This is a genomic window from candidate division WOR-3 bacterium, from assembly GCA_039801245.1.
Taxonomy (GTDB): domain Bacteria; phylum Hydrothermota; class Tepidihabitantia; order Tepidihabitantales; family Tepidihabitantaceae; genus JAOABP01.
The window spans coordinates 1-57,671 of sequence record JBDRUF010000003.1 but is presented as its reverse complement, the minus strand read 5'-3'; the positions used below and the strand labels follow the sequence as shown (position 1 = coordinate 57,671).

General features: G+C 50.9%; 54 protein-coding genes (1 of these 54 running past the window's edge). 18 read left to right on the top strand and 36 right to left on the bottom strand.

The annotated features are described in order from the left end of the window. Positions 1–606: the 3' portion of a hypothetical protein gene (locus tag ABIK47_01010; GenBank protein ID MEO0019207.1), read on the top strand. Its footprint begins 15 nt before the window's first position; only the last 606 of its 621 coding nucleotides appear in the window; its start codon lies off the left edge, out of view; it ends in the stop codon at positions 604–606. Between the two features lie 19 nt (positions 607–625). Here ABIK47_01010 and ABIK47_01005 read toward each other — a convergent pair whose 3' ends face one another. Continuing rightward, complete coding sequence (locus ABIK47_01005; protein ID MEO0019206.1) at positions 626–1,459, bottom strand: hypothetical protein; 834 nt, start codon at positions 1,457–1,459, stop codon at positions 626–628. 476 nt (positions 1,460–1,935) lie between these two features. Between ABIK47_01005 and ABIK47_01000 the strand changes: the two genes are divergently transcribed. After that, positions 1,936–2,433, top strand: a complete 498-nt coding sequence (locus ABIK47_01000; protein MEO0019205.1) for a dTDP-4-dehydrorhamnose 3,5-epimerase family protein — start codon at positions 1,936–1,938, stop codon at positions 2,431–2,433. A gap of 44 nt (positions 2,434–2,477) precedes the next feature. Then, a complete protein-coding gene (locus ABIK47_00995; protein MEO0019204.1) occupies positions 2,478–3,734 on the top strand; it encodes an ATP-binding protein in 1,257 nt (418 codons plus the stop codon). Positions 3,735–3,807: 73 nt separating this feature from the next. On the opposite strand, the gene aqpZ is transcribed toward ABIK47_00995, so the two are convergent. Further along, positions 3,808–4,494, bottom strand: coding sequence for an aquaporin Z (gene aqpZ, locus ABIK47_00990; protein ID MEO0019203.1), 687 nt, complete (start codon positions 4,492–4,494; stop codon positions 3,808–3,810). Between the two features lie 94 nt (positions 4,495–4,588). Beyond that, positions 4,589–4,960, bottom strand: a complete 372-nt coding sequence (locus ABIK47_00985) for a hypothetical protein (protein ID MEO0019202.1) — start codon at positions 4,958–4,960, stop codon at positions 4,589–4,591. 272 nt (positions 4,961–5,232) lie between these two features. On the opposite strand from ABIK47_00985, the gene ABIK47_00980 reads away from it, so the two are divergent. The 3 genes from ABIK47_00980 (at position 5,233) to ABIK47_00970 (ending at position 11,717) form a co-directional block, all read left to right on the top strand. Further along, positions 5,233–6,237: a dipeptidase gene (locus ABIK47_00980; GenBank protein ID MEO0019201.1), complete on the top strand. Its 1,005-nt coding sequence runs from the start codon at positions 5,233–5,235 to the stop codon at positions 6,235–6,237. Between the two features lie 84 nt (positions 6,238–6,321). Beyond that, entirely contained in the window at positions 6,322–9,828 is a 3,507-nt protein-coding gene (locus ABIK47_00975; protein MEO0019200.1) for a C25 family cysteine peptidase, read from the top strand. Between the two features lie 56 nt (positions 9,829–9,884). After that, entirely contained in the window at positions 9,885–11,717 is a 1,833-nt protein-coding gene (locus ABIK47_00970) for a tetratricopeptide repeat protein (GenBank protein MEO0019199.1), read from the top strand. A gap of 8 nt (positions 11,718–11,725) precedes the next feature. On the opposite strand, the gene ABIK47_00965 is transcribed toward ABIK47_00970, so the two are convergent. Further along, positions 11,726–13,375, bottom strand: a complete 1,650-nt coding sequence (locus ABIK47_00965; protein ID MEO0019198.1) for an NAD+ synthase — start codon at positions 13,373–13,375, stop codon at positions 11,726–11,728. A gap of 58 nt (positions 13,376–13,433) precedes the next feature. Between ABIK47_00965 and ABIK47_00960 the strand changes: the two genes are divergently transcribed. Continuing rightward, the gene (locus tag ABIK47_00960) at positions 13,434–14,276 is read left to right on the top strand and encodes a polysaccharide deacetylase family protein (GenBank protein ID MEO0019197.1); all 843 of its coding nucleotides are present in this window, start codon (positions 13,434–13,436) and stop codon (positions 14,274–14,276) included. Here the strand turns inward: ABIK47_00960 and ABIK47_00955 are convergent. The 6 genes from ABIK47_00955 to ABIK47_00930 all read right to left on the bottom strand — a co-directional run bounded on the left by ABIK47_00955 (position 14,226) and on the right by ABIK47_00930 (position 19,537). Further along, on the bottom strand, positions 14,226–14,870 hold the full coding sequence (locus ABIK47_00955) for a 3D domain-containing protein (GenBank protein MEO0019196.1): 645 nt from the start codon (positions 14,868–14,870) through the stop codon (positions 14,226–14,228). The genes ABIK47_00960 and ABIK47_00955 overlap by 51 nt on opposite strands. A gap of 224 nt (positions 14,871–15,094) precedes the next feature. Then, positions 15,095–16,123 (bottom strand): Holliday junction branch migration DNA helicase RuvB, encoded by a 1,029-nt coding sequence (gene ruvB, locus ABIK47_00950; GenBank protein MEO0019195.1) that lies wholly within the window; start codon positions 16,121–16,123, stop codon positions 15,095–15,097. A gap of 6 nt (positions 16,124–16,129) precedes the next feature. Further along, the gene (gene ruvA, locus ABIK47_00945) at positions 16,130–16,714 is read right to left on the bottom strand and encodes a Holliday junction branch migration protein RuvA (GenBank protein ID MEO0019194.1); all 585 of its coding nucleotides are present in this window, start codon (positions 16,712–16,714) and stop codon (positions 16,130–16,132) included. Next, complete coding sequence (gene ruvC / locus ABIK47_00940) at positions 16,711–17,193, bottom strand: crossover junction endodeoxyribonuclease RuvC (GenBank protein MEO0019193.1); 483 nt, start codon at positions 17,191–17,193, stop codon at positions 16,711–16,713. The genes ruvA and ruvC overlap by 4 nt, the downstream gene beginning before the upstream one ends. Then, on the bottom strand, positions 17,193–17,951 hold the full coding sequence (locus tag ABIK47_00935; GenBank protein MEO0019192.1) for a YebC/PmpR family DNA-binding transcriptional regulator: 759 nt from the start codon (positions 17,949–17,951) through the stop codon (positions 17,193–17,195). The genes ruvC and ABIK47_00935 overlap by 1 nt, the downstream gene beginning before the upstream one ends. Before the next feature lie 83 nt (positions 17,952–18,034). Next, entirely contained in the window at positions 18,035–19,537 is a 1,503-nt protein-coding gene (locus ABIK47_00930) for a FlgD immunoglobulin-like domain containing protein (protein ID MEO0019191.1), read from the bottom strand. 120 nt (positions 19,538–19,657) lie between these two features. On the opposite strand from ABIK47_00930, the gene ABIK47_00925 reads away from it, so the two are divergent. The 4 genes from ABIK47_00925 to ABIK47_00910 are packed head-to-tail and all read left to right on the top strand — an operon-like array spanning position 19,658 to position 22,553. Then, positions 19,658–20,914, top strand: a complete 1,257-nt coding sequence (locus ABIK47_00925) for a bifunctional 3,4-dihydroxy-2-butanone-4-phosphate synthase/GTP cyclohydrolase II (GenBank protein ID MEO0019190.1) — start codon at positions 19,658–19,660, stop codon at positions 20,912–20,914. After that, positions 20,915–21,379: a 6,7-dimethyl-8-ribityllumazine synthase gene (ribH, locus tag ABIK47_00920; GenBank protein ID MEO0019189.1), complete on the top strand. Its 465-nt coding sequence runs from the start codon at positions 20,915–20,917 to the stop codon at positions 21,377–21,379. It begins immediately after the preceding gene. Between the two features lie 17 nt (positions 21,380–21,396). Then, positions 21,397–21,828: a transcription antitermination factor NusB gene (nusB, locus tag ABIK47_00915; GenBank protein ID MEO0019188.1), complete on the top strand. Its 432-nt coding sequence runs from the start codon at positions 21,397–21,399 to the stop codon at positions 21,826–21,828. Next, positions 21,825–22,553 carry a metallophosphoesterase family protein gene (locus ABIK47_00910; protein MEO0019187.1) on the top strand — a complete coding sequence of 243 codons (729 nt, stop codon included), beginning with the start codon at positions 21,825–21,827 and terminating at the stop codon, positions 22,551–22,553. Before nusB ends, ABIK47_00910 begins: the two co-directional genes overlap by 4 nt. A gap of 49 nt (positions 22,554–22,602) precedes the next feature. Here the strand turns inward: ABIK47_00910 and ABIK47_00905 are convergent, their stop codons facing one another. The 11 genes from ABIK47_00905 to ABIK47_00855 form a co-directional block, all read right to left on the bottom strand. Next, positions 22,603–25,281 carry a S8 family serine peptidase gene (locus ABIK47_00905; GenBank protein MEO0019186.1) on the bottom strand — a complete coding sequence of 893 codons (2,679 nt, stop codon included), beginning with the start codon at positions 25,279–25,281 and terminating at the stop codon, positions 22,603–22,605. 218 nt (positions 25,282–25,499) lie between these two features. Further along, positions 25,500–26,264 carry a methyltransferase domain-containing protein gene (locus tag ABIK47_00900; GenBank protein ID MEO0019185.1) on the bottom strand — a complete coding sequence of 255 codons (765 nt, stop codon included), beginning with the start codon at positions 26,262–26,264 and terminating at the stop codon, positions 25,500–25,502. Further along, positions 26,261–26,875 carry a hypothetical protein gene (locus ABIK47_00895; protein ID MEO0019184.1) on the bottom strand — a complete coding sequence of 205 codons (615 nt, stop codon included), beginning with the start codon at positions 26,873–26,875 and terminating at the stop codon, positions 26,261–26,263. Before ABIK47_00895 ends, ABIK47_00900 begins: the two co-directional genes overlap by 4 nt. Next, positions 26,865–27,371 (bottom strand): hypothetical protein, encoded by a 507-nt coding sequence (locus ABIK47_00890; GenBank protein MEO0019183.1) that lies wholly within the window; start codon positions 27,369–27,371, stop codon positions 26,865–26,867. The genes ABIK47_00895 and ABIK47_00890 overlap by 11 nt, the downstream gene beginning before the upstream one ends. Before the next feature lie 35 nt (positions 27,372–27,406). Then, positions 27,407–28,315, bottom strand: coding sequence for a quinolinate synthase NadA (nadA, locus tag ABIK47_00885; protein ID MEO0019182.1), 909 nt, complete (start codon positions 28,313–28,315; stop codon positions 27,407–27,409). After that, positions 28,312–28,797 (bottom strand): DUF488 domain-containing protein, encoded by a 486-nt coding sequence (locus tag ABIK47_00880; protein ID MEO0019181.1) that lies wholly within the window; start codon positions 28,795–28,797, stop codon positions 28,312–28,314. Before ABIK47_00880 ends, nadA begins: the two co-directional genes overlap by 4 nt. Before the next feature lie 7 nt (positions 28,798–28,804). Continuing rightward, the gene (locus ABIK47_00875) at positions 28,805–29,149 is read right to left on the bottom strand and encodes an MTH938/NDUFAF3 family protein (protein ID MEO0019180.1); all 345 of its coding nucleotides are present in this window, start codon (positions 29,147–29,149) and stop codon (positions 28,805–28,807) included. A 29-nt stretch (positions 29,150–29,178) separates the two neighbouring features. After that, complete coding sequence (locus tag ABIK47_00870; GenBank protein MEO0019179.1) at positions 29,179–29,886, bottom strand: segregation/condensation protein A; 708 nt, start codon at positions 29,884–29,886, stop codon at positions 29,179–29,181. A 25-nt stretch (positions 29,887–29,911) separates the two neighbouring features. Continuing rightward, positions 29,912–30,982 carry a DUF362 domain-containing protein gene (locus tag ABIK47_00865; GenBank protein MEO0019178.1) on the bottom strand — a complete coding sequence of 357 codons (1,071 nt, stop codon included), beginning with the start codon at positions 30,980–30,982 and terminating at the stop codon, positions 29,912–29,914. Next, the gene (gene amrS / locus ABIK47_00860; protein MEO0019177.1) at positions 30,940–32,022 is read right to left on the bottom strand and encodes an AmmeMemoRadiSam system radical SAM enzyme; all 1,083 of its coding nucleotides are present in this window, start codon (positions 32,020–32,022) and stop codon (positions 30,940–30,942) included. The genes ABIK47_00865 and amrS overlap by 43 nt, the downstream gene beginning before the upstream one ends. 2 nt (positions 32,023–32,024) lie before the next feature. Continuing rightward, on the bottom strand, positions 32,025–32,471 hold the full coding sequence (locus ABIK47_00855) for a PEGA domain-containing protein (protein ID MEO0019176.1): 447 nt from the start codon (positions 32,469–32,471) through the stop codon (positions 32,025–32,027). Between the two features lie 273 nt (positions 32,472–32,744). Between ABIK47_00855 and ABIK47_00850 the strand changes: the two genes are divergently transcribed. Together ABIK47_00850 and ABIK47_00845 are read left to right on the top strand one after the other, a co-directional pair. Then, on the top strand, positions 32,745–33,200 hold the full coding sequence (locus ABIK47_00850) for a hypothetical protein (GenBank protein ID MEO0019175.1): 456 nt from the start codon (positions 32,745–32,747) through the stop codon (positions 33,198–33,200). Between the two features lie 49 nt (positions 33,201–33,249). Further along, on the top strand, positions 33,250–34,485 hold the full coding sequence (locus ABIK47_00845) for a tetratricopeptide repeat protein (protein MEO0019174.1): 1,236 nt from the start codon (positions 33,250–33,252) through the stop codon (positions 34,483–34,485). A 251-nt stretch (positions 34,486–34,736) separates the two neighbouring features. Here ABIK47_00845 and ABIK47_00840 read toward each other — a convergent pair whose 3' ends face one another. The 5 genes from ABIK47_00840 to ABIK47_00820 are packed head-to-tail and all read right to left on the bottom strand — an operon-like array spanning position 34,737 to position 39,504. After that, positions 34,737–35,681, bottom strand: a complete 945-nt coding sequence (locus ABIK47_00840) for a 4-hydroxythreonine-4-phosphate dehydrogenase PdxA (GenBank protein ID MEO0019173.1) — start codon at positions 35,679–35,681, stop codon at positions 34,737–34,739. 15 nt (positions 35,682–35,696) lie between these two features. Then, positions 35,697–36,551 (bottom strand): ABC transporter permease, encoded by an 855-nt coding sequence (locus tag ABIK47_00835; GenBank protein MEO0019172.1) that lies wholly within the window; start codon positions 36,549–36,551, stop codon positions 35,697–35,699. A gap of 1 nt (position 36,552) precedes the next feature. Then, a complete protein-coding gene (locus tag ABIK47_00830; protein ID MEO0019171.1) occupies positions 36,553–37,422 on the bottom strand; it encodes an ABC transporter permease in 870 nt (289 codons plus the stop codon). Beyond that, positions 37,391–38,386 carry an ABC transporter ATP-binding protein gene (locus tag ABIK47_00825; GenBank protein MEO0019170.1) on the bottom strand — a complete coding sequence of 332 codons (996 nt, stop codon included), beginning with the start codon at positions 38,384–38,386 and terminating at the stop codon, positions 37,391–37,393. The genes ABIK47_00830 and ABIK47_00825 overlap by 32 nt, the downstream gene beginning before the upstream one ends. Further along, positions 38,386–39,504 carry a glycosyltransferase family 4 protein gene (locus ABIK47_00820; protein ID MEO0019169.1) on the bottom strand — a complete coding sequence of 373 codons (1,119 nt, stop codon included), beginning with the start codon at positions 39,502–39,504 and terminating at the stop codon, positions 38,386–38,388. Before ABIK47_00820 ends, ABIK47_00825 begins: the two co-directional genes overlap by 1 nt. Before the next feature lie 92 nt (positions 39,505–39,596). Here ABIK47_00820 and ABIK47_00815 point away from each other — a divergent pair, with 92 nt between their 5' ends. Next, complete coding sequence (locus tag ABIK47_00815) at positions 39,597–40,370, top strand: PrsW family glutamic-type intramembrane protease (protein MEO0019168.1); 774 nt, start codon at positions 39,597–39,599, stop codon at positions 40,368–40,370. Positions 40,371–40,384: 14 nt separating this feature from the next. Here ABIK47_00815 and ABIK47_00810 read toward each other — a convergent pair whose 3' ends face one another. The 8 genes from ABIK47_00810 to ABIK47_00775 form a co-directional block, all read right to left on the bottom strand. Next, positions 40,385–41,365, bottom strand: a complete 981-nt coding sequence (locus tag ABIK47_00810) for a glycosidase (GenBank protein ID MEO0019167.1) — start codon at positions 41,363–41,365, stop codon at positions 40,385–40,387. Further along, the gene (locus tag ABIK47_00805) at positions 41,362–43,626 is read right to left on the bottom strand and encodes a glycosyltransferase family 4 protein (protein MEO0019166.1); all 2,265 of its coding nucleotides are present in this window, start codon (positions 43,624–43,626) and stop codon (positions 41,362–41,364) included. Before ABIK47_00805 ends, ABIK47_00810 begins: the two co-directional genes overlap by 4 nt. A gap of 65 nt (positions 43,627–43,691) precedes the next feature. Beyond that, positions 43,692–44,348, bottom strand: a complete 657-nt coding sequence (locus tag ABIK47_00800; GenBank protein MEO0019165.1) for a transaldolase family protein — start codon at positions 44,346–44,348, stop codon at positions 43,692–43,694. After that, positions 44,348–45,268: a ribokinase gene (locus tag ABIK47_00795; protein MEO0019164.1), complete on the bottom strand. Its 921-nt coding sequence runs from the start codon at positions 45,266–45,268 to the stop codon at positions 44,348–44,350. Before ABIK47_00795 ends, ABIK47_00800 begins: the two co-directional genes overlap by 1 nt. Before the next feature lie 90 nt (positions 45,269–45,358). Then, the gene (locus ABIK47_00790) at positions 45,359–45,727 is read right to left on the bottom strand and encodes a hypothetical protein (GenBank protein MEO0019163.1); all 369 of its coding nucleotides are present in this window, start codon (positions 45,725–45,727) and stop codon (positions 45,359–45,361) included. A gap of 3 nt (positions 45,728–45,730) precedes the next feature. Then, positions 45,731–45,856, bottom strand: a complete 126-nt coding sequence (locus ABIK47_00785) for a hypothetical protein (protein ID MEO0019162.1) — start codon at positions 45,854–45,856, stop codon at positions 45,731–45,733. An 80-nt stretch (positions 45,857–45,936) separates the two neighbouring features. Further along, the gene (locus ABIK47_00780) at positions 45,937–46,242 is read right to left on the bottom strand and encodes a hypothetical protein (protein MEO0019161.1); all 306 of its coding nucleotides are present in this window, start codon (positions 46,240–46,242) and stop codon (positions 45,937–45,939) included. Positions 46,243–46,275: 33 nt separating this feature from the next. Next, positions 46,276–46,872, bottom strand: coding sequence for a sigma-70 family RNA polymerase sigma factor (locus tag ABIK47_00775; protein ID MEO0019160.1), 597 nt, complete (start codon positions 46,870–46,872; stop codon positions 46,276–46,278). Positions 46,873–47,219: 347 nt separating this feature from the next. Here ABIK47_00775 and ABIK47_00770 point away from each other — a divergent pair, with 347 nt between their 5' ends. From ABIK47_00770 to ABIK47_00760, 3 genes are read left to right on the top strand one after another with little or no spacing between them, the layout of a single operon-like run. Then, positions 47,220–50,459, top strand: coding sequence for a helicase-related protein (locus ABIK47_00770; protein ID MEO0019159.1), 3,240 nt, complete (start codon positions 47,220–47,222; stop codon positions 50,457–50,459). Between the two features lie 11 nt (positions 50,460–50,470). Continuing rightward, complete coding sequence (locus ABIK47_00765; protein MEO0019158.1) at positions 50,471–50,884, top strand: four helix bundle suffix domain-containing protein; 414 nt, start codon at positions 50,471–50,473, stop codon at positions 50,882–50,884. 51 nt (positions 50,885–50,935) lie between these two features. Then, positions 50,936–54,730, top strand: coding sequence for a DNA methyltransferase (locus ABIK47_00760; GenBank protein ID MEO0019157.1), 3,795 nt, complete (start codon positions 50,936–50,938; stop codon positions 54,728–54,730). Here the strand turns inward: ABIK47_00760 and ABIK47_00755 are convergent. Both ABIK47_00755 and ABIK47_00750 read right to left on the bottom strand, forming a co-directional pair. After that, on the bottom strand, positions 54,727–55,119 hold the full coding sequence (locus ABIK47_00755) for a hypothetical protein (protein MEO0019156.1): 393 nt from the start codon (positions 55,117–55,119) through the stop codon (positions 54,727–54,729). The two genes, ABIK47_00760 and ABIK47_00755, sit on opposite strands and share 4 nt — an antisense overlap. Then, on the bottom strand, positions 55,103–55,477 hold the full coding sequence (locus ABIK47_00750) for a hypothetical protein (GenBank protein ID MEO0019155.1): 375 nt from the start codon (positions 55,475–55,477) through the stop codon (positions 55,103–55,105). The genes ABIK47_00755 and ABIK47_00750 overlap by 17 nt, the downstream gene beginning before the upstream one ends. A gap of 417 nt (positions 55,478–55,894) precedes the next feature. On the opposite strand from ABIK47_00750, the gene ABIK47_00745 reads away from it, so the two are divergent. Then, on the top strand, positions 55,895–57,671 hold a 1,777-nt coding region (locus ABIK47_00745; GenBank protein MEO0019154.1), incomplete at its 3' end, for a hypothetical protein.

The following is a 57,671-nucleotide window of genomic DNA, read 5'->3' as shown; positions in this document are numbered from 1 at the left end:
GATGAGCACAAAGTAAACAATTTTTATAAAACCTATAGATGGTTCGACCAATTGTTCAAGGACATCCACGGCTTATTAACTGTAATAAGTAACCGTTATAAGGTGAAAGTATCGGATCTTTACTACCAGAGCAAGTCTGTAGGTCCGCCCTTACTCCCCGACCCATATTATTGTGCTTTTAAACTTAAAGAAAAACCAGAGTGGATAGTAGGTTTAGTGTGTATATTGTGTCCAGATAGGGCTACAGAGTTCTACAACGATACCCTAAAGAATATAATAACAGAACCTGCTGTGATAGTGATTGCGAGCCATCTCCGCACCCCGAGACCAGCAAAACATCATTATGCTTACTATGTAGTAATAAATAATAAACGCTTTATTGATAATTTTGTTGTAAATGATAATACCACCTTTTCTGGTCGGTATACAGACACCGGCGATTTAACAGGTGGTGATTTCAAAGGCTTTGTCGTTCCGCTCTATGCGTTCAGCCGGCAGAAACTTGAAGAGAGAGCAAAAGAAGAAAACATCGGACTGGAACAGGCGCTGAACAAAACCATTGAAGAGTTAATTGTTAATCCGCTTAATAAGTTATTAGGACTTTAGTCCAACCAGAAGTCGCTTCTCAGTGCATCATAATGCCCAGTGAAAAGGACAAAGTGCTGAGCCAGTTTGAGGTGTAGCCGTCACCCGGATTTTGCGGCTTTTTCTGGGTTCCTTCGGCACCACCACCGATATAACGCAGGTTGACAAACCCATCAAGAAAGTTGTTCACCCGCGCACCCAGCCTGACCGAGCCATCAAGGATCGCACCCTTGAAGGAGTTTTCCACATTGGTTGAACCGGTGACACCCGCACCCTGCGCATAAAAGCCATCAATCTCCGAGCCAAACCAGAGCCAGTTGTTTAGCGGCAGTTTCAGCCTTGCCTTGACAATCGGCACCGGTCCCAAATTCTGATACACCCGCTGCCTTTCGCCATCAGCCGTGGCAAAGACAATGCTGGCGTTGCGCAACTGCAGAGAAAGACCGATAGCCAGTTCCCTTTCTGCGAGCGCCCAGAGGTCATAAAGCCAGGACACCCGGTAGAAGTCAAACCCGTAGCGCAGATTCATCGGTGTTCCCGGCAGGAATGTGTCGGTGTCAAGGACAAGGGTATCGGTCAGGGTTGCGGCGGTGCGCAAATCAAGCGGCTGATAAAGCCCGATAAATGTGTGCCGCGGCATAAGGTGCAACTCCAATGAATAGCGCTCAAATGGAAAGAGGATGTTCTGGCTGCCGTTTTTGACATAATCAAAACTGGTCCCCTCCCTGCCGAACTTGATGTGATGCACCTCAACGCCGATTGCGCCGGTCTCAATCACGCCCCGCAACTCATAGCGGTGGCGCGGATTGTTGATCTGTGCGCCCGCTGACAAAAAGAGCAGGCTGATTAAAACCATCACTATCATTTTCCTCATCTTTCCTCCTGATTTATGTTTTCAAACCTTACCGACCCGTGTTTTTCTTGCCAAGTTTGACAAGCAGATAAAATTCTCGCCCTCCCCTCCATTTTAACCCTGCTTCACCCCAAGTCAAAGAAAATACCGCTCCCCTCCATTAAGAGCCAGAAAATGGCAAAAATTAACGCCACAATCTTCGATTTTGCGCAGGGCTGTTTGCTAACTTCTAAACTGGCAATGGGTTGAAGAGTTGCACCTGGTTTTATTTTTCCTTTCCGGGCAGGTCCACCCCACCACCCCCATTATCACCCTGATTTTCTCATGAAATTTAGAGTGGAATCTGAAAATAAATCCATAAGATTACCACCACCCTCGGCTTGAACCTCTACTTTTAGTCCGGCTGCAAAATGCTGTCGGCTCCTGCCTTTGGTGGGAGCCGAACTTTTTATTTTTAGTTTCCTTGACAGCAGTAAAACAGAACAGGATAATTAAATGTGAATAACCCTTTCAAGGAACTTGAAATCAAAGGCGTCTTTCTTGCCCGCGCAGAAATCCATTCTGACACCCGGGGCTGGCTCTGCGAGACCTTTCGCGCTGACTGGCTTGCCGGTTTGGGTCTGGAGAGGTTGCAGCCGGCAATGGGCTATGTCTCATTAACCAATCCCGGGGTTGCCCGCGGTCCGCATGACCACAGATTCCAGACCGACTGCTTTGCCTTTATTGGACCCTCAGACTTCAAAATCTACCTCTGGGACAATCGCCCGGATTCACCCAGTTTTCAGACCCATCTCCAACTTGTCCTGGGCGCAAGCGCACCCGGAATTCTGATTGTCCCGCCCGGTGTTGTCCACGGTTATAAAAACATCGGCAATGAGCCCGGATTGGTTCACAACTTTCCTGACAAACTCTTCCGCGGCTGGAACCGCACCGAGGCGGTTGATGAAATCCGCTATGAGGATGACCCCAACAGCCCTTTTCGGATTGATTTTTAGTTGCTAACCCTTGACTGCGACTTGATTCGGGCTATTCTATGCCGATGAGTGTCGCCCTACAATCAGACTTCTCCTCCCAGGTCCTTGACTGCGGGATTGAGGCGATTGACCCTTTGGAGATAGAAAGGCTGCGCCGCATCAAGAGCGCCAAAGAGCCCGATTCCGGTTTAAGTGCTGAGGAACTCCTCACCCGCCTTGGTCTTATTTCTCCTGAAGGCAAAATAAAGGCTGCTGGCCTTCTGCTTCTGGGCAAGGAGGAGTTTCTGCGCAAAATGATTCCCGGTCACAGCGCCATCTTTCTGCATATGAAAAATGATGTTGAATACGACCGCCGGCTTGACTCCTTTAAACCGCTCCTGGCGATGCTGGATGAGTTCAGTGCCTCGGTTGAACCGCACAACCGCATCTTCACCCTCAAGTTCGGGCTTTTTCACTTTGAGATTTTTGACTTTCCGCCCGAGGTTTACCGCGAGGCGCTCCTCAACGCCTTTACCCATCGCGACTACTCAATCCAGAGCCCGGTTTATCTCCGCCTTTTTCCGGAAAGGCTTGAGGTCTCATCCCCGGGTGGCTTTATCTCTGATGTCACCCCGGAAAACATCGTCGGTCATGAGCCCATCAGCCGCAACCCCTTTCTTGCTGAGGTCCTTGAACGCATCCGGCTCGTGGAAAGGGCGGGAATGGGTGTCAAAAGGATGTTTCAGATTCTTCTCTCCTATGGCAAGGAGCCACCAACCTATGAAGCCGGTGCAGATTATGTCCGGGTAACAATCCGTTCCGGTCGTGCCGAAGGCAAACTTGATGAAAACTTTGCCCGCTTTGTTGTCCGCTGCCAGCAGGAGGGCCGGGAACTGAAACTGCCCGACCTCTTGATTCTCAACTGGCTCAAGCGTAACCGCGAGGTTGATGTTACCGAAGCCAAGACCATTTTGGGCAGAAGCGAGAAGGAGGCGCACGAGGTCTTAAGTTCAATGGTCAACCGCGGGCTCTTGGAGCAGTTTGGCGAGAAAAAGGGCAGGGTTTACCGGCTCTCTAAAAGGGTCTATGCCCAGTTGCGCAAATCGGTGAGCTATTACCCCTTCCGCCGTGCCGAATCTGCCTATGCGGAAAGCACGATTATCAACTACCTTGAGGAGCTGACCGGTCCTGATGAGGAGCGGTTCATCACCAACGAGATTGTCCGCACCCTTTTGCGCGTCTCACCCCATCAGGCAGGCTACATCCTTGCCGGGCTGGTCAAAAAGGGCAAACTCACCCTTAAAGGCAAAGGCAGGGCAGCCCGCTACTACAAATCGGCTTGATTTTGCACCACCCTGCCACCGAACCTGGTCAAGAAAATATTTAAGGCAGAAAGACCTTCAACTCTCCTTCTTTTTATTCACTTAGCAGGCGCCAGATGAGCGCGGCAAGAACACCACCGACAAGGGGTGCAAGGATAAACAGCCAGACCTGTTGAAGTGCTGGACCGCCGACAATCAGGGCTGGTCCAAGGCTGCGCGCCGGATTCACCGATGTCCCGGTAATCGGAATGCCAACAAGATGGATAAAGGTGAGCGCAAGACCGATTGCCACGCCGGCAAACCCAGCCGGTGCCTTTTCGCTCGTTGCGCCCAACACCACCAAGACAAAGAGCGTGGTGAGGATAACCTCAGCGTCCAGCGCCGCCACCAAAGAATAACCACCGGGCGAATGTGCACCGAAACCGTTCTGACCCAGACCGTTAACACTAAGCGAATAATCCGGCAGAGTGCTGGCAATGGCAAAAAGGACAATCGCACCAAGAATCGCACCGATACACTGGGCGATGATATAGGCAATCGTCTCGGTAAACTTCTGCTTGCCGGCAACGAGCATCGCCACTGATATTGCCGGATTGATATGACAGCCGGAAATCGGTCCGATAGCATAGACCATCGCCAGGACCGCCAACCCGAACGCCAGCGAGATACCGGCAAACCCGATATGACTGCCGGCAATCACCGCGCTGCCGCAGCCGATGAAAACCAGACAGAATGTGCCGATGAGTTCGGCAAGCCATCTTCTCCAGGCTTTCTGGCTCATTGTGCCTCCTTTTTGGTTTTATGCCTCGCCATAGATGGGGCTCAATTGAACTATAACACCAATTTGCGCTAATTGCAATTTAAACCAGAGAGGTTCAAAGGTCTTTTTGCTTTTGGCTATCAAACACCTCCTGCCTGATTTTCTCCAAAACAATGGGGTTAAGACCGCGTGCTGACCATTTTGCCAGAAGCACATCTGCCGCCATTTGAAAACTCCTGCCGCTAATCCCCTTTCTTTTTAATGCAAAAAGTTGCCGGGCAAAATCAAGATAGGGGACATAGAGCGCGCTCTGAATCCCGGATTGGTTCAGAACCTGCCTTGTCTGGTCTTCCATTGCCAGCAAATCCACCATCGCCCGGGCATAATTCTTCGCCATCTCATCATACACCGCCTCAAGGGTTTGTTTTGCCCTTGCCGGCGTAAACTTTTTCAGCCATCTCTTCACCATTTTATCTAAATCTGCCATAATATTACTCCTTTCATTGCCTTCTATACATTAAGAGCCCAAAAATTAAAAAAATTAACGCCAGACCTCTGCCCACTTTTGGTTTATTTGTGATAAAATACGACTCTTCATACTGTTAGCGATTTGAACTCCAATCCAAGTTTTTACCGGGGGAGTGACCCGGAGAGTCAAATCGGGGTTGGATTCGGATGAAAACACATTCAGGGGCTGGCATCTGAAAAACTCCCCTAATTTGATTGACCGGTCTAAATCAGGGTGTAAACTGAACTGTTATGGCAAAAACCAATCCGGCTCATTATCAAAAACTCCATCAACAATCACTGGTGATCGATATGCACTGCGACTCCATCTTAAGGCATATTGAGAAAAATGAGGACATCAGTAAAAACACCAAGGGGCATCTTGACCTTCCGAAGATGATAAAGGGTGGTTTGAAAGCCCAGGTCTTTGCCATCTTTCCTGACCCGAAAAAGATTAAGCCCGGTGAGTATGAGCGGTTTGTCCTCAATGCGGTCAGGGCAATCAAAAACTTCTGCAAGGAAAATTCTGATAAGGTTGGTCTTGCCCTTTCACCCGCAGGTCTGAAACGGATTGTCAACTCCAAGAGAATCGGAATTATCATCGGCGTTGAAGGTGGGCATGCACTTGAAGGCAATCTTGCCCGGCTGTTTCATTTCTGGCGCGCAGGGGTAAGGATTCTCACCATCACCTGGTGCAACTCCAATGAACTTGCCGACGCCTCCTGGGACAGAAAAAAGCCGCACAACGGGATTTCTGAATTGGGCAGAAGGGCGATAAGGATAATGAACCGCTTGGGAATGATTGTTGATGTCTCCCACTCCTCAGAGCGGTCATTTTACCAGATTGTTCAAGCAAGCCGGGCACCGGTCATCGCCTCCCATTCCGGTGTCTACGCATTAAGGAGACACAACCGCAACCTGAAACTGAACCAGTTGCAGGCTTTAAAGGAAAGACGCGGCTTGATGGGACAGGCTTTTCTGCCCGGATTTCTCAAGCCACTTCCCAAGAAGGCAAGCATTGATGATGTGGTAAAATCAATTGACTTTGTTGTCCAGCGGTTCGGACCGGACATTATTGGTCTGGGCTCGGACTTTGACGGCTTCTCCGGCAGGCTCAAGGGGCTTGAGGATGCCAGTATGCTGCCGGAAATTACCAGAAGGCTGATTGATTTGGGCTATAAAGACGGTGATATTAAAGGGATTCTTGGACTTAACTTTTTGCGTGTCTGGGAAAATGTCTGGCAGAAAAGGGGCTGAATCCTTTGACATTTGCATCCGGCAGGAGATAATTTAAAATTATAAAATGTCTGCAAATCCAAACCCTGATAAAAAGGAGGATTCGTGAAGTTTTTTTGTGCTGTTATCCTGATGGCAGGGGTCTGCCTTGCCGGTGTTGTTAATCTCCCGATTACAATCTCACCCGAACAGGTGAGTGTGGTAAGTTATGATGGCTGGTCGGTGGTGAAATTGAACCTTGACCAGAATGGTATGGTCTGTGTAACAACAACCGCACCGGGTGAGCCGCTTTTGCCGGTTATCTCAGGAAATGTCCTGATTCCGCCCGATGCCAAATTAAAAAGGGTTGTTTTGAAAAATGTCCATTGGCAGGAGATCGCAACCGGCTTAAGCCTCTATCCCTGTCAGCCAATGAGACCTGTTTCCCAGTTTAACTCCGTTCCCTTTGTTCAACCCAAACCCGAGATTTATCAGAGTGATGTTCCCTATCCGGCAGAGGTTCTGAACCCGGTTCCCGCAGGAACAAAGTCGGGCTTCAGGATTGCCGGCCTTCTCTTCTGCCCTTTCCAATACTATCCCCAATCAGGCAGGCTCCTCTTGGCAACAGGTGCAGAAATTGAAGTTGAATATGATGAGAATGCCGCACCGGCTAATGTTTTGACTCTGGGACAGTTTGAGGCTTTCAAGGAGGATGTTCACCATTTAGTGGTGAACAATAATGACTTAAACCGCTTTTCACCAATTGTTGCCGAACTTGACCAGGAGGAACTGGATGTGGCTATTGTAACATCATCCGCACTCGTCAGTGCCGTTGCCCCGTTTGCCGACTATCTCCAGCGCAAGGGCTATTTTACCGAGGTGATGCCAACCGAGACCATCTATGCCCGCTATTCCGGCAGGGACAACCCTGAAAAAATCAGAAACTTCTTAAAGGACTGTTACGCCCACCGGGGCTTGAAATATGTTATCTTGGCCGGTGATGTCCAGCATGTTCCCTGCCGCTATGGCTATCTTCCCTATTCACCTTACAATGTCCCGGCAGACCTCTATTATTCAGATTTGGATGGCACCTGGGATGCGAACAACAACAGCCAGTTCGGCGAGTATGACTACACCAATTTCAATCCCGACTCGGTTGACCTCTATTCTGACATTGTTGTTGGCAGGTTACCTTTTGACGACTCATCCAACTGCGCCAACTTCTTAAAAAAGGACTCGCTTTATGAGCGCCACCCTGACACCACCTATCTGCACAATGTCCTTCTCCCCTTTGAGGGGCTCTGGACAAACATTGACTACTACGGCAGAATTGTGAACAAAAACATTGCCATTGCCCTCTCGGAGATGGCAAACTGGCTCGTGGATTCGGTCTATAATATGACCCCGACCCAGTGTGTAACGAGCATCAACTCCGGCAGGCACCTCTTCCACTTTGCCGGTCATGGCTCAACCAGCGCCTTCGGCTCAACATTCTCCACCTCCAATCTCTCATCCTTGACCAATGTCAATATGCCCTGCATCGTCAACTCCATGGCTTGTGACTGCGGCAACTTTGACCAGTATGACTGCCTTGGCGAACAGTTTGTCAACGCCACCAATGGCGGTGCGGTCTCCACCTGCCTTAATGCCCGTTATGGCTGGGGTGCCCCACCAAATATGGGACCATCAGAAAACCTCTGTATGGAGTTCTATAATAACTATGTGAAGGGCTTTAATCAGGGAAGAGCCTATGCCCTTGCCAAAGACTTTTTACGCAACGCCGCCTTCAGCCAGATGACCTATCGCTGGTCGCTTTATGACTGGACACTTCAGGGTGACCCGACAATGCTTATGTGGCGGACAATCCCAAAGGAACTTGTGGTCACCTGCCCGGACACAATTGAAGCAAAACCGCAGGTTTTGACCGTTGAGGTTAACTATGAAGGTTATCAGCCGGCTGCAGGGGCAAGGGTGGCAATCCTGCATCAGAATCAGCTTCTTGGTCGGGCATTAACTAACTCCTTGGGCATAGCAAAGGTTTGCCTGAGCGCGATTGAGGACACTCAGACATTAACCCTTTCCATAACCGCTCAGGACGGCGCCCCTTATGAAAAAAACATCTACACCCAGACCGGTGGTGCAAGCCCATTGGTTGTCTATGACCATCACTGGGTTGATGACGAGAATGGCAGACTTGACCCGAATGAGGAGTCAGACCTTTATATTGTTGTTATCAACAAGGGCAACCTGTCAAGCACAAACACCATCGGTCTTCTGCGCACCAGTTCTCCCTATCTGACAATATTGGACTCAATCAGCCATTACGACTCCCTTGGAATTGGCGACACCTCTCAGGGTGATGCCTACTGTGTCAGGGTAAACAGCAACTGCCCGCACGGTCAAACGGTGGAAATGAACCTGCTTGTCAGTTCCAGTTTCGGCTCCTATGAATCGCAGTTTGAAATGGTAATCGGGATGCCCTATGCCAGAAGCGGCATCTGGGCGGTCCATGACACCGCTGACTTTGTGATTGGCGTCTGCGCGAATGGCGGGATTGGCACAACCACCTGGCGGGGTCAGGGTCTTGGCTTCATCTATCCAAAAAGCAGGCAATGGTCATCATCAGCGATGATGCACGGCTCATTTCTCTTGGGCGTTGCCCAACCCGACACCTTCTGGCTCGCAGACAACTATTACGGCACACCCTGGCAGGTTACATCCCAGGATTTTGCCATCGTGGAATCATTAAGACCGGTCATTAACCCTGAACTTGGTGACCAGGAGTATGTGTGCGTGTTCTCAGATGCCCGTCATCCCGAGCCCAAAGGCATCACCGTTACCCAGCGCTCGTTTGTCAGTGCCCAGACCCAGCACAAGGACTTCATCGTCCTTGAGTACCGGATTCACAACAACGACACCGCTGAAATCTCCGGCCTCTGGGCTGGTATTGCCTGCGACTTCAGAACCGCACCCTGGAACTCCCTTGACCAGTACGACTATGCCGGCACCGACTCTGCCCGCACCCTTGCCTATATCAAAGCCTCACCCGAAACCCTTGCACTCGGTGTCAGACCCATCTACCCATTAGAGTCTGGTGGCTTTGCAAACTGCATCAATCACACAACCTATATCAACGACGGGTTTACCAAGAGTGAAAAGATGATGTTTCTTGACGGCAGACTCCGTTCAACAACCGGTACAACTCAAGGCAACTGGCATGCCCTTGTCTCCTCAGGACCCTATACCATCCCTGCCGGCGACAGCCAGATTGTTGCCTTTGTCATCTGTGGCGGCAGGACTTTCAACCAGATGGCAGCCAGTTCAGACAGCGCATTTAACTGGTACGAACCGCAGGTGGGTATTGTTGAGGAAAAGGCAAAGGTTACTAGCATCGGCTCAATTGCAATCAGACCCAAACTTTTTAACCGCAAGGTGACAATTCACTACACGCTCAATAAAATCCAGCCGCTCTTTGTTACTGTCCGCGATGTTACCGGCAGAATCGTCGACCAGTTTGAACTGCCGGTCTCAAACCTTTCCGGCGCTTTTACCTACCAGCCCCAAAATAGCCAAAATGGTGTCCTTTTCATCGCCGTTGGCCAAAAGGTAGAAAAGGTGGTGCGGATTCACTGATATGCACCAATAACTATTCTTGACACCTTCTGGTAGTTAGCCAAACTTCACTAATAGTGAACAGCCAATCCCTTGCCGACTGGTTACGCAACCGTCGGGGTATGGCATTGGTCCTGACGGCTGTTGCTCTCGTTAATCTCATCCTCTACCTACCGACGCTCAGATTCGACTTTGTCTGGGATGATAACCTGTTGATTGTGAACAACCGCCTCCTCCAGGAATCCAGTTTCGCGCAGATTTTTACCCGTGGCTACTGGGCAGGGGTCGAAGAGGTGGAAGAAGGTCCTGTTGCCGCCTATTACCGCCCAATTGCCACCCTTTCATTCTGGCTCGATTGGAAGCTTGCCGGTTTAAGCCCCCTTTACTTCCACCTCATCAATCTCGTTATTGCCACTGCTGCCGCTATCTTTGGGGCACTGATTGTCTGGGAATTACTTCATTCTGCGGTCTGGGCATTTATTGCCGGCACCATTTTTGCCACCCATCCCGCCCATGTTGAGGCGGTGGCTTATATTTCTGGACGCACCGACCTGTTGGCAACGCTCTTTTTGGGCTTTGCGTCCTTTGCCCTGCTGCGATCGTTCCGTAAAAAAAATCGGCTCTGGTGGCTTGTCCTCCCAACCTGTTTTGCACTTGCCCTCTTAAGTAAGGAAACCGCGATACTTTTCCCACTCCTGGTTTCCTTTACTCCACTTTTTATCCAGAGTCGACCTCAAAAACAATACTGGCTTCTTGTCCTGATTCTAATAGCGATTGCCCTCGCTTACCTTTATCTCCGCCAGCTACTCTTTAACACCTTTCTCCCATTACCAACCACCTTAACCGCATTTAACCTCTTGAACATTGCCAATACCTTTGGCTATTACATCAGGATGTTTTTTGTCCCGTTTACCCACTATGCCCGGATTCCTCCTGACCCTAATTTCCTCGAACTTTCCAATCACTTTATTTGGGCACTCTTGTTTCTGATTTCTGTGCCTCTTGCTGCCCTGCGCCGCCGTTTCCAGATCGCTCTCTGGCCATATACCTGGACTACCATCTTTCTCCTGCCAGTGATTAATATCTTTCCCCTTGGTCTCCAGGCGGCAGAAAGACTACTCTTTTTGCCTTCAGTTGGTCTGATTGCACTGGTTATTGTTATCCTCTCCCGGCTCCTTGTTGCCCATCACCGCATCAGAGAGGTGGTTGGAACCCTGCTTCTGATAGCGGCAATTGCCTTCGGGTTCAATACTAAAAAACGGCTCGGGGTCTGGCGCAATGAAGTAACACTTTTCTCAGCAATGGTAAACGAGGCGCCAAAAGCACCAACCGCCTACTACCACCTTGCGCGGGCACTTAGCCCAACCCTCCCGGACTCCGCGATAAAACTTTACAACCGGGCGATTCTCCTTGATCAGGGCTTCGCCCGCGCCCATATCAACATCGCGGTTCTCTACACCAACAAAGGCGACTTTCGCCGTGCGCTTCACCACCTCCGGCTTGCCAACGAACTCCAGCCAAACTCCCCGCTAATCCATACCCACCTGACCTATACCTTTCTCCTTGCTGGTGAGATAGACAGCGCCCTTCTTGCCCTTCAGCGGGCATCACCCCCCGACTCCACCCTACTTCAACCCCTCACCTCCACACCCAACCAAGCCCTCCTGTTCAGCCGCTTGGGCACAATACCCCTCTCCCTTGGTGACACCGCCGCCGCCTCGACCTGTTACCAAAAGGCGCTCCAACTTGACTCCAACTGCCTACCCGCGCTCTACAACCTTGCACTCATTGCCCTTGCGCGCAAAGACACGGCAAAAGCGCTCCAATTACTCACCCGTGCTAAGAAAATCCAGCCGCACATCCAACAACTACCAGAACTCCAGCCCCTTCTCCGCACAAACAGGGATTAAACTCCGAATTAATCCCGGTATCTCGCCGCAATCGGAAACCGCCTGCCGGTCCCAAAAGCCCTGCTTGTTACCCTTAAAACCACCGGGGCCTGCCGCCTCTTATACTCCATCCTTGCCACCTGAGAAACAACCCAATCCACAACATCTTTTTTAAACCCCTTTTTGACAATCTCCTCTGGTGAAAGCCCCTCCTCAATATAATGCTCAAGGATTGGGTCAAGAATCTCATATGGCGGCAGCGTATCCTGGTCCCGCTGGTTTGGCTTCAGTTCTGCTGAAGGCGGCTTTTTAATAATTGCCATTGGTATTATTTCCTTCTCACGGTTAATATATCCAGCAAGCTGGTAAACCATCATCTTCGGCACATCACCTAAAACCGCCAGACCACCGCTCATATCACCATAAAGGGTGCAATAACCAACCGCCAGCTCGCTCTTATTCCCGGTTGTCAGGACAAGATAACCGAACTTGTTGGCAATCGCCATTAAAATATTTCCCCTGATCCTTGCCTGAATGTTCTCCTCGGTGGTGTCTTCTCCCTTACCGGCAAAAGCGCCCTTCAGCGCCTCAAGATAACAGTGATAAATCGGGGTAATCGGTATAATCAAAAACTCAATCCCAAGATTGTTTGCCAGTATCCTTGAATCCTCAACACTACCTTTTGATGAAAACTCTGAAGGCATCGTTACACCTAACACATTCTCCTTGCCCAAGGCTGCAACCGCCAGACAGGCGGTTACCGCCGAATCAATCCCACCAGAAAGCCCAATAACCGCCTTTTTTAACCCGCACTTATGCAAATAGTCCTTAATGCCCAAAACCAGTGCCTGATACACGTCCTTAATCCCTGAGCCAATATCCTCACCTGTTGCCACCTCTCTCTGGAAAATTTCACTCTCAAACACAAAAACCCTTTCCTCAAATTCAGGCAAAAAGAATGCCAACCCTCCTTGAGGATTTGTTGCAAAACCCCTGCCGTCAAAGATAAGCTCATCCTGCCCACCCACCTGATTAACAAAAATAAACGGCTTTTTGTGTTTCAGGCTATGCCCCTTAATCAGTTTCAGCCTCAGCTCTGGCTTACCCAGCCAGAACGGTGATGCCGCAATATTGATAAAAAGGGTTGCACCCTGCCGTGCCTGTTCACCAATCGGGTCAAAATCGTAGCGGTATTTCCCCCCAAATTCCAAAACATTCCAGGCATCCTCGCAGATGGAAACCCCGATGCGCTCACCCTTGAAATCCCAAAGCCTCACCTCTCTTGCCGGGTCAAAATACCTCACCTCATCAAACACATCATAAAAGGGAAGCAGCCACTTTGCCTGCCTGTAAACCTCCTTGCCCTGATAAAACCCAAACGCGCAGTTATAAAGCCCCCTGCCAAACTTTTGGTTGCTGCGCGCCACCCCGCCGATTAAAATTGCACAACTACACCCCTTAGAGATTTTCGCCACCTCTATCATACCCTGTTCTGCCCTTTGGATAAACCAGCTCCTTTCCAATAAATCCCCTGGCGGATAACCGGTCAAAAACATCTCTGGAAATATTACTAAATCGGGCTGTTCCGGTTCAAGGTTAGTGATGGTTTTTCTCACCAGTTCAATATTACCCTTGATGTCACCAACCGTCGGGTTAAGTTGAGCAATGGCAATTTTCATATATATTATAGTGTGCCAAAGATAGTGAACTTGTCAATTGTCTAAGGTAGTCAAATAAATGATGCGCATTTGCCTTCTCTTAACCTACCTTTTCTCGGCTGCACCCGAATCAGCCCTTGGCTCTGAACACCGTGTTATCCTTTCCATTGATGACGGCTACCGGTGCATCTACGACAATGTCTATCCCCTTTTGAAGAAATACAAAATGACCGCCACCATTGCTCTGATTGTTGACTATGTTGCCGGCATCAAAACTGGCTATGGCAACCCCAACACATTTCTGAGTTACAACCAGATAAAGGAGATGATTGACTCAACCGGGATTGAAATTGCCAGCCACAGCCTTTCCCACCCCTATCTTACCCGCCTGGATAGTGCCCAAGCCTGGCACGAGATTTACCGCTCCAGGACTTTTCTTGAATCGGTTTTTGGGGTTCCGGTTATCACCTTCGTTTACCCTTATGGCGACCGTAACCCCCGGGTCATCAGAATGGTGCGCAGAGCAGGCTATCGGCTCGGTCGGGCGGTTAAAACGGGTGAAATTAACCTCTGGGTTGAGCCTTACCAGCTGCCCATCTTTGAACTGCGCAAGGAAACAAGCCTGGAGGCGGTAAAGGAGCATATCAAAAACAACCCGGTTTCAATTCTGCTCCTCCACCGGATTGTTCCCCAGCCCGCTGTCTTTACCGAGTGGTCTTTGGAAAACTTTGCCGCCCTGATTGAATGGCTTGCGGCAAACCAAATAAAGACCCTGACCCTTGCCGACCTATATTACGAATGGCGAGAGGATGTTGTCAAAAGGATGATTCAGGAGCGAACCAAAACCCTGCCCGTTTTTGAGCCAGAATCATTACTCCAAAAGATACACATCGACGCTACCAGAACTCTTAACCCCCGCTAACGCAAAAGCCTGGATGTTATCCTTAACCCCGATAAAAATATCGATGTGATTGCCCTTAACCGCACTTCCAACATCATGGGCATAAAAAATACCGTTCAAAACCTTGCCCTGAACCGTAACATTCTCCAGCTGCGGAATGTAAACCTTTGAACCTAAAGGAATTACCATCGGGTCCACCGCAATTGACTTCAGGTCAATTAGTGTATACCCACCATGACCCAAAAACCGCTCCACCACCTGGGCACGATTCTGTTTCTTAAGATAACTCAAACACCTGCCGTCCCTTAACCGGGCAGCAGACTCAATCTTAAAATCCTTCACAAATGATGAGGAAAACCTGCCGATAAGTTTCCCATCCTGAGCATAAAGGGGCGTGCTCTTGGTCTGAGGATAATCCTTTTCCTCAACAACCCAGTAAAATGTAACCTTGAACCTGCCCAGATACCGGGCAGAGCGCACCGCCTTCGCCTCTCCAGCCCCGGAAAATAGCCATGCCGGCGGCAACTGCCGGCTTGGGCTCACAATTGCGGTCTGGACATTAGGTCCCAAACAGCCCGCAAACAGAAAAACCAGGCAAAATGCCCATCTGCTCATACCAATAATTATCCTTATATCAGCCACCTGTCAAGAAAATCTGCCTTAACCTTAACAATAGGTTAACATATGCCAAAACCCTGCCCTTCCAATCCACCCCGGGGGTCACCCCCCTTATCGTGGCGGAGAAATTAGGATAACTCTTGTATCAGCGAAAGATATAGATATGTTGCCCGTTTAAAATTTTAAATTGATGCTACCCTTAAACTGGGCTTTTTCTTAAATCAAAAAAGAGCGGACTGGTCCGAGAAAGGAGGCTTTCTGCCAAAATGCCTATAAGCAAGCGGGGTTGCTATCCTGCCCCTTGGTGTGCGCTGGATAAACCCCTCTTGGACTAAAAATGGCTCGTAAACCTCCTCAATTGTTCCTGGGTCCTCGCTAACCGCAACGGAAATGGAATTAATCCCCACTGGCCCCCCACCAAACTTATCAATAACGGTCAAAATTATCCTCTTATCCATCTCATCCAGCCCCCGTGAATCAACATCAAGTTGGGCAAGGGCATATTGCGCTATCTCCTTATCAATCAAATCATTACCCTTAACCTGGGCATAATCCCTTACCCTGCGCAATAGTCTATTGGCAATCCTTGGTGTCCCTCTTGAGCGCCTGGCAATCTCATAGGCACCCTCATCATTGATACCGATTTTAAGAATTCTCGCGCTGCGCAGGACAATCTCATAAAGCTCCTCTGCCGGGTAGTAATCAAGCCTCAGTGAAATTCCAAACCTCGACCTCAATGGTGCTGTTAAAAGACCGGTCCGGGTTGTTGCGCCAATAAGGGTAAATGCTGAAAGGGCAATCCTTTCCGAACGCGCACCCGGTCCCCGATCAAGCATCACATCAATGGCAAACTCCTCAAGTGCCGGATATAGAAACTCCTCAACCGCCTTGTTTGTCCGGTGAATCTCATCAATAAAAAAAACATCGCCCGGGTTAAGACCGGTCAGGATTCCGGCAAGGTCAGCCGGCCTTTCCAACACCGGACCTGAGGAACAGCGAATCTCGGTCTGCATCTCCTGGGCAACGATATGGGCAAGGGTTGTCTTTCCCAACCCTGGTGGTCCGGAAAGGAGGATATGCTCCAACGGCTCCTGCCTCATCCGCGCCGCCTCAATAAAAATCCTCAGGTTCTCCTTAATTTTTTTCTGCCCGATAAACTCCTTTAATGTCCTCGGTCTTAAGGTCTCATCAAACCTCTCCTCGCCGTTAAGCCGCTGTGGTGATGACACCCTTTCCACCAACTTCTTCATAACCTACTATTTTCCCTGCCTGAGCGCCCTTTTCAAAACCTCCTGCAGGCTCATCTCCTCCTTAAGCTCCAGCCGGTTCAGCCTTTCCTCCGCCTCCCTCCTGCTCAAACCAAGGGAGACAAGTGCATTAACCGCATCAGTTTTGAGCCGGGAAAGCCTCTCGGGCAGTTTTACCGCTCTCCTGGCAAACTCCTTTTTCTCGCCCTCAAAACGCTTGATTATCTCGCCCGCCTTTTTCTCGCCAATACCGGGAACTGAGCGGAGAAACCCCACATCCTTGTTTTTAATTGCTTCCACCACCTCCTCCGGCTCAAACCTTGAAAGTAGGTTCAGAGCCGCCCTTGGACCAACCCCTTTTACCGCGGTTATTAGCCGGAAAACCTCCTGCTCCTTCTTATCAAAAAAGCCGAAAAGCTCAACACCAGCCTTAGTGAACCCCACCTCAACGAGAACCGTTGCCTCATTACCCGGCTCTGGCAACCGGCTGGATGTGGAAAGCGGTACCCTAAGTTCAAAACCGATGCCATTAACATCAAGGACCGCCCTTGTCGGCTCCTTTGTTAAAACCCTTCCCCTCAAAATGGCGATCATCTCTTAAGCCGGTTTCTCAGACAGTAGGCAACAGCCAGGGCATCTGCGGCATGCTCGGAAAGTCCGTCATCAAATTTCAGTATCTTTCTAATCATATAATTCAACTGCCGCTTTGATGCCCTGCCTGAGCCGGTGACCGCCAGTTTCACCGTGGCAGGGGTAATTTCATAAACCGGAATCTTATTCCTGGCTAAAGCCGCCAATATTACCCCGCGGGACTCTGCGGAAAGAATCACACTCCGCGCACCGCCACCTTTAAAAAAAAGGCTCTCGATTGCGCAGCATTCGGGCTGATACCTTCTCAATATCTTATTAATCTCCTGACCCAAATAAAAAAGCCTTACCGGCAACTCCCAAGATGGGTCGGTTTTTATCACCCCCTGGGTCAAAACCCCGCCCTGTTTATCAATAATGCCAAAACCGGTAGCGCTCAACCCTGGGTCAACCCCTAATATCCTGCCCGGTGCTCCTTTTCGCACTATCCGCCCGCGGAACCAACCCTCTCTAAGACCTCATCTGGGATATCAAAGTTGGCATAGACCTGCTGCACCTCCTCCAACTCCTCCAGCATCTCAATAAGTTTCAACACCTTAGGTGCATCCGCCTCAGAAACCGGGACGGTATTGGTGGCAATTTGTGTCAACTCAGCCCTTTCCCACTCAATCCCCAAATTTTTCAGCTGCTGCTTTACCGCCTCAAAACTCTCAACCGGGGTAACCACGGTAAAGTTGCTCTTGTCGCTCTGAACATCATCCGCACCAGCCTCAAGCGCCGCTGCCAAGACCGTATCCTCCTCTGCCTTTGCCCGGTCAATCACAATTATCCCCTTGGGCTTGAACTGCCAGGCAACACAGCCCGCAGCCCCCATTGAGCCACCGTACTTGTCAAACACATGGCGAATCTCCGCGGTGGTCCGGTTCTTGTTATCGGTTAAAGCCCGAATTAAAAGCGCCACCCCACCCGGTGCATACCCTTCATAAAAGACCTCTTCATAAAAGACGCCAGGAAGTTCACCTGTTCCACGCTTGATCGCCCGCTCAATATTTTCCGCGGGCATATTTATCGCCCGTGCCGCCTCTACTGCGGTGCGCAGCCGTGGATTCGCCTCAATATCACCACCCCCGATCCGGGCAGCGGTGGTTATCTCCCGTATCAACTTGGAAAATGCCCGACCGCGAGCAGCATCAAGTTTACTCTTTTTGTGCTTAATCGTTGCCCATTTCGAATGTCCAGACATAAAATCCTCCTGAATTCAAGTTTTTCATCACCTGCTTTTAATAGATTCTAAGCAGAGAAAAAGAATTGTCAACAGAAAGCGGATTACCTTGCCCAGGTCACCTTGTGCTGAGCAAAGTTCCCACCTGCCGAGATGGTAATAAGATAACTGCCCCGGCGCACCGGCCGACCCTGTTCGTTGGTGCCATCCCATATAAACGAATGGTAGCCAGGCGCCTGCTTTTCCTCAAAAATGGTCTTCACCGGTCTCCCCAAGAGGTCAAACACCTCTGCCTGGACAAGAGCGGGTTGACGCAACAAATACTCCACCTTCAAATTACCCTTTCGTACCGCTGGCTGGGCGCGAACAATCTGCACCACCCCCGGGCGCACTGCCTGCCCTTTTATCCCGGCCGTCAGCTCCCCACAGGAAAAAACAAAAACCGGATGGTGGCTTGTCGGCAAAAGGAGCGCATTCTTAATTGCACTCCGCTCCTGGGGAGTCAATGGCATGGTAATATACCCACCAAGCCCGAGCGCCCTTGCCTGCATCAAAAGATTAAAGGCCACAAACCCCGCCTCCTGCATCGTCCGATAAGAGGAGGTGTCATTGACACAAACAACAATATACACCGGAGCGGACGAAGGAACCCTTTCACAGGCAAGCCGCAAATCATTGCGCCGGTCACCCCAGACAAACCGCTCGAGTCGGTGATCTTTGGTTCTTAAGTTTGTGTCCCCGGGAAGACGGTTATAATACCGGTCAACCCCCTCCTCCCTCACCAGATATATCTTGCTCGTCAGGAAATAACCAGCAAGCGCACTAGGGACAACCAACCCCTGGCGACCATTGGTGGTGATATGCGGTGTGACCCCGTAACCAGCCCAGAGGAGCTGGGAAACGGTCTCAAGCGAAAGCCTTGCGTTCGAGAAAACCGAGTCCTGCGTCAAATCCATCAAAATCAGTTCAAAGGTGTCCGTGCCATTAGTAAATGGTGGAGGGAGGCTGGAGTCAGAGGAGATTGCCACCAAGGTTGTATCCAGCCCGCGTGCCGGCGCCCTGCCAAATACATTCACCATTTTTATTTCGTGTCTGGGGTGCCAGTTGCGGTTGGCATAATCTGCCGCCCATTTCATCGGACAGCAGACAACTTCAGCGGTGTCATCCCAGAATGCAATGGCTGCCAAAAGCCCCGCCTGAACTGCCATACCCGCCTCCTCATGCCTCGGTGTTGCCACCCCGACTTCAAATGCAGACCCAGAGTTGTATCGATGGTCACCGGCAAGGTGCAGGGTCAATGTTCGGCTCCCGGGCTGATAAAGATAGACATTTTCTTCGGTGGCAACATATAACTCCTGATACCCCCCTAAGTGGGGCACATGGCTCATCGCCCAGAGGATATTGGCAAGTACCTGCACCGGTAACCTGCCCTCAAAACCAGCATGAACCGAATAGCGGCTGTTGGCAAGAAGTTCAAATGAGTGGGGATGAATAACCGGTGCAGGCAGAGTCTCCTGATTGATTTTAATCAAGCCCCAAGCGGGCATAAAAAGACAAATAAGGAGAACAATAATAACTTCCCGACTTTTCTTTTTCAATAAACACATATTTTAATAATACCCTCTTTCTTTTTAGTGTCAAACTTCTAAATGGCAATCGGAATTTCCTTCTGCGGTCACAACCTAAGACTTGACTTTCCACCCTAATAGGGTATCTTTTAATTAATTATGCCCCGAGTTAAGGAAAAACGCCCTTGTCAACAGTTAAATAGCGGATTTGCCTCGGTTTCTGAAGCGCTTAAGGAAATACGGCAAGGTAGGCTTCTGATTGTGGTCGACGATGAGGAAAGGGAAAATGAAGGTGACCTTGTGTGTGCTGCAGAAAAAATCACCCCAGCAAAGGTCAACTTTATGGCAAAGTATGCACGCGGCTTAATCTGCGTTGCCCTTACCCCGGAGCGATGTGCAGAACTGGAACTGGTTGCCCAGACCACCAACTCTACTGCGCTCCATGGTACCGCCTGGACCGTTTCCGTTGACGCAGTGAGGGGAACAACCACCGGCATTTCTGCCCATGACCGGGCAATCACAATAAAAGCCTTGGTTGACCCGAAAACCAAGCCTTCTGACCTTGCCCGCCCCGGACACATTTTCCCGCTGATGGCCCGTACAGGTGGGGTATTGGTACGTGCAGGACATACTGAAGCCGCTGTTGACCTCGCCCGCCTTGCCGGTCTCCAACCCGCGGGTGTCATATGTGAAATTATGGCTGATGATGGCAAAATGGCGCGCCTGCCACAACTAAAGCGGTTGGCAAAAAGGTTTGGGCTCAAGATTATCACCGTCAAGGATTTAATTGACTACCGGCGCCACCGAGAGATCCTCGTTCAGCGCCTGATTGAGACCAACCTCCCGACAAAGTTTGGTGATTTCCGTCTGATTGTGTACGAAGACAAGGTCGAAGGTTATGCCCATCTTGCACTGGTTAAAGGAGAGGTTAAGGGGAAGGAAAGGGTCCTTGTGCGTGTCCATTCCCAATGTCTCACCGGCGATGTTCTTCACTCCTTGCGTTGCGACTGCGGCGAGCAACTTGCCCAGGCGCTGAAGATGATCGCCGAGGAGGGCTTGGGTGTCTTAGTATATATGCGCCAAGAAGGAAGGGGCATCGGCATAACGAACAAAATTCGTGCCTATGCCCTCCAAGACAAAGGGCTTGATACGGTTGATGCCAATCTGGCACTCGGCTTCCCACCCGACCTCCGTGATTATGGCATTGGTGCCCAGATACTCTCTGACCTTGGTCTTTCCTCTATTCGGCTTTTGACCAACAACCCGTGCAAGGTTGTTGGACTCGCTGGGTTTGGTCTTAAGATTGTCGAAAGGGTGCCGATTGTGGTCAAACCCAATCGCAAAAACCTGAAATATTTGATAACCAAAAGGGACCGCCTGGGGCATCTTTTGGGTCCAATTGAGAAAGGAGTGTAAATGGAAAGATATGAATTGAAAGGTAAGTTAGATGCCACCGGCAAAACATTCGCCTTGGTGGTCTCAAGGTTTAACGAACTCATCAGCCGGGAACTTCTCGCGGGCGCGCTTGACTGCCTTGAGCGCCATAACGCCCGTGAGGTCACGGTTGTCTGGGTACCGGGTTCGTTTGAAATCCCGCCCGTTGCCCTACGCCTTGCCACCACCAAAAAATACGACGCCTTGATTGGCCTTGGTGCGGTAATCCGGGGTGATACACCCCATGCCGAATACATTTCCGCCGAGGTCGCGAAAGGGCTTGCCAAAGTGGCCTTCAAAACCGGTGTCCCTGTAACATTCGGCATCATCACCGCTGACAACCTCGAGCAGGCACTGGAAAGGGCAGGTGCCAAACAAGGCAACAAAGGCTGGAACGCTGCCCTTTCCGCCATCGAACTTACTAACATCCCTTGGGATGAAGGTTAAATAAAATACCTCGCTCGATGACCCAGCGCCGGCTCGCCCGGGAAAGTGCGATTGAGGTCCTTTACCGGCTTGACCTGGTTGGCGATGAGCCCACCGATACCATCCAGGAAATCTGCGCCCGCAAAAATCCATCAGAAGAGGCTGAAACCTATCTCCGCCGACTTGTTGATACGGTCGAAAAAAACCTCGCTGAGATTGACGCCACGCTCCGCCGCCATCTCAAACGGTGGCGCCTTGAAAGACTCACCTACCTTGACCGGGCGATACTCCGCATCGGCTGTGCCGAGATCCTCTACTTTGATGACATTCCACCGAAGGTGGCGATTAACGAGGCGGTAGAACTGGCAAAGAAGTTCGGTGATGACAAGGCTGGTAAATTTGTCAATGGCGTCCTTGACGGCGTCTTCAAGGGAAGAAACAAGGCAGTAAAGACCGATTCGCCCCGATGAAGCTTGGCGCAATCAGCGATGTCCACGCCAACCTTGAGGCACTCACCGCTGTCCTCAACTTCTTCCGCCAAGAGGGGGTGGACCAAGTCATATCTTTAGGTGATGTCGTCGGTTATGGGCCCGACCCTGAAGCCTGCATCGAACTTTTACAACAGGCGCAGGCAAAGGTTGTTGCCGGCAACCACGACTGGGGTACCCTAGGTAAAACTCCAATAAGCCACTTTAATCATCTGGCCGTGGCTGCCCTAAAGTGGACGCAAAAAAGACTAAAACCAGAGCACCTCTTGTTCCTCTCCAGCCTTCCTTTAACGATGAATCTCAACTCACTTCACCTTGTCCACGCCTCCCCCTCTGCCCCGCAAAACTGGGAATACATCTTCACAATTGAAGAGGCTTTTTCCGAACTTCGCGCCTGCCCTTTTGAAATTTGCCTTGTGGGTCACACCCACCGGCCGCTAATAGTAGAAAAGCCTCCGATTGGACCGGTACGGACAATACCTACCCCTGCATTTTCTCTCCAGCCAGATGCCCGCTATCTCATCAATATTGGGAGTGTTGGGCAGCCAAGAGACGGTGACCCGCGTGCCTGCTGCGCGCTTATCGACCTGAAAGAAAAACGGGCCTCTTTCCACCGCATTCCTTACGATATCCTTACCACCCAAAAGAAGATGTTTACTTTTGGCTTACCAAGACCGCTGATAGAGCGGCTTGAATTGGGAATATAAAAATAAAAACGGGGCGCTTTTTCACGCCCCGCATAAAACTTAGCAATGTCTAACGCAGCACCGCCGCCTTCTGGGCGTAAACACCATCTGATGTTACCAACTGGAAAAGGTAGATACCGTTTGCCGTATCCTCAGCATCAACCTTAATCCGCACATATTCACCAAACCTGACCTCCCTCCTGATCGTCTTCAGCAACCTGCCGTTGAGTGCATAGACCCGTAGTTCAACCGAACCTGTTGTTGGCGCAGTAAAACCAACTCCTGTCTCTTTCGTGAAAGGATTCGGACTGATATGCAAGGCATAAGGTCGCCTCCCTGTTACCGGGGGCATTTCCTCTACCCCGGGGAGCCTTTCGCCAAACCATTCAAAAATGCGCCTGATTAATGTCCAGCGCTGGAGATAACGGCTGGAATGGTCAATCGCCTCAAAAGCTACCGAGAAGAAGACCAGTTTGTAATTGCCAGAATAACGAATCATCGGCGTGGCATTGGGGTCAGGGTAATCTTTGAAACGGGCACAGGCTACCGCTTCACCTAACGGAAGGACAGCATCGCTGGAACGGGCGTTGTTGGCGCCACCGCCACCGCCGAGAACCATCGTATCACCCCTTGTCAATGGGTCACCACTGATGCCAACGAGATAGGGTTTGCCAGTGGAGTCGGTGACAAATGAAGAGTGGAGATAGTCAGCAAGGAACTGACTTCCCTGAAGTTCAAACGCAATATTCTGCCCAGAGAGAATCAGTTTGCCGCCGTTGTCAAGATAGGAGGTGAGGTTTGCCTGGTCGGTTGGGGTCAAGGTATTGGTGCGGGTGTCACCGGTAAACCAGATAACCACCGGGTAATGCCTCAGGGTCTCGGCCGATGGTGAACCGGATGTCTGCACCGAGTAGATGTCATAGAGGATGCGGTTCGAGTCAAGGGCATTGGTGTAATAGCGCTCGTATGTCTGGCCACCGTCGTCGTCAACAACCAAGACCCGGGGCGAGCCTGACTGAACAAGAAAATTGGTGTCAGGATAGGCAGCCTGAGGCTGGGCGCTAACCGTCAAAAAGAACCGTATCCTCTCCGGGGGCGCATCCGGACCAATCTGAATCACAAAGGAGTCTGCGGCGCAGTTTGCGCTTGAGCCGGCAGGAATATTGGGAAAGGTGGCATTTCCTTTTAGGATTGTCACATCGGTGCCCAAAACGCCGAGGGTGGCAGAGACATTGGTGGCATCGCGCCAGCCCGCGCTGTTGGTATAGGTGACAATCAATGACACCGTCTCGCCTGGATCAGGTCTGCCATTGCCACCGCCATCGTTGAACCGCCAGTCGGTCAGTTTCAGGTTGCAGTAGAATAACGGTAGAACCACATTTGCCATTGAAACCCTGCCCGCACCTAACTCTCCCACGAGATAAAGGCTATCAGGCATTGAGTCGCAGGCATCATGCAACATCTGCAGGCAGGTGGCGTTGGAAACGGTGGTGTCAAAGCATTTAATCCAACAGGCAACCCCAGCGGCAAGGGGCGCAGACATTGATGTCCCATCCATAGAACGATAATAGCCCTGGCTGCGCGGCACGGTCGAATAGATGTTCTCTCCCGGTGCGGTCACATCAACCCAGGGTCCATAGTTTGACCAGGATGTCTTGCGGTCAGTAGGACCAGATGCGGCAACATTCTCCACACCTTCATAACAGGCGGGATAACGGACCGCCCTTAACCCATCATTACCCGCAGAACCAAAAAGGACTAAACCCGACTCATACGCATAAAGGCAGGCATCAGCCATCACCTGATTCGGGCTACCAGAGCCAAAACTCATTGAAACTGCCCAAGCATGCATCGGCACAAAATAGTATATCGCCGCTGCCGCTGCATACACATTCACCGAGCCGCCGCCACCACAGCGCAAAGCCATTGAGCGGCTGTTCCAGGTTGTACCGGCAACACCTTCACCGTTGTTTGTCACCGCATTCACAACCCCCCAGCAATGCGTCCCATGGTCGTCACTACCCTCACACATCGGCACCGGGTCCGCGCCAATAAAGTCCCAGCCAACAACATCATCCGCATATCCGTTCATATCCTGGTCAACACCGTCAATGTCGCCATCAGGATAGGGAAGGGTATCAAACCTGCCATTCCCATTTCTGTCCTCCGCGGCATTAATCCAGAGATTCGCCTCAATGTCGGGATGAAACAGATCCACCCCATCATCAAGAACACAGTTAATCACGCTCGTCTTCCCTTTGGCAATCCCCCAGGCGATGGGCGCATTTAAATTCACAAAGTGCCACTGCCTGCTATAAGACGGGTCATTCGGCACCTCATCCAACCGCATCACGCTATTCGGGCAGACAACGACAACCTCTTTCAGCCGCTCATAATCCCTTGCCACCGGTGTAATGTCCTGCTCAACATTAAACTGAATCAGAAACTGCAAATCACACCCATACTTCTTGGCAACCGGGTCAACAACCGGATTACGCCACAAGGGTGCAATCTCCTCCACCCGCCACTTCCTCTGCAACTCATCAAGTGCCTCAATCCCAAAAAGGGCAATCCCATCCCTTTCGGAAATTTGGACCCGGCCTCGGCACTCCGGGGCCAGTTCAATTATCAACTGCCCGGCAATATACTCCTCGCCATCCTTTGACGTTACTACCGGTCTTTTCAGGTCAGGCCAGGCAAACAAGGTGGCAGTAACCAGGGCGATTACCGCTAAGATTTTCACTTTCATCAAATGCCTCCTGTTATTTAACGGTTTATAATTTATTATTATAGAACATCCACTTTTATTGTCAAACAATGAACCGCCCCTATATTGAGCAAGGCAAAATTTGGCATTGCCAAGGTTGCCATTTTACCACCAAAACCGACGCCCACCTTAAAACCACTGGGGGAGTGACCCCCTCGGTAAACCCGGTAATCGCTAAGTTATGAATATATGAAACTTAATCAACTTCTCTCCGGCTTGTGCGCGGCAAAGACAACCTGTTCTGGCATCCCTGTAAGATTGGGCATCTCCCAGACCTGCCGCGCATCCCCAACCTCCTCCATCCCTATTACCTGGAATCCTGCCCGGCTAAGAAAGTAAAAATGGTCAGACACGGTCCAAAAGTATTCATACCTTTTTGAAACCCTGCCCGGAGAGGTGACATCCATCTCATCATCCTCCTGGGAACGGAGACGGTGCCGCTCAAAATAGGACCGACCAACCCTTGGCTGACCCGGCTCCTCCTTAAATATGCGCCGAAAAGGGTGGTACTCATTAATCACCAGCCTGCCGCCAGGCACAAGCATCTTATAAATCTCATGATAAAACCTGCCCAAGTCATCAATCAATCCCGCAACCTGACCCGCATAGGCAACCTCGCACCAGTCCACACCCAAGGATGAAAGGTCGGTGAGCTCTGCCTGGCGGAAATCAAGTTCAACACCAACAATCTGGGTCCGCACCAAAAGCACATCCAAGCCGCTGTTTGTCGGGTCAATCACCGTAACCTTTGCGCCCATCGCGGCAAGCGCCAGAGGAATAATACCATCACCGCTCCCCAAAACCGCCAGCCTCTTCCCTGCCACCGCACCCAAAAACTCCATCTCCGCCTTATTAAGCGCCAGCGAGGGCATTACCGTCACCCGGCGCCAGATATCAGGGTCATCCGGCTTTCGCTCCCAGGCAGGGGCGACAGGTATGTAATCTCGATCAGGAATAAAAATCACCGTTGATACTCAATCAGACACTCTTTTTCCCCAGAATGATATTCCCGCTTGACAACACCCACATCCGGTGCCAGAAACTCAATCCACTGAGTGATTGTTGTCTCCGGTTTAACCACCATCTCACAGAACTCCAGCCGGTAGCAGTCATAAAACTTCCCTGCCGGCACCAGAACCGAATCAATCGCACTCACCCTAACCCTCAGACTGTGGAGAAATTTAACCGAATCCTGCCCCCAGAAAAGGGTCGTGTCAAAACTGTCCTGAAAACTGTCACCAAGAACCAACGGCTGCCGATAACGCAAGCCAAACCTGAACTCAACCGTATCCGGCTTATTTGGTCTGGGTATCTCAGTAATTATCAACTTCTCAATCTCGGTCGGGCTGACAGTGTAATATTCCGGAGCAAAATTGCGATACACGCGGATGCAATTTCTATTAGCAATCACCGCTGGCGAGGTGTCAACCTGAACATAAATCGTGTCATTCTCAAAAAGATACTTCCAGGTTGCACCTTGCGGCAAAGGAAAGTAATTGGCACCGGAACGGTAAAGGAGCATATCTGAGCAGCCAAGGAAAATAAGCACTGTTATCAAAATCGGCTTAAAACGCATAGGCGACCTCCGCCCTGATTACTGGGAAATATGTTATTGCCAACCTTTTTGCAGTAATCCCCTCAAGATAGATGATATTGTCCAAACCCGCACCTACCCGGCTTTTCCCCTCATGCTGGACAAAGAATATCCCCAAGTGCCAGTTGGGTGCACGCCCCGTTTCCTTTGAGCTGCCGAATGCCCTTCTTATAAAACCAAACCCCGGACCGGTATTTAAATTTATCCCCCAAACCGGTCGCGAAAAAACCTCGTAGTTATAAGCGAGGGCTATCTCCTGGATTATCAGCTCATAAGGGGTTGTCCCCTTGCTGGGAAAACTGAAAAAGGAATAGCCCAGTTCCGTTCGGTGCCGACCAAAACCATAACCAGCCTGAGCGCCAATAACTGTGCTTGAGCGCGTTGTCCTATTGATACCACCTGTGGGAAAGGCGATACCTACCCTGCCGCCAAGGTCAAAACCGTTGAAAAGCAAAAAAGAGACAATCAATAAATTCACCACTATAAAAACATTACGCTCGTTTCGGGTAATTGTCAAGAAATGGCGAGCATCCGCTCCAACGCCTGCCTCGCCTTTGTTGACACCTCCTCGGGGATTGAAATCTCCGCCACCTTACCCAAGAGTGCCAGCCGCACATCTTCAAGACCGGTCAACTTCATGTTCCTGCAGATGGCGTTGCGCCGCAGCGGATGGCACCTCCTGTCCGGGTATTCCCGCAGGATACGGTTACACATCCCAATCTCGGTGCCCAATACCAGTTCATCATACTCCCGGGCAAGTCTCACCATGCCGCTGGTTGAGGCAACCCTGTCACTCGCTTTAATCACCTCAAGTGAACATTCTGGGTGGCAGACAATCAGCGCCTCAGGATACTCCCTCCTTGCCCGCTCGACATCCTCAAGCGTAAAAAAGGCGTGGACATAGCAGAACCCCTCCCAGGGAATTATCTTAATCCCGGTCTCATACTCAACCCAGCGGGCAAGGTTTTTGTCCGGGACAAATAAAATCTTTTTATCCTTTGGCAAAGAGGCAACAACCTTGACCGCATTGGCAGAGGTGCAGCAGATATCCGCCTCTGCCTTTACCGCCGCCGTGGTATTGACATAGGCAACAACAAAGACATCACCCAACTCCGCCTTTTTTTGGCGCAGGGCATCAGGGGTAATCATATCTGCCATCGGACAGCCTGCCTCGGGTTGAGCAAGCATAACCATTGTCTCTGGGTTTAAAATCTTGGCGGTCTCCGCCATAAACTTTACCCCGCAGAAGACAATAAGTTCGGCTTTGACATTTTGCGCCTTGCGCGCAAGTTCAAGTGAGTCGCCAATAAAATCAGCTACCTCATAAATCTCCGGTTTTTGATAGTTGTGGGCAAGGATAATCGCTCGGCGCCGCTGTTTTAATTCCAAGATCTCTCTAATAAGCCCAGCGGTATTCTTCATCGCCTGCGGCTATCCTTTCGCTGCCTGTTGTCTCGTGGTAACCAGAACCGATTCTCCTCAAGGATATGAACAACCTCTATTCCCTGCTTCGCAAGCGCATCGGCAATGATAAGCCGGTGGCAATGTTCTGGCAGATAACAGGAGCAGACAAGGCAGCATACCCTGATTGGGACTTTGCTCGCAATGATTTTCAGGCCGCGCTTCACACCCTCTCTTTCCAGCCAGGTTTTAATGTTGTTGCGCTCTGGTGGTGCCAGTTCGTTGCCCAAGTAAACATAGTTGATTCTGTTTGCAGAACACAACCCTTCTAACGCCGCCCGGCTGTAATCGGTCTTCTCTTTTTCATAAGGTGAAGAAGGGTTGATCGGCGCTGCCGGCGGTTTTGCCCGGATGTCAAAAAGGACCTGTATCCCGAACTTTGCTAAAAGCCGGGTGAACTCATAGCCTGGTCTTTGCCCGATGCCTAAGGTATAAATTCTCACTTTTGTCTTAGCAGGTTATATGGAATATCGCGGCCTTCGGCTCTGAAAGTTGATTGTAGATTAAAATCGCCTCAGGTGTGGGCGCGATTTTAAACTCAATGCCGTTTGCCTTGAGAAAATCCTTTGCCTCTTTGGCAAGCTCGGCGACCCCCGCCTGCCCGGTGCCCATCACCAGGCTTGCTTTGGTGTTGGCAAGCACCCTTTGTACCTCTTTCAGGGTGATGGTGTGGCTGTCACCAAACCGATTGGGAAACCGGCTTTCAACCCGTCCATCCGGATAGATGACAATGTCATAATCAAACCTCGCCCTGTCGGTCTCAATCCAGCCAAAACCGGTCGCCTTAATTGTCATAACTGATGTTAAACAGCCCTCTGCCCTTGTCAAGCCGATGCAATTTGCTCACCGCGCCTAATAAGCCTTATCGGTCCGAACTCTTCACTTTGCTCAACCTTGACCTCACCCAGCCGCACCAGTTCCAGGAGCGCAAGAAAGGTAACAATCAGCTCAGTGAGGGTCGCACCGCTAACCGCTACCTCAAAATCCACCACCCCCTTTTCCTTTAGCAAAAACCGCAGCCGCTCAATCTTGTCCTCAATCTTAACCGCCTGCGGGGTGATGGTTACAACCGGTTCTGTTTTCAGCCGCGCCAGAATGCGGCTGAAAGCCTGGGTCAAAAGGGCTAAATCCTCACCCTCTGCCAGTTGCGCTGGCGGCTGAATCCCTTTGCGGGGAAAGCGCAACCGCTGGTCCGCCTCCTTTTTACCCAAGAGGCGTGCCGCCTCTTGAAACTGGCGATAGGAGTCAAGAATCTGCTCAAGGGAAATCTGTGGGGTTGACAAATCCTCATCCTCCTGGTGCGGCAAAAGGGCACGAACCTTAAGCCGCATCAGGACCGCTGCCATCACCATAAAATCCAGGGCACCATCAAGGTTTAAGGGTTCGCCCGCTCTGAGATAGGCGAGGTAGTCGTCGGTCAGCCGGGCGATAGGAACATCAAGGACATCAAGTTCGTTCTTGCGCACAAGATAGAGCAAGAGTTCTACCGGACCCTCAAAAAGGTCAAGCCTGATAGATAGTTCGTGGTTCATAGTTCTTAGTCCTTGGTTTGGGGCACTATAAGCCTTTCAGTTCGTATCTCCTCGTGCCCAGCCCAATCTCCTCGCCCCTTTCCAAAACAATCTCGGGGTTGAGATTTGGATAGAGCTCCTTGAGCTTTTCTTGGGTGCGGTCAAGAACCGCCTGGTCGCAGGCAACCGGGTCAAAGGAGGCGAAAAGCCCGATATCCGGCATTATCGGTCTTTCGGTTTTGGTGTTGCAGTCGCAGTTAGGTGTAATGTTAATAGCAAAGTTAAAATGAATCGCCTGCCGGTTTGTAAGGACTGCGAGGCAGTAATCTGCCATCTTTTTCTGCACCGATTCTGATGCCTCGTCCCACTTCAGCCTGATTGCCCCATAAGGACAGACCGCTACACAGGAGCCGCAACCGGTGCAGGCTTTACCGATGCGGGCAACATACTGAAAGAAGTCAATCGCATCATGCGGACAGTAGTCAACACAGGTGCCGCAACTGGCACACTTGCTCTCCTCAACATAAGGCTTGGATGAGGAGTGCATTGCTAGTTTTCCCGCCTTTGCCGCCAGCCCCATCGCCAGGTTTTTGATCGCCCCGCCGAATCCGCAAACAAAGTGCCCTTTGAAATGGGTAAGGTTGATGAGATAGCGGATGAAGCGCAAGCCCTGGGCAAGAAAAGCCCTGGACACTTGCGGTGATTGAACTTCTACGGTGTAATACCTTTCTCCGAACTCGCCATCAAGAATCTCAATCGGCACCAGGGTCCGCTCAATGGTAAACCCGTGCTCCTTTGCCAGTTTGAGATGCTCGCTTGCCCTTTGCCTTCTTCCCCGGTAAAGCGAGGTGGTTTCAATCACCACCGGCTGCAGGTCGTGCTTCACCGCCCTGAGTGCAGCAATGCGGACAAAATCCGGGTCAAGGTGATTGTTGTTCCCCTCTTCACCGAAATGGACCTTAATCCCCAATTTCTTCTTCGGTTTGGTCCGCTGAAAAAAACCGGAATCCTCTAAGATGACACCAAGCCCCTCTTTTATCCTTGAAACCGGCACAAACCAGACAATTGCCGGGCTCATCTCCACACCCCAGGCACTTTTGCCCCGCAGAATTTGCATCTGCCATCAACAAGGTTATTTTCCAGAACCGAGAACCCCTGGCGTTTAATCATTACCCTGCCGCAATTGGGGCAATAGGTGCTTTCATCCCTGTGCCCAAACACATTGCCAATATAGACAAACTTGAGCCCGACCCGGCGCGCAATTGCCACCGCCCGCTCAAGCGTGGCAATTGGCGTTGGCGGGCTGTTCTGCAGCCGGTAATCAGGATGAAACCTGGTGAAATGCAGAGGAATCGTATCGCCAAGGTTCTCCTTAATCCAGACACACATCCTTTTAATTGTGGTGGTATCGTCGTTATAACCCGGTACAACCAGATTGACCAGTTCCAAATGGCACCCGCTCTGGGCAACCGTCCTGCATGCCAAAAGCACCGGCTCCAAACTCGAACCGCACACATTTTGATAAAACTCCGGTGTAAACCCCTTCAGGTCAATCTTAATCGCATCCACAACTGCACACAGCGCCTTTAAAGGCTCAGGGTTCACATAGCCACCAGAAACAACCGCAGTCTTAATCCCCTTTGTTCTTGCCAAACGGGCGATGTCAATCATATACTCATAAAAAACCACCGGCTCGGTATAGGTGAAGCAGATTATCGGCAGTTTCAGCCTTTCGGCAAGACCGACAACCTCCTCAGGTGAAAACTCCTCACTCGGCACCTCCTCTGGGCTTGCCTGCGAAATCTCCCAGTTCTGGCAGTACTTGCAGCGCTGATTACAGCCAACGGTTGCCAGAGTCAAACGCTGGGAACCGGGCAGAAAATGAAAAAACGGCGCCTTCTCAATCGGCTCACGGTTCATTGAACAGGGCCTGCCATAAACCAGGGAATATAGTTTGCCGTCCCTGTTCTCCCGCACCCGGCAGAACCCCCTTTTCCCAGGCAAAATCACGCACCGCCTTGGACACAGCTGGCACTGCACCCTCTTGTTGTCAAGTTTCTGATACCAGCGCGCCTCCTGCAGTTTTTCCTTCTGTTTCTGCCCGGTAGTGACAAGCATTAAAAGCAAAAGCCCGCTAAATCCGAAAAGCCTCAGCATCCTCAATTGGCAATAAGACCCGCGACCACACCGATTATCACACCCAGCCCGAAGATACCACCAACAGTCCCGCCGAAAATCCACTTTGCCCGACAGGCGCTTTTGTCCATCACCTTTTTATCAATCTCAACCTTGGTCTCAAACCCGGGCAAAAGGTCAACCTGGGTGCTGGCGGCATCTATCCGGGCAAGGCTCCAGAGCGCGGCAAGTTTTGCCCCAACCCCGGCGTAGCGCAACCTTTTATAAAGCACCTCCAGACTGTCATTGGAGACAACCGTCACCCAGTACCTCCCCGGCGCAAACTGATACCTTTCAATCGGTGTTGTCCCGATACTCTCGCCCTCAACATAAACCGCAAAACCGGCAGGTCTTGACCTCACCGTCAAAAAACCCGGGTTTGCCACCATCCCTAAAATCGTTATACCAAGCGTTGTTAATACACCCATCATAAAAAAGATTAACCCAAAATCTAAACCAAGTCAAAAAATAAACCGAAAACAGACTCCCCCTTGCACCTATCTCTCTTATATCAACCTTCCTAAAATACCAAAAGGTAAAGCCATACCCACCACCGGGATGGTGGAGGGGACCAGCCCCTATTAAAAACCAAACCAGCCCTGAATTCATAACACCTTGAACGGCAAGAACTTATTAATTACAGCCACTACTTGACAAAATCAAACCCTCTCCTATTATTTAGATAAACAAAAATGGAGGCAGCGATGATAACAAAAACCACTTGCGCCCGCTTTCTGATGGTTATCACCTTCACGGTTTTAATTTGCGCCTTGATTTCATCCTGTGCCACCGTTGGTGCGAAAGAAAACAGGGGTACAACCGCTCTTGATAACCCACCAGATTCGGTCAAACTCAAAGGCACCTTCACCATCACAAATGACGGTCTCACCGTCAACTTCTATGACGAAAAGGACAACCTCCGCGCCACCATTGAGATTGACAGCGCCCATATCGGACTGGCATTCAAACCCGAGAGCCTCAACATCCCGCTCGGTGAAGATGAAAGGGCGCCCAAAGGCAGCCTCACAATCACTAAGGACCGATTCGCCCTTTCCCTTTATGACGATAAAACCAAAGGCACCGCCTTTCTCACCCTTACATCTGATGGGCTCCAACTTGTTGTTTACGACAGCCTCGGCAAACCGGTCTGGGGTAAATAACAACCCATTCACCTGTTGCCATCCCTTAGGTTTTGGCTAAAATTAGTTTATGCGCAATCCGTTCATTCCTGGCAAAGGTAAGGCAAGACCACAAAACGAGGCGGACAAAAACACCGCGCCCGTAAGCAATCTATTGCAGGAGGCACTCAACGCCTTTTACCGCGATGACGACGAAACCGCGCTCGAACTCTTTCTTGAACTCCTTGACACCAACCCCGACAACCTCCGCCTCTCCTACCTCACCGCCCTCTGCGCCTCCCTCCTCAACGATGAGGAGACCCTTGAAGAGGTGTGCTCCCGGGTGAAAAGAAAAAAACCCCGCCACCCCTATTCCATCGGCTGCGAGGCGGTGCGCGCCCTCTATTATGCCAATTACCAGCGCGCCGAACACCTCTTTCAGAGTGCGCTCCGCTCCCTCCCTGAAGACATCGACCTCAATTTAGGACTGGGCATCCTTTATGAATATATGGGCAGCGAGGAGAAATGTGTTGAGGTCTACCGCCGGGTCCTGGAACTCTCCCCTGACAACATCCGCGCCCGCATCTGGCTGGGCACCAGTTTGGCCCTGAGCGGTGAATTTCTCAACGCCTTTGCCGAATACCAGTACGCCAAAAGGCTTGACCCGAATGTGGAAAACCCCCACCAGCATCTTGGCAGGGACCTCTATGCCGAAGGTCTGATTGCCGAAGCCGCCCAGGAGTTTGCTCAGGCGCTTCTTGAGGAACCGGACGAACCCTTGGCATATTTCTACCTGATGGACTGCTACAAAAGGCTCAACCGCTTTGACGAGGCGCTTGACATCTACGAAACCATCAAACAGCGCTTTGGCAAATATGAGGAAACCCTCAGCCAGTGTTATGAGTCCTTTGGACTATATAATGAGGCAATCCCTCTCCTCAAGAAAATGGTTAATGACAATCCCAATGACCCCGAGCTCCTTGTCCGCCTCAGCCAGGCATACCAAAAGACCGGTAAAATTGAGGAGGCAATTGCCAATTTAAAAAGGGCGCTCGATTACCTGCCGGATATCCCCTCCCTCTGGACCGACCTCGCCCGGCTTTATTATCACACCCGCGACTTTCCAAATGCGATTGCCGCGGCGCAACAGGCAATCAACCTCAACCGCTACGACCAGGAGGCTTACGGCATCCTTGCCGATGCCCTGCTCTTTTTGGGCAGGATTGATGAGGCGCAGGCTGCAGCCCGGGAGATGGAACTTGCCCGTGATGAAGCCTGGCAGCGGTATCAGCAAAGGTTCGCCGGGAATGACGATGAGATTGAATAAGACCCTGTTAAGAAATATTTGACAGGGTTTTAAAAATTTGTTAATATTGTCTTAGACAATTTGGTGAGGCGGAGCCGGTTGTTTCAGGCGACGGAACGGCATCTCAACCTCCTCAAAAGCCCAATGGAATGCCCTCGCATTCCGATCCCACCAAAACAGCCTCGCCTGAAACCAGCCCTGGCCGACTTCGCCTCACTTTATTATTTCATAAGTATTTAAATATAGGTGACTTATCTTTTGTTTTTTGCGGCTTAACCAGCCCGGCGGGTGAGTTTTTGTGCAAGGATGATTGCCGATTTCATTGAGGTGGCGTCCGCAATACCTTTGCCCGCGATGTCAAAGGCAACACCATGCAATGGTGAGGTGCGAACCTTGCCCAACCCTAAGGTAACATTTACCCCCCTACCCCTACCGAGAACTTTTGCCGGAATCATCGCCTGGTCATGATACATCGCCACGAACCCGTCAAACTCCTTGAGCCGGGCAAAAATTGAGTCTGCGGGAAAAGGACCCTGGGCATCTATCCCCTTTTTTCTTGCCCTTTTTATCGCTAAGGCGATGCGCTTCTCTTCGCCAAGGCTGAACTCCTCTGCATGCGGGTTAAGGGCAAAAACACCGATTTTCGGTGCGGGCTTACCTTCAAGATTCAGAAAATCATCCAGGAGAAAAATCTTCTCGAGCACCCTTTTGGTGGTAATCTGTGCCGGCACCAGCGCCAGGGGCAGATGGATTGTCACAAACACAACCTTGAAATCAGGTGTCCAGGCAAGCATCGCATATCGCTTGACATTTAGACCCCAGGCAAGAAACTCGGTCTGACCCGGATGTTTGAAACCGACAAGCCGCAGCGCCTCCTTAGAAACCGGTGCGGTTACCAGTCCTGAAATCTCGTCCTTCTTTAACATCTTCAATCCAACTTCCAAAGCTGCAAGAGCCGACTCACCGCATCTTTTCTGCACCCGTCCATAATCAAACCTGCCCAATGGTCCGGTGTCAATCACCATCTCCAGATTGAAATCCAAATCAAGCCTTTTTGCCTCTCTTTCCAAAACAGCCTTTGAACCGATCAACACCACATTTCTCCATTTCAGCTGCGCCAGCGCCTTTAAGGTAATCTCTGGCCCTACTCCTGCCGGGTCACCAATCGTGATGCCAAGTGGGGGCTGATGGCTTTTAGCTGAAGGCGGCTGGCTCACTCCACCCATTTTATTTTAATAATGGCTAAGGGTGCCTGAACGCCTTGTCCACCGGTCAATGAGCATAAAAACCACGAGCCCGAAGCCCACCCACAAGAACGACAAAAGTCCGAGCCGAACAAAGGCATCCCTGAGGGTAAAATCAATCCTCTCCCCCATCAGAAAGTGGCGTGCGGTCAAGATGCCATAGGTGGTAGGCACAAAAAGTGCCAGCTTCTGCATAAACGCCGGCAGCACCGCCAAGGGATAGGCAATCGGCGTCAGAATCATCATTATGCTTGACAACGCCTCGCTCACCAGCCAGCCCTGCTTGAAAATCAGGGTAAAGGATGCCATAAACATGCCGATGCCGTAAAGGGCTATTAGCATCAATCCAATGACAAGCAGGGTGGGCAAGATACCAAGTGGATTGACCTTAAGGCTGAAAACCAAAAGTATAAAAACAATCTGCACCGCAATCATCAGGAGTTGATGGAGAATTGAATGCAGTGACATCCCCATCGTAAAAACCCAGCGGGGAACGGGTGCGGCAAAAACCGATTCCAGCGTGCCATAAAACTGCTCCTTGCGCAGACTGAAGCCCATCGCCCAGAGCGCCATATTGAGAAACCCGATAAACAGATAGCCGAGGGTAATAAAGGTAACGATATCGGTCGTGCCCACCAGCCGAGCAAGGTTTTCTGACTCCCTGCCCCCTACAAGAGCAACACCGTAAAGCAGATATGGTAGAAGATAGACGACCGGGTCGATCAAACCCCGGGCAAAATCCGCCTTATAGGTCAGCTCCAATTTCCACTCTTTGATATTCTCTGCCCAGACCGCAGCTGCATAATGCCTGACCCTCTTGATGAGATTTTCTACCCTTGCCATCTCAGTGCATCCCGACGGTGCCATCCCGCCTGGTCTTTTTCTCAAGATAGACAAAAAGGAAATAACCGGCAACCAAAAGCACCGCATCCATCACCAAGAGGATAAGAACAGTCTGATAGAGATTGACCTCGGTTTTATTTAAGAGAATTATCCCTCTAATTGCCACCAGTGCCCAGGTCAAGGGAATCAGGGTCGAGACGAAAGCGGTGATTGGATTCACCTGCACCGGGTAGCGGATTGGTGAAAAGAGAAAGAATATCCACTCCAGGGTATGAACCCAGCCGTGCACCTCCTTGATTAACAGGGTAAACCCGGCAAAGGCAATCGCAAACCCGTAAAACCCAATCATCAAAAGCACCACCAGGAGGAGAACCGGCAGAATCTTTGCGAGCGTAAACTGAACCCCGAAAAACAAGGCGATGATGAGCGCCTGAAAAACTACCATCACGCTTGACCATGCCCATTCTGCCAGTGTCTTGCCGATGAGAATTACCAAGGGATGGGTTGGCGAGGCGATAATATATTCCATTGTACCCCAGTAGGTTTCCTCGCGCAAAGAGTTGCCCACGCCCCAGAGTGCAGAGAAGACAAAGGTTGATATCATCGCACCAATCAGCACAAACGCCAGATAGTTGCCCGAGCCGGTGAGTTGCCGGAACGCCTCACTTGATGCCCCGCCAACCAGCGCCTTACCCTGAAACACATAGGGCAGAACCCAGAGAAGGGGGAATATTGCCCAGAAGACAATCATAATCGGATAGGAAAACCAGATGCGCATAGTCTTGACAAACTCTGCACCAACAACCTGTAGCTCAACACCTAGCTGCCGGCGTGCCATATCACTTACCTTCGCTATTTGCCGTATCCTCACCTAATGATGTCCCGGTCATATAGATAAAAACATCCTCCAGGGTTGGCTCCTTGACATCAATCCCCAAAATCCGCGCCTGGGACCGGACCGACTCAATCACCTCACTCAAAACCCGTTCTGCCCGCGGGGCAACAATCCGCAGGGTGGTAATACCATCATTGAACTCTGCCTGAACCCGCTCAATCCCGTCAAGGCTTTTCAAACTACTAATGTCCGGCTGTCCCAAACAGCGCACCTCCAGCACCTCGGTATGGGGTATGTCCCTCTTGTACTGCTCCGGTGTCTTAATATCCACAATTCTGCCCCTGTTGATAAAAGCAATCCGGTCGCACAGCTCGTCCGCCTCGTCCATATAATGAGTGGTCAGAAGAATCGTCTTCCCCTGCTTTTGGTTCAACTCCTCCTTGATGAACCGACGGATAAACCTGCCGAACTGCGGGTCAAGACCAAGGGTGGGTTCATCCAGCAAAAGAATCTGTGGGTTATGTAACATCGCCCGTGCCAGACTCACCTTCTGCTTCATCCCTGATGAGTAGCGCTCCAACCGTTCGTTGGCGACATCCTTCAGACCCAACAGCTCCAACAGATACTCAATCCGTCTGTCCCTTTCTTTACCCGTCAAACCATAAAGTGCGGCAAAGAAACGCAGATTATCCCGTGCAGATAGTTTCCAGTAAAGGGTCCGCTCTCCGGATGTCAAAAGCCCAATACACTGCCGGCAGAAGAGCGACTCCTTAAATGCGTCATGCCCAAAAATCCGTATTGTCCCCGCATCCGGTATTAATAGTGTTGCAATACACCGCACCAATGTGGTCTTGCCCGCGCCGTTCGGGCCTAAAAGCCCGAACAACTCACCCTGCTTGAGAGTGAGGGTAGCGCGATCCAGCGCCCGCACAACCCGCCTTTTCAGACCCCGCCCCCGCCGGAAATCCTTGACAACACCCTGACAATCAATCGCTGGCATCAGTGCGCCCATTTATGCCTCTCTACCGTCTCCTTGATCAAGACTTCTATTTTATCAGTGGCACCATCCCAGGTCCACTGCCTTGCCCAAGAAACCGCCTGCTCACCCAGCCGAGTGCGCAGTGCCCCATCTCTTAGTAGCAAATCAATCTTTTCTGCCAGCTGGGGGATATCACCATAATCATAGAAAAAGCCGTTTACCCCATCGCGCGAGGAATCAACCAATCCCGGTGAACGGGCAACAACCACTGGCGTACCACAGGCATTTGCCTCAATCACAATCAACCCCCACCCCTCCTTGATTGAACTCTCCACCAAGAGCGCACTGCGCCGGTACCATTGAATCTTCTCCTCCTCTGACACAAAGCCAGTAAAACGAACGGTTTCCTTTAACCCCAACTTCTCTACAATCCGCTCAAGCCGGGGCAGGTCATCCCCAGTCCCCACCACCACCACCTGGAATACCCTACCCCTCTCCTTCAAGAGGCGTGCCGCATATAACAGCTGCTCGGTTGATTTATATTTCTTCAGTCTCCCCACATGGAGCACAACCGGCTCTTTTTTCACTCGTGGGTCAGGCTGATAACGCTCAAAATCTGTCCCCGGCGGAACAACTGTTATTTGTTCTGGAGGAATACCCAAACGCACAACATCCCTTTTTGAACTCTCAGAAAGCACCGCAAACAAGCATTTCTTGTATGCAAGGGGAATAAGGCTTTCGGTCAAATAAACATAAAGGGCAAAAGGCGCTATCGCTTCCCGAAAAATACTCCTTCGGAAAAGGTGCATTAAAAGCACCAAAACCGGTTTATCCGTAAACCAGGGGGAATAGAAAGGAATCTTGTTAAGGTCATCAATCACAATGTCAAAATCACCCTCTCTTACCAGTTTGCCAATCTGCCTGTAGACCGTCCAGTTAAATGTCCATTTTCCCCCCATCCTCTTCACCCTGACCCCATCAATCTCCTCCTCTAACGCTGAACCGGCAAACCGCTCGGCAACAAGGGTTATCTCATGCCCGCGTTGCACCAGCCGCCGGCAGATTTCCTGCAAATAAATCTCTGCCCCACCTGCGAGCGGGTTCTTAATGCAGCGCCAATTCACAACTAAAATCCGCATTGATGCTTATCTTAAATTCTTAAATGCCAACGGTCAAGCGAACGCCATAACCAAGACATTGACTCCTGCCCTAACTTTAACAAAATATAGTATTGAATATCTGGTTATTAATATTGGCCATACTCCCAGGGCTTGGGCTTTTACTCTTTTTCTATTTCCGCGACCGTTATAAAAAGGAACCGCTCTGGCCCATCTTTCTTGCCTTTATCCTGGGTGCCTTTATTCTTCTGCCCGCCTCCGCAACAGCTAACCTAGTCCAGCGTCTCACCGGATGGTATTACCGAAAACCCGATCTCCTTACAATTTTTCTTGGCTCCTTTTTTATTGCCGGTCTTATCGAGGAAGGCTGGAAGTTCTTTGTTGTCCGCTTATACTGCTATAACCGCCCAGAGTTTGACGAACCCTATGATGGGATAATGTACTCAACCGCGGTTGCATTGGGCTTTGCCACCATTGAAAACATCCTTTATGTCTTTAGCCCTAGCCTACTTGGTGGCTTGCGCACCGGTATATTAAGGGCATTTCTTGCTGTCCCCAGTCATGCCTTTTATGGGGTCCTGATGGGTTATTTTCTTGGTGAGGCGAAGTTTGCCAAAACGACCGCTGAAGAAAACCTTTTTGCCCTTATCGGTCTGGGTCTGGCTATCGTCGCCCACGGCATTTACGACTTTTTAGTCATCGCCCTGCCCTATCGACCGTTATTAACCGGCAGCCTGATTGTCTTCTCATTTCTCGTCTGGATAGTCTTCTTTGAAGCCAGCCGACATCAGGCAGAAAAATCACCCTATCGCAACCCAGACCTGGCAAAACATTTAAGGAATCAAACTGATGAACGTTGGGATGAAACTAATCACAGTGAACTTTAAAGGTGTAACATAGTTCAGGTAATCATCGGCTCGCTGGTAGCCTCACAAGTGGAAACGGAATGGTCTTCCAGCCATTTAAGGAGTTCGCTCAATCGGCCGCGGGCAAGACAGATTGAGGTGTCTGCCGCACCGTAATACACACGAATCGTCTCGCCATCCGGCTCCAAGACACTGCCGCAGGGGAAAACTACGCTATTGACATCCCCTACCCTCTCATAGGGCATCACCGGTCCGAAAATCCACTCTGTTCCTCGCTGCACACAACGCCACGGCCGTTCGCGGTCTAATAGCGCCAACCCCACCCGATAGATTGAACCGCTGGGGGTTTCCTTCACCCCGTGGTAAAACATCAACCACCCATTTTCCGTCTCAATTGGTGGTGCTGCCAGACCCACCCGACTTGCATCCCACCAAGCACCGCGACGGGCTGGGAGTACTAAATGATGTCTACCCCAGTGAATTAAATCCGGTGATTGGGAGATATAAATATGGGCACCCAAAGAGGTAGTTGGGCGATGGATCATCAGCCAGTAGCCGTTAAACCGCCGGGGTAAAAGTGCCGCATCCTTATCTGCCGGTGGCATCACCACCCCTAACCGTTCAAAATTTCTAAAGTCCTCGGTGAGCGCGAGCGCCACCGCTGGACCCGCCCGTGAATAGGCGGTATAAGTTACAGCATATTTCTTAAGTTCCTCAATATAAGTGATCCGTGGATCCTCTATTCCCCAAATCTCTTCAGGATGATTTAGCGGGTCCGGGAGAAAGGTAGGAACAGGGTCAATGTGCCAGTTGTCAACCCCATTATCAGAACGGGCAGCACAGAGATGGGATATCCCACTGCGGTCCTCAACCCGACACAGAAGCAAGGTTGTGCCATCGGGGAGGAGCATCGCCCCAGGATTAAATACCGTGTTTACCGGATATGGCCAGTCAGCAGCGGTAAGAACGGGGTTTTTCTCGTATCGTTGAAGTAGAACCTGCCGGTCGCCGCTCATCGATTCTCTGTAGGTGACTGGGCAGCGTACATTGTCAACAGGGAGGCAATAAAAGACAAGGTTGCCTCTGCCCCCTCGTTCCCATTAACCCCATCAGGATGTAATCCGTCATGGCAACCTCCAGTCGCATAGTCATACAAGGGTAGACCGAGGTCATTTCTGCCCAAGAACCATTCAAACGCCCGGCGCATCTCCTCCCGCCACCTTGGTTCATGCGTAACCAAGTATGCCTGATAACAAGCCTCAACTGCACAGTGCGCCTCTATCGGCTGCTGGTCAAAACGGGCGCGGGCAGTCCCACGATGCCAGCCAGAATTGGCAATCGGGATAAAATGGCGCTGCTCCGCGGTCTGGACCTTAATAAGCCAGTCCAAGGACTCAAGACCAGCATCAAGCAAATCCTTGCTCTTTAACTCCTTTCCCGCCACAATTAAAGCCTCGCTCAGTCGCGCATTGGCATAGGCAAGCATCGGCTCAAACCAGCGCCAGTCTTCGGTTCTATTACCTTTGTATAACTGATAAAGCCTTTCCGCGAGCAGTTCCCGAAAGCGCCGGGCATTACTGTCACCGGGAAACCGCCGGCTATATGCACAGAGACCTAGTAAGGTATATGCCCAGGCGCGAGGGCTGGTGAAAAGTTCCACTGCGGGCAAACCAGCTGAAAAAAGATTGACTGAGAGTGCAACCACCCCCTCCTCTGCGGCTGAGGCGACCGCATAACCTAAAGCCCAGAGCGCCCGCGCATGACTGTCTTCAGAACCATACTCCTCAACCCAGCGTCGGTCATAGGAAAGGATATTGCGGAAACGACCGTTCTGACGGTTGAAGGCAAAATCAATAAACGCCAGGTAGCGCCTGACCAGCCGGTTTAAAAGGCCTTTCTCCTCCTGTATTTCCTGAGCACGGAGCGCCACCAAAAGTGCCCGGGCATTATCATCGGTGGTATAGCCTTCACTCAGGTTGGGCACAGTCCTTCGGCAATGCTGGAGAATCCCGGTATCATCGGTCATCGTTAAAAGATGGCTGAGGTTCAGTTCAGGCAGTTCAATATCCAGAGGGTCGGCGGTCTGTAGCGGTGAATACAAAACCACCGGTCCGCGCATCCGCTCCTCAGCCGCCCGCACAAAAGTGTCAAGATATGCGCGCGCCACCTCCTTCCAAATCATCCTTCTGCCAAAGGCATAGGCGCGCTTACGCATCGCATGCCGTTCGCTCTCTTGCTCAAACAATTGAATTATCGTCTCGGCCAGCGCCTGCCCATCCCGGAAAGGCACCAGTTTACCCCTGCCATCAGCAAGCATTTCCTCAGCATACCAGTAAGGGGTGGAAACCACCGCCTTGCCAACACCCATTGAATAGGCAAGGGTTCCCGAGACAATCTGGTGCGGATTGAGATAGGGGGTGACATAGATATCCGCCGCACCCAAAAAACGACACAGCTCATCCAGGCTGACATACCGGTTGTGAAAGACAACATTGGCGGCAACATTAAGCTCCCTTGCCCGGCGCTGCAAGCCAAGTCGATACTCCTCGCCCTGCTCCCGCTTGACATTAGGATGGGTAATACCCAGAACAATGTAAACCACATCAGGAAAACGCTTGACAATTGCGGGCAGGGCATCAATCATATACTCAATCCCCTTGTTGGGTGAAAGCAGTCCAAATGTAAGAATCACCCGCCTACCCTCAACCCCGAAAAGGTCCTTGTAATAATTCGGGTCAACAAAGGGCATATCTGGAATCCCATGATGAATCAGGTCGATCTTGGTTTCCGGCACCTGATAAATCTCCTTGAGAAACCTTGCCGCCCGCTCACTCATCACCACCACCCGTTCAGAAATCCGACAGATCTCCTCCAACACCTGATGCTGGTTTTCATCCGGCTCGGCAAGCACGGTGTGCAGGGTGGTAACCACCGGCATCCGCAATCGGCGCAGGGCAATGAGAATATGGCTGCCTGCTGGTCCACCAAAAATCCCGTACTCATGCTGCAGACAGGTCAAATCCACTCTCGTCATATTCAGAAACTCCGCCATCTGGCGATAATAGTCCTTATTGTTCTGGGCCACCTCAAACCGCACCCTTTCCGGATATTGATAACCCTCAGGCGTGTCGTTCAATGCCACCACTAAGCAGTCAAGCTCTGGCGCCTCCTGAACAACCGCTTCGCACAAATCCGCAGTAAAGGTGGCGATGCCGCACCGCCGCGGTATATATGTGCCGATAAAGGCTACTTTATTAAAGGGGTATTTCCCGCGCATAATCTATAATATAATCTCCCCTTACAAGTGTCAATGTCTTATCGCTGGTTATCCACCTTATTTTATCAACCACTGGACTCAAAACCATTCCGCTCCTTTATCACCCTATCAAACTCGGCAATCGCATCTCGGGAAAACCGATGCTCACCAAGATTAAGAATCACATCCAGAGGTAAAGTCAGATGATGGGCACCAGCAAGGAAGGCACCAGCAGCCTCCTCTGGAGTTTTGATACTTGCCGCCACAATCTCCACCGGTCTGCCCGCAGCCCTGATCACCTCAAGCATCTCCCGCACCAACTTCAACCCATCACCCAATAACCTTGTTGCCCGGTTCACATAGGGAATCACATAGGTACAGCCCGCCTCAATCGCCAAAACGGTCTGATGGGCACTGAAAACCGCGGTTGCCGCACAGGGAATCTCTGGCACCAGCCTTGTCACCAGCCCCATATTTTCAGTGGTCATCGGCACCTTCAGCACCACCTTATCCGGGGCAATCTCATAAAACTCCTTTGCCTCAACCTCCCTTTCCTCAACCGAACCTTTTGTCAACTGATAAAAAACCGGACCAGGCACAACCTGGCATATTTCCTCAATCACCTTTGCCGGCTCATCTCCAACCTTTGCCATTAACGCCGGATTGGTTGTGCAGCCCCGCACAAAGCCCAACTCAACCGCCTGCCTCACCTCTTCAATATCAGCGCTGTCAATCAATATCATCAACCCTCCCTTTGCCTGATAAACTCCTCAACCTGCTCCCTTCTTGGCATTGACGGCTCAGCACCCAAAACCGAGCAGGCAAGCGCACCGCAGCCATTGGCAAACCGAATCGCCTCATCAACCGTCTTGCCCTCGGCAAAACTTACCGCCAGCCCCGCGCGAAACGCATCACCCGCACCAGTAGAATCAACAACCTTCACCTGATATGGTGGAAAATTGCGCCTGCCCCTCTGGTCATAAACAATCGCACCCTCGGCACCCACCGAGATGATTATCCCTTTCCTCCCCTTTCTAATTTCTCCCTCAGCCCAAAGGTCAACCGATTTACCCTGGGCAAGCCCCTCGGCCTCAATCTCATTGGGAACGATATAGTCAATCTCCTCAGCAATCGGCATCTGGACATTATGAAACGGTGCCGGGTCAAGCAAAACAACTGCCCCGGCATCCTTGGCAATCGCCGCTGCCCGAAAGGATACCTCTTTCGGAATCTCAAACTGCAGCATCAAAACATCCGCCGCCTCAATCTCTTTCCTTGCCTCCTCAACCTGCTCAAGGCTTAAATGCAGGTTTGCCCGCGAAACCCCGATAATCGCATTCTGCCCCTTCTCATCAACAATCGGACAGGCAACACCGGTCCCCTGTTTCGGGTCGCGCCTGACAAAATCGGCTCTCATCCCCTCTTTTGCCATCTTTTCTAAAAACAAATCGCCAAAATAGTCCTGCCCCAATCTACCCACCATTACAACCTCAGCCCCGAGACGATGGCAGGCAACCGCCTGATTAAAACCCTTACCACCCAAAAAAAGCCCGAACTCCTCACCTGGCATTGACTCACCCGGTCTGGGCAGCCTCTTTACCCTGAAAACCATATCGGTCATAAACGAACCAACAACACAGATTTTTGGTCTATCAGACTTCATAATTACAAAGTTTACCCTTTTACCCGCCTCCCTGTCAAATAAAAAGGACGGGCGTGACAGCCCGCCCGCCCTTTTTCCTGTTAAGCGCGGTTATGGACCAATCGGTGAGATGTTGAACACCTGGGTGCGAATCACCTCAAGAACCGGCTGGGCAAGACCCCTTGCAACCCACTTCTGGATTAAGGTCTGAGCCTCAATCGCCAGTGAGTCGCCAGACAACCCTGCCCGCTGCTTTGCCCACAACTCCCGGGCAAACGAGAGGTAGAACGGATAGTCAATCACCGACACACCCTCGCCATCAAGCACCTGCTTCACCTGGGTCTCCATCGCCACAATCTCAGGAAATGTCGCCTGCACATTGGCAATCATCATCTCCCGCAATCCGGTAAGGGTTGCCGCTATCTTCTGCGGGTCGGTCTTGTTGGTCCACTTGGTGATGCGCCTTATCAGATCAATCATCTTTTATCCCTCCTTCCTGCGGCGGTAGCCGCCCCTGCCGCAAGGGGCGGCTGTCGCTGCAGCAGACCCGCTGTCAGGTCTGCTGCGGAGCTCCTGATTGTCAAAGAGCATTACTTTCTTTGCTTCCATACATATATACGCACAAAATCAGGAATCTGCCAAAAACAAAAGCCCCTATAAACAGGGGCTTCTTTAAGCGACTGTTGCCGCTACTTCGGGACGTTGAACAGTTTCTCCAAGTCAACATCCGGGTATTTCCTCTGAAATCGCCTAAATTCGGCGTCCAGTATCAGTGCACCCTCCAGCACCGGTGTGAGCGTCTTAGCGAAATCAGGATAACGCTTCAAGAACTGCTCAACACTTGGGCGCCTTACGGTCTTGCACTTTTTAACAATGCAACATTGGGAATTTGTCCCCGCCCGCCGATAACTCTTAACCATCCGGATGAATCTATCCATCACATCCAGTTCGGCGTCGGAGATTCCCAAGCGCAAGCGGCGGTAACTCTTTCTCAATTTACCTCCTTTTTCTATTTTCTATACGGTTACCTAAGCCGCTCTCGAGAGCTTTACCCTCTTTGTCTCCACTTTATTTCTCCTTACCTCCTTTAAGCCATACCTCTGTCTGATTCTTGCCAGACCCTTGGCTTGTAAATATCGCACCTGTCTCTGTGTGATATGGAATCTTTGGGCAACCTTCTTATAGGAATAGCCATCCATATAATGGAGAATAAGAACATAGCGCTCCATCATGGGCAACTGGTTGAGCAATCTCCATAATCGCTCTTTTCTTACCTTCTGCCGGTAAATCTCTGCTGGATCCTCGCTTGTTGGATGAAGCGATGTGGTTAAATCCTCAATAGTGTCGATGCTACAGATAGTGATACCCTTGTGCTTGCGCAACCAGTCTATTGCCACCCTATTGGTTATGACCCATAGCCAGGCGAATATGTCAAGCCTCTTGGGGTTATACCGTTCCCACTTGCGGTAAGCCTTTGACTGTGCAATAGATACTATCTCAAAAGCATCTGCCTCGCATAATTTAAACCCCCGAACAACTTTCTCCATGAGCCTCCTTGTAACATCCGGGTTGTATATTGCCATAACCCTATCTCGGTCGGCATCCCGGGGCAAATGCATGGGCATACGCCCTCCTTTCCAAATTGATGCCTTAAAAATAAATCTGGGGTGTGGATTTGGAGCAACCGACCTACATTCCGGCCGATACGACCAAACCCATTAAAATTTACTCGCCATTTAATATCTTTCCCCATTTTTCGCCCTCACTATATTATACGCAACATCGGCAAAAAGTGACAAAGAAACTGACGAATTTAAGGTTCTAACAAATAGACACACCTATCCCCTAATGGATGTTGCGCCATCACCGATGCCTCTAATTCAACCTTCGCTTGACAAAAGTAACAAGATGTCTAACATTAAAAAGTTAAAGATTGTCAAATGAAGACCGTAATAAAGAAGGAGCACTTTTAATGCCTCCCCTATCTGACAACCCGTACTTAGGTCAAAGACAGGCGAGCACTGACTTAACTTTCATTACCAACGAACCCAACCGCACCCTGCTTGACCGCTTTAAAATGCTTATCAAGGACACCCGCCTCTTTGATGTCCTGATAGGTTATTTTTACACCAGTGGATTTTATGCCCTTGCCGAATCTTTATCCGCTACCGAACGCATCCGCATCCTCATCGGAATCGGAACTAACCCAGTAACTGCGAACCTGATTGCTGAAGCCAAAAACAACATCCCGCAACGACTTCAGTTATCCCACAAGGAGACAAAAGAGGAGTTTGCCAAGGCACTGAAATTGGAAATTGAGGCACCTGCTGATGACCGAATCGTTGAAACTGGCGCTCGAAAGTTCGTTGAATGGCTCCGCTCAGGCAAACTGGAAATCCGCGCCTATCCCAGTGCCAACATTCACGCTAAACTGTATATTATGACATTTTCCGAGGGCGACCGGGATGTTGGCAGGGTTATCACTGGCTCAAGTAATTTCTCCCAAGCCGGTCTGGTTGACAACCTTGAATTCAATGTGGAACTAAAGAATCGTGCCGACTATGAATTTGCCTTGAGAAAGTTCAACGAACTCTGGGAAAAGTCGGTAGATGTTAAACAGACCTACATTGACACAATTGAGAAGCAAACCTGGCTCTGCGACACCATTACTCCGTATGAACTTTACCTCAAGACGCTTTACGAATACTTTCGTGACGAACTTGACCAGCCCACTGAGTTATTTCAAGACTACCGACCACCGGGTTTTCTTGACCTTGAGTATCAAAGACAGGCGGTGCTCAATGCCAAGCGCATCCTTGAGGAATATGGTGGTGTAATTATTGCCGATGTGGTGGGACTGGGCAAAACCTACATTGCCGCAATGCTCGCCTCAGAACTCCCGGGTCGCTCCCTGGTTATCGCGCCACCAGCACTCTTGGATGAAAACAACCCTGGCTCCTGGCCCGAGGTTTTCCGTGGCTTTGGCGTCCGTGGTCCGCGTTTTGTGTCAATTGGCAAACTTGAAGAAGCGGTGAATGAGGACCCGAAAACTTACCCGAATGTTTTTATTGACGAGGCGCACCGCTTTCGCACTGAGGACACCCTAAGTTATGAGCAGCTCTCCCTTATCTGTCGGGGACGCAAGGTTGTTCTTGTTACCGCCACCCCCTACAACAACCGTCCCCGTGACATCTTAGCAATGCTAAAACTTTTCCAGAAGGCACGGCGCAGCACAATTCCCAACCTGCCCAATCTGGAGGGGTTCTTCAACCGATTGGAGCAGCGTTTGCGTGGACTTGACCGACAGACTGAATACGACAGATATGTCCAAGTGGTGAAAGAAAATGCCCAGGAGGTCCGGGAGAAGGTTCTCCGGTATTTAACTGTGCGCCGCACCCGCACCGAAATTGAGCGCTACTTTTCCGAAGACTTAAAACAACGAGGTCTCAGGTTTCCCGAGGTCAAAGACCCGGTACCGGTCTTCTATCAGTTAAATGAAACCGAAAATACCGCTTTCAACAACACCCTCCGCCGGCTGGTTCGCGACCTGAAATATGCCCGCTATACGCCCCTATCCTATTATACCGGTGATGTAACCCAGATTGAAAGGCTGTCAGAAAAAAACTTAAGCACCATTATGCGCATCCTCTTGGTCAAACGCCTTGAGAGCAGTTTCTATGCTTTTCGGCTCACCATCGACCGCTTCATCAGGTCATACCGACTCTTCATCCAGGCGTTTGACCAGGGAAATGTCTATGTCAGCAAGAAGCATTTCAGCAAGGTGTTTGAACTTCTTGAACAGGACGACATTGAAGGGATTGAGCGTCTAATTGAAGAAGGTAGGGTTGAAAGATACCCCGCCGACTCATTCAGTCCCAACTTCCGCCAAGACCTTGCCTCCGACCTGCAAATCCTGGAGGATATCGCCCAAACCTGGGCGGGAATTGAGCGCGACCCGAAATGGCTGGCATTTAATGAACTACTTGATTCCGACCCGGTTCTGCAAAACTCCAAACTGATTATCTTTACAGAATCCAAAGAGACCGCCGATTATCTCTCCAACAAACTCGGTGAGAAGTATCCGGGCAAGGTCCTTAAATTTTATGGTTCTGCGGGCGCAGCACTCAAAGCCAAGGTTACCGCCAATTTTGATGCCCGTGCCCGCAACCCCAGCGATGAGTATCGTATCCTTGTCTCTACCGAAGTATTAGGTGAAGGCGTGAACCTGCACCGCGCGAATGTGGTCATCAGTTATGACATCCCCTGGAACCCCACCCGGTTGATGCAGCGTGTCGGTCGGGTCAACCGCGTTGACACAAAACACGCCGCCATTTACACCTACAACTTCTTTCCCACTGAACAGTCCAATGACGAAATCAAACTCCGTGAGACGGCACAGGCAAAGATTGCCGGCTTCATCTCAATGCTCGGCGCCGACTCCCGCTTACTCACCGAAGGCGAGGAGATTACCTCCTATGAACTGTTCAACCGCCTATTGTCCAAACAGACCTTAACCGGTGAAGACCCACAGGCAAAAAGTGAACTCAAATATCTGCAACTTATCAAGTCAATCCGCAACACCCAGCCCGACCTGTTTGAGCGCATCAAGCGCCTGCCGAAAAAAGCACGCACCGGTCGCCAGAGCAACTCTTTAGCACCGGCTCTTATAACCTTCTTCCGCAAAGGCAAGTTGACCAAATTCTTTCAGGTTGAGCCCGGCAAGGAGCCCCAGGAACTGGACTTTTTAACTGCGGCGGAGAGACTTGAGGCAACCGAAACCGAACCCCGGATTCCCCCTGGTCCAGACTACCATGACCTCCTTGAAAGTAATAAAAGCGCCTTTGCCGCAGCAACTGCAGAAGAGTCAATAGAACGCAATCCACCGGGCTCCCGCGATGCGGCAACCCGAATTTTGCATATCCTTAAAGTCCCGGAAATCAGAAACTATCAGGGTTATACCGAAGACAGTGAAGCCTATTTATTGCAGGTGAAGAAGGAACTGGAGGAGGGTGGTATCCCAAAACGGACCTGCTCCCGGCTTCTAAGAGCGCTCCAAGAGGAACTGAAAACCGGGCGTGACCCGCAAAAGGTCCTAACAATCCTCAAACATCACATCCCGCCCGAACACCTGCGCGAACGATATGGGCAGACCACCGCTCAGACCGCTGGTCCCCGCGAGGTCATTTTGTCTGAATACCATCACCCCGCTTAAAGAGGCGAATTATGCCTGAACGCTTCATTCCCCCTCACGGTGGTTATCACAAACTCCTTTCCTACCAGCGCACCGAAATCAAACTAACCAATATTGCCCGCGCCAGCCTTGAGGAGTTGCTTGCCGACTACCGCGACTTTTTGCGAACCAGGTCACTTCCGCTTTGGAACAAGAATCACCCTCAGGCACTAAAGATAAGAAAACTGTGCCAGAAGTCTGATGTGTCCTATGGGACCTATGCGTCCTATATTGAGCAGGGCGACCCGGAAACTGCGGCTAATACCATCGTCTGTCTTATCCATCAGGCAAACTATCTCCTTGACCAGCAACTGCGGCGCCTTGAAGAAAGTTTCGGGCAAGAGGGTGGTTTGCGCGAAAGGATGATGAAGGCACGCCTGGCTGAACGCGCCCGGCAAAAAGGCTAACGGTATGCCCCTTTTTTCTCCCCCCATCCGTCTTATCTCCTCTAAAACCCTATGACCCACGACCAGGCGGTCCGCCTTATAAGCGAGACTTTTGAAAACCCGTTTAACCCTGCCCTTTTCCGGGAATTCATCAAAAATCTCCTTAATCGGCTGGAGGAGTCAACCCTGACCATCCCCCCCAGCCAACTTCCCGCCTCATTTCAGCCCTATGTCAAAACGCTTGAACGCATCGGTTTCTATCAGGAGCCGTTTAACAGCCGCCTTGATGTGCTCGTTGTCCAACTTCAAAAAGAAACCTCACTTTATCACGCCCGCGCAATGCAGCGCAACCTCATCGGTTACTACCTCAACCAGCGGATTGGTGGCTACCCTGCCGATGCGGCGCTGGTAGCATTTGTCCCACCCGAGTCCGACACCTGGCGTTTCTCCCTTGTCAAACTTGCCTACCGCTTGGACACAACACCCAGCGGCAGGGTTGCTGCTAAACCCGAGCTCACACCCACCAAGCGCTTCTCCTATCTGGTTGGCAAAGATGAAGGCAGTCACACCGCCCAGTCCCGACTTTTGCCCATCCTTGAGGATGACGCAACCGACCCGACACTCCAGCGGATTGAGGATGCCTTCAGCGTTGAGGCGGTAACCGAGGAGTTCTTTGACGGCTATCAAGATGTGTTTGAGACCCTGCAAAAACTCCTAATGGAACAAACGGAGGACAAGGTTTGGGCGCACGACTACGCACTCCAGTTACTGAACCGGCTGATGTTCCTTTACTTCATCCAGAAGAAACGGTGGCTTGGTAATAACCCGAACTTTATCCGCACCTTCTGGCAAGCCTACCAGAACTCCAACCAGCCCAAAGACACCTTCTTCTCTGACTGGCTCTCCATCCTCTTCTTTGAAGCCTTCAATCAGAGTTTCCAGGCGGGCAGACAGGACCGCAAACACCTGCCTGAAGAAATTCGCACCGCCCTGGCAACCGCGCCCTATCTCAACGGCGGTCTCTTCTCCCGCAACAAACTTGACGAAAAATACGACCCAATTGTCCCGGACAGTTTCTTTGCCCTTCTCTTTGACTCCTTTCAAGGCACTCAACCCGGCTTCCTGGAGCGACACAACTTCACCATCACCGAGTCATCGCCCCTTGATGTTGAGGTTGCGGTTGACCCGGAGATGATTGGCATTGTCTATGAGCAACTGGTGAACATCACCTCTGAGGGCATTACCAAGGAGGACCAGCGCGGCAAAGCCGGTATCTTTTACACCCCGAGGGTGGAGATAGACCTGATGTGCCGACTGGCTCTTGTTGACTGGCTCGCCAATCATCTGGGCGAAAACCACAAACCGCTCCTATATCGGGCAGTCTTTGCCTATGACCAGCCGGACAAGGAGTCAGCCGACAACGAAATCGCCCGCCTCAACCTCTGGCACAAACTCAACGACCTTTTGCGCTCGGTTACCGTGTGCGACCCTGCCTGCGGCTCCGGCTCATTTCTGGTAGGAATGCTTCTTGTCTTAGACGACCTGATTGCCCGTGCCAATTACCAGTTGGGTATAGAGGAAACCCCTTACCAGCGCCGGCGCAAAATCATCGGCTCAAGCCTCTACGGCGTTGATGTAATGGAATGGGCGGTCCATATTGCCGAACTGCGCCTCTGGCTGCAACTGGTTGTTGAGACCGAACTCAAACCTGCTGAAAGAGCCCTGGTCCCACTTTTGCCCAATCTCAACTTCAAATTGCGCCAAGGTGACAGCCTGCTCCAGGAGATAGGCGGCATCAACTTCAACCTCCACCGCACCCATCTGGACCTGCCCCCTTATCTTAAAGGCAAAATCACCCAGTTGAAGGGCAAGAAACTACGCTATTTCTATGGGGAGACAAAAGGCTTGAGCGAGGAACTTCTCAAAGAGGAGGAAAAACAACTGTTTCAGGATGCGCTTTTCCACAAACGCCACGCCCTCTCCGAGGAAATCAAAACCCTTACCTGTAAGATTGAGTCACTATACGACCAATTAACCCTTGCCGATACCGGCAAGCCAAAGGAGTTAAACCTCCTTATTGCCCAATGGCAGGCGGAAAAAGAAAAAAAGGAGGCAGAACTTGAGCGGGTTGAACAGGCACTCAATACCATCAGGACGGTTAAGGACATCCCGTTTGTCTGGGACATCGCCTTTGTGGAGGTGTTTGAGGGCGAAAAGGAAGGGTTTGACATCGTCATCGGCAACCCGCCCTATGTCCGTCAGGAGATGATTGCCCCGCCGCTGCTGCCCGAGGATGAGTATTCCAAAGACGACTGGCGCGAACTGAAAAAGATGCATAAGGAGAAACTGCGCCTCTCGGTCATTTCTGCCTGGCCCGACTTCTTCAAGGGACGGCAGCCCGATGCCAAAAGCGACCTCTACATCTACTTCTACTTCCACGGTCTGTCCCTCCTGAACCCAAAGGGCTCATTCTGCTTCATCACCTCCAACTCCTGGCTTGATGTCGGCTACGGCAAAGACCTCCAGGAGTTTCTCCTCAGACAGAGCAATGTCAAGATGATTATTGACAACGAGACCAAACGCACCTTTGCCCGGGCAGATGTCAACACCGTCATCGTCCTCCTCGCCGCCCCTGAAGAGCGCCGCGATGCCGGACTGGACAAAATCGCCCGGTTCGTGATGTTCAAGGTGCCATTTGAGCAGGTCCTCTCCCCGGTCATATTTGAGGAGATTGAGGAAGCAAAAGAAAGAGCCATTACCAAAGAATATCGGGTCACCCCCATCCGCCAGCGCACCCTTTGGGAAAACGGCATTGAACTACCTGAACCTGACGAAACCAAACGCGGCTCTTCTGCCCCATTAATCAAATCTGCCCGCTACATCGGCGACAAATGGGGCGGAAAATACCTAAGGGCGCCAGATATTTATTTCAAGATTCTTGAAAAAGGGAAAGGGAAACTGGTAAGATTGGGAGATATTGCTGAGGTGAGGTTTGGTATTAAAACCGGTGCCAATGAGTTCTTCTATCTAAAACCTGTTGGTATGACCGTTAAACAGGTTGCTGAGATTTCAGAGAAGGAGCCTTCTCGCCTGATTCCTGTCCAAAATGGTGCGGGCTGGGAAGGTGAAATTGAGGCAGAGTTTTTAAAGCCGGTGATAAAAAGCCCGAGGGAATTAAAGACAATAATTGTAAAACTTGAAGACTTAAACTACCTTGTCTTTATGTGCCATAAATCGGAAAAGGAATTAAAAGGAGCAAAGGCTTGGGAATATATAAAATGGGGAGAAAGGGAAGGATTTGACAAAAGACCCACTTGTAAAGGAAGACCAAGATGGTGGGAGTTAGGTGAATGGGAAATTAGCAAAAATATCCTGCCAATGTTTGAAAGAGAAAGAAAATATTGTTTTTATAATCAAGCAAATGCTTTCATAGATGCTGCCTTATATTGGGTATATAAAAAGTGCGATATAGAAGATGAATCGTTGAATATGTTTTTAAATAGCAGCCTTATAGGATTATGGAAAGAACTTCTATGTCGTCCACCCGAAGGTGGTGGAGGCGGACCAATACAAATGAAAGTATGTCATTATAACGAAATGCCAATACCTCCAATAGAAAATATTAAATTTAATAAAAAAATTTTTGCTAACTTCATTTTTAAAGAAATCCACCCCATCTTCACCGAACTCGGTTTTGACCCTAATAAGCCCATCAGGGAGCAGGAGCCAAAGCCATTACCAGACCGCAAAGCACTTGATGAGGTTGTCTTTGATGCCCTCGGATTAACCGAAGAGGAGCGGAAAGAGGTCTACTGGGCAGTTGCCGAATTGGTTCACGCCCGCCTCACCAAAGCCAAAAGTGTTTAAGCGGGAATACTGATTACACCTATTATCTCTCTCAGGATTTCCCTTCTCAGCCCGTAGCCCTGCCATTTTTCTATTGCCAGTTGCACCTGCAGCACAAGTTGCCTCCCTGAATAGTGACGCCAGAGCCGGTCAATGTGCTGGGCAAAGTTGCGATAGTACAGAAACTGATAAACCGGAACCCTTCGCTGTTCAAGGATGCGCCTTACCTCTAACCAAAGGTTCTCCAGATAGTTGCGCATCTGTTGATATGCCTCAACCTGTCCCTTGATGTCCTCATCCCAGCGCCGGCTGCATTCACCATTTACCAGCCGGCGTAAATACCTTTCTGCCGCAACATCTGCAACCCCTTTTGCCCTGAGCCTGAAACCGCTATCAAGCCGCCCTGGCATCATCCCTCTTTTGCCTCTTTGCCCATTCATAAACCTCGCACACTAATAGTTGCAAAAGCTCCCTATTCAGTCCAAACCCCTGCCATTTGCCGATGCAGAACTTGATATGCTGGGCAAGATAGGGTGACTGGCTGCACAAAAGCCTGATAACCTCTCTCAGAAACCAGCGGCACTGGTTCTGACGCACCAGACTCAGACCCATACCCCTTAAGAGCGGCTCAATCTCCTGCCAGGAGCAAATCTCCGCCTCCTTTTGTTCAACAACGGCAAAAGGGTTATTTTCCGGACTGGCGGCAAGTTCTCTAAGAACACCCGCAAACTGCCGGTTCAGGTTAATCCTATTATTTTGCTCTGCCATTTTCCCCTCCTTTCTCTTCTCACATATTTATACGCAAATTATAGAGAAAGTGCCAAAATCCCGGTCAGTGACCAGCCCAGGGGTCATCCCGGGGACAGTCCCCCCTACCATCTCCGCTTTTCTCCCTGATGCCCTTTTGGGTGCTGTCTCAGGTTGGGCTTCAGGCTCTGCCCTGAACACCATTTATCCTGTTATACCCCTTGCCCTTCCCTTTTCCCCGCCCAAAACCGCACCGATATCAATCTCCCAGATTTTCTCTGAAACCACGCCCAAAACCCTTTCCACCCCTGCCCTGATTACACTATCCCCGACTCTCTATATATTAGCCCTCATCAGGGTCTAACCCGTTGCCCTCCTTTTAGTTAACCTGGCATCTCTTTGTCTTCCCTTTTGTTTCGGTTATGATAATATGAACCGATGGTGAGAAAAGTGGCTAAGCGGTGGCTCAATCTGCTCCTATTTTCCCTCTCTCTCAACTTTAGCCCATCCTTTGCTCAGGCTGACATCAGCTGGCATTCAGTTGGTCCAGGTGGTTGTGGCTGGTTTACAACTGTGGCGTTTGACACACTCAATCCAGGAACGGTGTTTGTGGGCTCGGATGTTGGTGGTGTTTATAAAACCACCGATTATGGTCTCTCCTGGCGCATCGTTAACAGCGGTCTTACCGACTATTATGTGGAAAGGGTTGTGCCCCATCCCCAGGAGCCTGGCACGCTCTTCCTTGGCACCTGGGGTGGTGTGCACAAGAGCACTGATGGCGGTGAGACCTGGGTGCCAAAAAGAAATGGGTTTCCACCGCCCGGGGTTTACAACTACACCGCCCCGGTTGGCGCAATAGCGGTTGACCCGCAAAACCCATTAACCGTCTATGCCGGCATCGGTATGCCCAGGCTCGGTCATAATGATGTTAGCCGCTGGGCACCGGTTCCTACCAAGGGCGCAATCTTTAAAAGCACCGACGGCGGTGAAAACTGGCGGATGATTCGCAACACCGGGATTGACACCACCGCGCTCATCTCCGCCCTTATAGTTCACCCTGACAGTGCCCACATCCTGTATGCGGTTGCCCATAACGGCGTCTACAAAAGCACCGACAGCGGTGAGACCTGGACATTGAAAAACAACGGTCTGCCACCATTCTCCGACACCATCACCCCGAGGAATATCGCCATCAACCCCCAAGACCCAGATGAACTCTATCTCACCATCATCTCCGACACCATCCCCTCTTGGCGGGGCGGCGTTTTTAAAACCACAAATGGCGGTGAACTCTGGTTTGCCTGCACCACCGGTTTAAGACCGTCAAAATACATTGACATTGTCATCAACCCTAAAAACCCTGCGGTTATTTACACCGGTGCGATTCACTTTGGCTCCGGCGGGGTTTACAAGTCTATTAACCGCGGACAGACCTGGGCAAGGATTACCACCACCCTCAATGTTCTACCAGGCTGGGTCCGCTTCTATGGCACGCCCCAGCCCTATGCCCTGACCCTAAACCCGGCAGATACCGCGATGCTCTTTTACTGTTCAGCCGAGGCGGTTGTCAAAACCACCAATGCCGGTCTTAACTGGCACCAGTGCTATACCGAATCCATCGGTCCGGATGACAACTGGAAAGGCCGGGGTCTTGAGGTGACCTGTATCAGGCATATCCTTGTTGACCCGGTTGACTCCAATCTGATTTATGTCGGGCTTGGTGATGGCGGCACCTGGAAGAGCACCGACCGGGGACAGTCCTTTAAATGGATTCACGACGAACTGCAGCGCTATGGCAACACCTGTTTTTACCTTGCCATCCACCCCGATTCCACAAATATCATCTATGCCGGTGCCGGTCCCTGGGTTGTTGACTCCGGGCTTCTGTTTCGCTCCACCGATGGCGGTGAAACCTGGGGCATTTTAACCAATGAACTGCCCAGACATACGATTGGACCGATTATCATTGACCCGACCAACCCAAGCGTTATCTACATCTGGCTGAACAGATACGGAGTTTACAAGACCACCGATGGCGGCAGCACCTGGCTCTGGAAAAACAACGGTCTGGGAATAACTCCGGGGAGCGACTCCTTTGTCCAGTCCCGTCCCCAAATAATGGCAATTGACCCTGACAGCCCCTCAACCCTTTATCTCACAGTTGGCAGCCGCGGCAGGGTTTACAAGACAACCGATGGTGGTGAAAACTGGTTTC

Excerpts from the sequence above, each read along its gene's own strand:
- ABIK47_00925 (MEO0019190.1), top strand. The coding sequence starts at position 19,658 with ATGCCCCGAGTTAAGGAAAAACGCCCTTGTCAACAGTTAAATAGCGGA.
- ABIK47_00795 (MEO0019164.1), bottom strand. The coding sequence starts at position 45,268 with ATGAAGTCTGATAGACCAAAAATCTGTGTTGTTGGTTCGTTTATGACC.
- ABIK47_00770 (MEO0019159.1), top strand. The coding sequence starts at position 47,220 with ATGCCTCCCCTATCTGACAACCCGTACTTAGGTCAAAGACAGGCGAGC.
- ABIK47_00905 (MEO0019186.1), bottom strand. The coding sequence starts at position 25,281 with ATGAAAGTGAAAATCTTAGCGGTAATCGCCCTGGTTACTGCCACCTTG.
- ABIK47_00825 (MEO0019170.1), bottom strand. The coding sequence starts at position 38,386 with ATGCCAGCGATTGATTGTCAGGGTGTTGTCAAGGATTTCCGGCGGGGG.
- nadA (MEO0019182.1), bottom strand. The coding sequence starts at position 28,315 with ATGAAGAATACCGCTGGGCTTATTAGAGAGATCTTGGAATTAAAACAG.
- ABIK47_00930 (MEO0019191.1), bottom strand. The coding sequence starts at position 19,537 with ATGTGTTTATTGAAAAAGAAAAGTCGGGAAGTTATTATTGTTCTCCTT.
- ABIK47_01005 (MEO0019206.1), bottom strand. The coding sequence starts at position 1,459 with ATGAGGAAAATGATAGTGATGGTTTTAATCAGCCTGCTCTTTTTGTCA.
- ABIK47_00910 (MEO0019187.1), top strand. The coding sequence starts at position 21,825 with ATGAAGCTTGGCGCAATCAGCGATGTCCACGCCAACCTTGAGGCACTC.
- ABIK47_00875 (MEO0019180.1), bottom strand. The coding sequence starts at position 29,149 with ATGACAATTAAGGCGACCGGTTTTGGCTGGATTGAGACCGACAGGGCG.
- amrS (MEO0019177.1), bottom strand. The coding sequence starts at position 32,022 with ATGCTGAGGCTTTTCGGATTTAGCGGGCTTTTGCTTTTAATGCTTGTC.
- ABIK47_00960 (MEO0019197.1), top strand. The coding sequence starts at position 13,434 with ATGATGCGCATTTGCCTTCTCTTAACCTACCTTTTCTCGGCTGCACCC.
- ABIK47_00835 (MEO0019172.1), bottom strand. The coding sequence starts at position 36,551 with ATGGCAAGGGTAGAAAATCTCATCAAGAGGGTCAGGCATTATGCAGCT.
- ABIK47_00995 (MEO0019204.1), top strand. The coding sequence starts at position 2,478 with ATGAGTGTCGCCCTACAATCAGACTTCTCCTCCCAGGTCCTTGACTGC.
- ABIK47_00985 (MEO0019202.1), bottom strand. The coding sequence starts at position 4,960 with ATGGCAGATTTAGATAAAATGGTGAAGAGATGGCTGAAAAAGTTTACG.
- ABIK47_00775 (MEO0019160.1), bottom strand. The coding sequence starts at position 46,872 with ATGCCCATGCATTTGCCCCGGGATGCCGACCGAGATAGGGTTATGGCA.
- ABIK47_00785 (MEO0019162.1), bottom strand. The coding sequence starts at position 45,856 with ATGGAAGCAAAGAAAGTAATGCTCTTTGACAATCAGGAGCTCCGCAGC.
- ruvA (MEO0019194.1), bottom strand. The coding sequence starts at position 16,714 with ATGATCGCCATTTTGAGGGGAAGGGTTTTAACAAAGGAGCCGACAAGG.
- ABIK47_00870 (MEO0019179.1), bottom strand. The coding sequence starts at position 29,886 with ATGAACCACGAACTATCTATCAGGCTTGACCTTTTTGAGGGTCCGGTA.
- aqpZ (MEO0019203.1), bottom strand. The coding sequence starts at position 4,494 with ATGAGCCAGAAAGCCTGGAGAAGATGGCTTGCCGAACTCATCGGCACA.
- ABIK47_00980 (MEO0019201.1), top strand. The coding sequence starts at position 5,233 with ATGGCAAAAACCAATCCGGCTCATTATCAAAAACTCCATCAACAATCA.
- ABIK47_00865 (MEO0019178.1), bottom strand. The coding sequence starts at position 30,982 with ATGCAAATTCTGCGGGGCAAAAGTGCCTGGGGTGTGGAGATGAGCCCG.
- ABIK47_00800 (MEO0019165.1), bottom strand. The coding sequence starts at position 44,348 with ATGATATTGATTGACAGCGCTGATATTGAAGAGGTGAGGCAGGCGGTT.
- ruvB (MEO0019195.1), bottom strand. The coding sequence starts at position 16,123 with ATGAAGAAGTTGGTGGAAAGGGTGTCATCACCACAGCGGCTTAACGGC.
- ABIK47_00820 (MEO0019169.1), bottom strand. The coding sequence starts at position 39,504 with ATGCGGATTTTAGTTGTGAATTGGCGCTGCATTAAGAACCCGCTCGCA.
- ABIK47_00750 (MEO0019155.1), bottom strand. The coding sequence starts at position 55,477 with ATGGCAGAGCAAAATAATAGGATTAACCTGAACCGGCAGTTTGCGGGT.
- ABIK47_00790 (MEO0019163.1), bottom strand. The coding sequence starts at position 45,727 with ATGATTGATCTGATAAGGCGCATCACCAAGTGGACCAACAAGACCGAC.
- ABIK47_00965 (MEO0019198.1), bottom strand. The coding sequence starts at position 13,375 with ATGAAAATTGCCATTGCTCAACTTAACCCGACGGTTGGTGACATCAAG.
- ABIK47_00855 (MEO0019176.1), bottom strand. The coding sequence starts at position 32,471 with ATGATGGGTGTATTAACAACGCTTGGTATAACGATTTTAGGGATGGTG.
- ABIK47_00845 (MEO0019174.1), top strand. The coding sequence starts at position 33,250 with ATGCGCAATCCGTTCATTCCTGGCAAAGGTAAGGCAAGACCACAAAAC.
- ribH (MEO0019189.1), top strand. The coding sequence starts at position 20,915 with ATGGAAAGATATGAATTGAAAGGTAAGTTAGATGCCACCGGCAAAACA.
- ABIK47_00755 (MEO0019156.1), bottom strand. The coding sequence starts at position 55,119 with ATGCCAGGGCGGCTTGATAGCGGTTTCAGGCTCAGGGCAAAAGGGGTT.
- ABIK47_00895 (MEO0019184.1), bottom strand. The coding sequence starts at position 26,875 with ATGCGTTTTAAGCCGATTTTGATAACAGTGCTTATTTTCCTTGGCTGC.
- ABIK47_00765 (MEO0019158.1), top strand. The coding sequence starts at position 50,471 with ATGCCTGAACGCTTCATTCCCCCTCACGGTGGTTATCACAAACTCCTT.
- nusB (MEO0019188.1), top strand. The coding sequence starts at position 21,397 with ATGACCCAGCGCCGGCTCGCCCGGGAAAGTGCGATTGAGGTCCTTTAC.
- ABIK47_00935 (MEO0019192.1), bottom strand. The coding sequence starts at position 17,951 with ATGTCTGGACATTCGAAATGGGCAACGATTAAGCACAAAAAGAGTAAA.
- ABIK47_00850 (MEO0019175.1), top strand. The coding sequence starts at position 32,745 with ATGATAACAAAAACCACTTGCGCCCGCTTTCTGATGGTTATCACCTTC.
- ABIK47_00810 (MEO0019167.1), bottom strand. The coding sequence starts at position 41,365 with ATGAGCGGCGACCGGCAGGTTCTACTTCAACGATACGAGAAAAACCCC.
- ABIK47_00805 (MEO0019166.1), bottom strand. The coding sequence starts at position 43,626 with ATGCGCGGGAAATACCCCTTTAATAAAGTAGCCTTTATCGGCACATAT.
- ABIK47_00955 (MEO0019196.1), bottom strand. The coding sequence starts at position 14,870 with ATGAGCAGATGGGCATTTTGCCTGGTTTTTCTGTTTGCGGGCTGTTTG.
- ABIK47_00760 (MEO0019157.1), top strand. The coding sequence starts at position 50,936 with ATGACCCACGACCAGGCGGTCCGCCTTATAAGCGAGACTTTTGAAAAC.